The organism is Micromonospora yongxingensis (assembly GCF_052601155.1).
Genome location: NZ_JBQXEO010000022.1, coordinates 1 through 55,880, shown reverse-complemented (window position 1 = coordinate 55,880; position 55,880 = coordinate 1). Strand labels below are relative to the sequence as shown.

Below are 55,880 nucleotides of genomic sequence, written 5' to 3'. Positions count from 1 at the left end.
CCGCTGGTACGGCGGCAACTTCACCGCGTACACCGAGGCGGTGCGGGCGGCGCGGGAGGTGGCCGAGAGCAACATCCGCAACGCCGAGCAGGAGGTCAAGCGGGAGAAGCGGGAGATGCAGCAGGCCCGCGAGCGGGCCGACCGACGGGCCAGCAACGCCAGCCGGAACCTGAAGAACGCGGGGCTGGCCCGGATCGTGGCCGGTGGGCTCAAGCGCAGCGCGCAGGAGTCGGCGGGCCGGGCGCAGGAGACGCACTCCAGCCGACTCGGTGGGGCCAAGGCCCGGCTCGACGAGGCCGGTCGGGCGCTGCGCGAGGAGGACCGGATCGTCGTGGACCTGTCGGACACCACCGTCCCGGCCGGCCGCACGGTCTTCTCCGGGCAGGGCATGCGGGTCCGCTTCGACGACCGGGACCTGTTCGCCGGCGACGGCGCCGACCTGGTGATCCGGGGACCGGAGCGGATCGCGCTCACCGGCCCCAACGGTGCGGGCAAGTCGACCCTGCTGCGCCTCGTCGACGGTGACCTCGACCCAACCGGCGGCGAGATCAAGCGGGCCGACGGGCGGATCGCGTACCTGTCGCAGCGGCTGGACCTGCTGGACCTCGACCGCACGGTGGCGGAGAACTTCGCCGCGTACGCGCCGAGCCTGCCGGACGCCAAGCGGATGAACCTGCTCGCCCGGTTCCTGTTCCGGGGCGCGCGGGTGAACCTGCCCGTCGGGGTGCTCTCCGGCGGCGAGCGGCTGCGCGCCACCCTCGCCTGCGTGCTCTGCGCCGAACCGGCACCGCAACTGCTGCTGCTCGACGAGCCGACCAACAACCTGGACCTGGTCAGCGTCGCCCAGTTGGAGAGCGCGCTGAGCGCGTACCAGGGCGCGTTCGTGGTGGTCAGCCACGACGAACGGTTCCTCGCCGAGATCGGCGTGCAGCGCTGGCTGCGGCTGGCCGACGGCCAGCTGCGGGAGATCGCGGCCCCCGACCGGGGCTGAGCCCGGCGGGCGTCCCGGCCCGGTCAGCTCACATTGGCCGGGCCGAGGACGCTCTTCAGGTCACCCATCAGCGCGGTGGTCGCCGCCACCCGGAACGGACCCAGCCGCAGGGTGGTGGTGCGCCCGCCGTTGAGCAGCTTGACGTGCACCTCGGTGTCGCCGGGGTGCAGCACCAGCGTCTCCTTGAGCCGTTCCACCAGCGGTGGCGTGCACCGGTGCACCGGGATGGTGAGGGTGACCGGCTTGTTGGTGGCGCTGGTGCTGACGTCCGGCATGGACATGTCCATCGCCATGATCCGTGGGGTGTCGTCGCGGCGGTCGACCCGCCCCTTGACCACCACGATGGCGTCCTCGGCGATGTACTGCCCGATCACCTCGTAGGTGTTGGGGAAGAACAGCGTCTCCACGCCGCCGGCCAGGTCCTCCAGGGTGGCCGAGGCCCAGGCCCGGCCCTGCTTGGTGACCCGGCGCTGCACACCGGAGAGGATGCCGGCGAGGGTGACGACCGCGCCGTCGGGCACCGCGCCGTCCTCCGCGAGGGAGGCGATGGTGGTGTCGGCCGCCGCGCCGAGGATGTGCTCCAGGCCGAACAACGGGTGGTCGGAGACGTACAGGCCGAGCATCTCGCGCTCGAAGGCCAGCTTGTCCCGCTTGTCCCACTCGCTGTCGCCGATCACCGGCATCACCGTCGTGCTGCCCGTGTCGGCGTCACCGAAGCCGGCGCCGAAGAGGTCGTACTGGCCGACCGCCTCCTTGCGCTTGACATCGGCGTACGCGTCGATGGCGTCGGCGTGCACGGCGAGCAGGCCCTTGCGCGGGTGGTCGAGGGAGTCGAACGCGCCCGCCTTGATCAGCGATTCGATGGTCTTCTTGTTGCAGACCACCGCGTCCACCTTGGACAGGAAGTCGTAGAAGTCGGTGTACTCGCCCTTCTCCTCCCGGCACCGCATGATCGAGGCGACCACGTTCGTGCCGACGTTGCGCACGGCTGCCAGACCGAACCGGATGTCCTTGCCGACCGGTGTGAACGGCCCGGCGGAGGTGTTCACGTCCGGTGGCAGCACCTGGATGCGCATCCGTCGACACTCGGACAGGTAGAGCGCCATCTTGTCCTTGTCGTCGCCGACGCTGGTCAGCAGCCCCGCCATGTACTCGGCCGGGTAGTGCGCCTTGAGGTACGCGGTCCAGTAGGAGACCAGGCCGTACGCGGCGGAGTGCGCCTTGTTGAAGGCGTACCCGGCGAACGGCACCAGGACGTCCCACACCGCCTGGATCGCCTCGTCGGAGTAGCCGCGCTCGCGGCAGCCGTCCCGGAACGGGATGAACTCCTTGTCGAGGATCTCCTTCTTCTTCTTACCCATCGCCCGGCGGAGCAGGTCCGCCTGGCCGAGGGTGTAGCCGGCGAGGATCTGCGCGGCGCGCTGCACCTGCTCCTGGTAGACGATCAGGCCGTGGGTGGGCTCCAGGATCTCCCGCAGCGGCTCCTCCAGCTCCGGGTGGATCGGCGTGATCTCCTGGAGGCCGTTCTTGCGCAGCGCGTAGTTGGTGTGCGAGTCGACGCCCATCGGGCCGGGCCGGTACAGCGCCAGGACGGCGGAGATGTCCTCGAAGTTGTCCGGCTTCATCAACCGCAGCAGTGACCGCATCGGCCCACCGTCGAGCTGGAACACGCCGAGGGTGTCACCGCGGGCCAGCAGCTCGTAGGCGGCCGGGTCGTCCAGCGGCAGGGCCAGCAGGTCCAGCTTCTTGCCGTGGTTGAGCTCGATGTTCTTGACCGCGTCGTCGATGATCGTCAGGTTGCGCAGGCCGAGGAAGTCCATCTTCAGCAGCCCGAGCGACTCGCAGGTCGGGTAGTCGAACTGCGTGATGATCGCGCCGTCGGCGTCGCGGCGCATCAACGGGATGTGCTCGATGATCGGCTCGGCGGACATGATGACGCCCGCGGCGTGCACACCGGTCTGCCGGATCAGCCCTTCGATGCCCTTCGCGGTGTCGATCACCTTGCGGACGTCCGGGTCGGAGTCGTACAGGCCACGGATCTCGCCGGCTTCGGCGTAGCGGGGGTGCTTCGGGTCGAAGATGCCGGTGAGCGGGATGTCCTTGCCCATCACGGCCGGCGGCATCGCCTTGGTGATCCGGTCGCCGACCGCGTACGGGAAGCCCAGCACCCGGGCCGAGTCCTTGATCGCGGCCTTCGCCTTGATCGTGCCGAAGGTCGCGATCTGGGCGACCTTGTCCTCACCCCACTTGTCGGTGACGTACTTGATCACCTCACCGCGCCGACGCTCGTCGAAGTCGATGTCGACATCCGGCATCGACACACGCTCGGGGTTCAGGAACCGCTCGAAGATCAGGCCGTGCTGGATCGGGTCCAGGTCGGTGATGCCCAGCGCGTACGCGACCAGCGAGCCGGCGGCCGAACCACGGCCCGGGCCCACCGAGATGCCCTGGCTCTTGGCCCACTGGATGAAGTCGGCGACCACGAGGAAGTACGACGGGAAGCCCATCTGGTTGATGACGCCCAGCTCGTACTCGGCCTGGACGACGTGCCCCTCCGGGATGCCGTTCGGGTAGCGCCGGGCCAGGCCTGCGAACGTCTCCTTACGGAACCAGGACTCCTCGGTCTCGCCCTCGGGGACCGGGAAGCGCGGCATCAGGTTGTGGAACTCGAACATGCCCTTCGGGTCGACCTTCTCGGCCACCAGCAGGGTGTTGCGGCAGCCCTGCTGCCACAGCTCGGACGAGTCGACCGCGCGCATCTGGTCGGCGCTCTTGATGAAGTAGCCGCCGCCCTCGAACCGGAACCGGTTCGGGTCGTCGATGTTGCTGCCGGTCTGCACGCAGAGCAGCACGTCGTGCGCGGTGGCCTGCGCCTCGTGGGTGTAGTGCGAGTCGTTGGTGACCACCGGCGGGATGTCGAGCTTGCGGGCGATCTCGGTGAGCCCCTCGCGGACCCGGCGCTCGATGGAGAGGCCGTGGTCCATGATCTCCAGGAAGTAGTTGTCCTTGCCGAAGATGTCCTGGTAGCTGGCGGCGACCTTGAGGGCCTCGTCGAACTGGCCCAGCCGCAGCCGGGTCTGCACCGCGCCGGAGGGGCAGCCGGTGGTGGCCATGATGCCCTCGGCGTGCTCGGCGATCAGCTCCATGTCCATCCGGGGCCACTTGACGTAGTGCCCCTCCATGGACGCGCGCGAGTTGAGGGTGAAGAGGTTCTTCAGGCCCTGCGCGTTCTTCGCCCACATGGTCTTGTGGGTGATCGCGCCATTACCGGAGATGTCGTCGCTCTTCTGCTCCGGCCGGCCCCACTTGACCCGCGCCTTGTGATAGCGCGACTCCGGCGCCACGTACGCCTCGACGCCCAGGATCGGGGTGATCCCGGCGGCCATCGCCTGGTTGTAGAAGTCGTTCGCGCCGTGCATGTTGCCGTGGTCGGTGATCGCCACCGCCGGCATGCCGAGCCGGTTGGCCTCGGCGAACAGGTCCTTGAGTCGGGCCGCTCCGTCGAGCATCGAGTACTCGGTGTGCACATGCAGATGCGCGAACGAATCGGCCATGCGTGGCGCCCCCCGGCGATGTGGATCTTGTTGGTCGGACCCGACCGGGACCTACCCTACCGAGGTGATCTCGACGGCTCCACCGTCCGCGCCGAGGGTGGTCCGCGTCTCCCCCACAGCTAGTCTCGGAGGATGGCGAGGTACTACGACGTGCACCCGGAGAACCCGCAGCCCCGGATCATCGGCCAGGTCGCCGACCTGATCCGTGGTGGTGGGCTGGTCGCCTACCCGACGGACTCCTGCTACGCGCTCGGCGTCCAGCTGGGCAACCGGGACGGGCTGGACCGGATCCGCGAGATCCGCCACCTCGACGATCGGCACCACTTCACCCTGGTCTGCCGCGACTTCGCGCAGCTCGGCCAGTTCGTCCAGATCAGCAACTCGGTCTTCCGCCTGGTCAAGGCGTCCACCCCGGGCAGCTACACCTTCATCCTGCCGGCCACCCGCGAGGTGCCGCGCCGGATGCTGCATCCCAAGAAGCGCACCGTCGGCGTCCGCGTACCGCGCCACACCGTCACCCAGGCGCTGCTGGCCGAGCTGGGCGAGCCGCTGGTGTCCAGCACCCTGGTCCTGCCCGGCGACGACGAGCCGATGACCCAGGGATGGGAGATCAAGGAACGGCTCGACCACCAGCTCGACGCGGTGCTCGACGCCGGCGACTGCGGCAAGGAGCCGACGACCGTGATCGACCTGTCCGGGCCGGAGCCGGAGATCCTGCGCCGCGGCGCCGGGGATCCGACCCGCTTCGAGTAGGGCACGTCCGGCCGCCGTCAGGCGACCGCCGGCGCCTCGGTCGGATGACGACGTGCCCGGAGGAGTTCGGCGACCGCGACGCCCAGCAGCACGAGGCCGGCGGCGACGCTCACCGCCAGGCCGGGCAGGTGCGCCGCCAGTGGCGCCAGGGCGATCGCCGCGAGGACGCCGATGACGTGCGACAACGGCACGCGCTGGTAGACCTCGTGTTCCAGCACCGCCCGGCCGCAGAGGAAGAGTCCGGCGCCGCCCAGGATGAGCGCGGTCATGGGGGTACCGGGCGGCACCCCCGGGTGCGCCATGACCCGTTCGACGCCGGCGGCCGTGCTGACCACACCGGCCACCATCAGCCAGTGGGCGTACGGATTGGCCTGCAGCAGCCGGCTCCGGTGGGGTGACGACTCGATGGCGGCGCGGAGGGTCGCGCCGGCTCCCCGTGCGTAGCTCCACCAGAGCACCACCGCCGTCAGGAACACGGTGCCGAAGGCGCCGATCCGGCCCGCGGTGAACGGCTGGTGGCTCAGGCTGAGGACGCTCACCAGGATGAGCTCGCCCAGGGTGAGGATGTAGATCTGCTGGTACCGCTCGGCGAGGTGCTCGGGCGTCACCTGGTACTGCGGCAGGGGCGCCCGGCCGGGGATCGGGAAGCGGAACCCGTAGGCGATGTAGTCCGCGGCCAGCGCGGCCAGCCACACGATGAGACGCCAGTCCGGATCGGGCACCAGGCCGCCGACCACCCAGAGGGTCCCCGAGCCGGTGTTCCAGACCAGGGCGCGCACGGAACGCTCCTGCTCCTGCCGCCCGCGCAGGGACCGGATGAGCACCAGTCCGCGGCCCAGGATTATCGCGCGGCCCAGGTCCCGCCGAAGATGAGCCCGTGGTCGCCGAACGCGCCCGGCAGCGCGGCGGCCATCACCATGATGCCGAACATGGAGCCCAGGACCAGGTACGGGATCGGTCGCTTGCGCGGACTGAAGCTGTCGGTGATCAACGTGGTGGTCACCCAGACCGCCCAGAGCGTCGACAGGAGGACCAGCGCCTGGCCGATGCCGGTCCAGGTCTGCTCGGCCGCCATCTTCGCCGAGGTCATCGCCAGGCCGGCGACGAAGGCGAGGTCGAAGAACAGCTCCAGCAGATCCGCCCGCCGTGACCCGCTCGACATGCGGGTCAACGGCTGACGTGGTTGCTGCGTCACCGGCTCTCCGCCATGGTGCCAGCTTCACATCCGTGGCCGGGCCGCCGGTCGCATTCGCCGGACCGGAGCTGACACGATGCTATCGGGCTAGACAACACTGTGTGGCACACACTATGGTGTGACACATGGTTAGCGAGGACGTTCTGAAGACGCACCTACAGGAGCTGCGTCGAGGCACCGTCGTGGTGGCCAGCCTGGTCGCGCTGCGCCGACCGGACTACGGCTACGCACTACTGCAACGGCTCACCGACCACGGCTTCCCGGTGGACGCCAACACGCTCTACCCGCTGCTGCGCCGCCTGGAGGACCAGGGGCTGCTGACCAGCGAGTGGAACACCGAGGAGAGCCGACCGCGCAAGTTCTACCGGACCAGCGACGAGGGCGAGTCGATGCTGAGCCGGCTGCTGGACGACCTCGCCGACGTGCAGACCTCCATCACCGGGCTGATCCAAGGAGTGGACCGATGAACACCCTGACCGACCGCTACCTCGCCGCCACCCTGCGCTCGGTTCCCACCCAGCGCCGGGAGGAGATCGCCACCGAGCTGCGCGCCTCGATCGAGGACATGATCGAGGACCGCGCCGGCGGCGGCCAGGACGCCACCACCGCGGAGCGGGACGTGCTCACCGAGCTGGGCAACCCCGACCTGCTGGCCGCCCGGTACGCCGACCGCCGGTTGCAGCTCATCGGCCCGACCTACTACCTGGTCTGGCTGCGACTGCTGAAGCTGCTGATCACGTTCATCCCGGCGATCGTCGGCACCGTGGTCGCGGTCATCGACGTGGCGGACGGCAAGGGCTTCGGGGCCATCGGCACCGGCATCGGCACCGCCATCCAGGTGGCCGTCCAGATCGCCTTCTGGCTCACCCTGACCTTCGCCCTCATCGAGCGTTTCCAACCCGCCGTCGACCTGCCCGGCTGGACCGTCGACCAACTGCCGGACGTCCCCGCACACAAGGACATCTCCCTGGCCGACACCATCGCGTCGGTCGCCATGCTGGTGCTGACCATCGGCTACCTGCCCTTCCAGCACTACCAGTCCTGGGTGCACGAGACCGACGGCGGCAACATCCCGCTCCTCGACCCCGCGCTGTGGTCGTTCTGGCTGCCGGCGCTGATCGCGGTGCTGGTGGCCACCCTGGTGTTCGAGATCGTCAAGTACCGGATCGGGCGCTGGACCTGGACCCTGTTCGGGGTGAAGGCCCTGCTCAACCTGGCGTTCTCGGTGCCGGTGGTGTGGTTGGCGCTCTCCGACCGGCTGCTCAACCCGGCCCTGGGCGATCGACTGAGCTGGCTGGCGGAAGCGGACAACCGGAACACCCTCGGGGCTGCCATCGCCCTGGGCGCGGCCGTGGTGCTGGTCTGGGACCTGATCGACACCGCCACCAAGACCCGCCGTCAGACGGCGTGAGCGTGAGCAGCAGCCGACCAGGCGGCCCGGCGCGGATCCCGCGCCGGGCCGCCGCCCGTCCACCGGAAGAGCCACCGTCGCACGGACGGGCGAGCGGCCCGTGGCGGTTGGCGTGGCCGGCGTGGCATCGTTCCCGGATGACCGTGGCACCTCGTGACGAATGGCGCCGCCCGGGTCCGACACCGGAGCAGCGCCGGATCGATCTCTGGGCCGCGCTGGTGGTGACCCTGCTGGCGCTGATCAGCCTCACCCTGGCCCACAGCACCGGCTCGTTCATGCTGGGCCCGCCGCCGTCCGGGCCGGAGCAGCTGTTCTGGACCGTCGCGGTGACCCTGCCGCTGGTCTGGCGGCGGCGCTGGCCGGCTACCACGCTGCTGGTCGTCTCGGTGGCGTTCATCGCCGCGCAGGCACGGTCGGCCCCGGAGACCCAGCTCTCCGCGTGGGCGCTGTTCAGCGCCATCTACACCGTCGGCGCCTGGGGGCAGGACCGCCGGCTGGCCCGCCGGCTCCGCGTCGGTGTGATCGCCGCCATGTTCGCCTGGCTGGGCGTCTACTACGCGGTGAGCATCGGCCGGATCCCGGACGATGCCTTCGCCGACGCCGCCGGCCCGGTGCCGCCCGTCCTCGCCGCGATGGTCACCGGTGTGCTGATCAACGGGCTGATCTTCGGCTTCGCGTACTTCTTCGGGGAGACCTCCTGGGTGGCCGCGCGACGCGAGCACGAGCTGCGCACCCAGGCCGAGGAGCTGCGCCGGTCGCAGGCGGAGAACCAGGAGCGGGCGGTCCTCGGCGAACGGGTGCGCATCGCCCGGGAGCTGCACGACGTAGTCGCCCACCACGTGTCGGTGATGGGGGTGCAGGCCTCCGCCTGCCGGCGGGTGTGGGACCGCGACCCGGGCAAGGCCCTGGCGGCGCTGAGCGCCATCGAGCAGAGCGCCCGCACCGCCGTCGACGAGCTGCGCCGGATGTTGGGCGTGCTGCGCGCCTCCGACGGCAACCCGGTGGCTCCACCCCCGTCGACCGGGACGGTCGACCGGATCGACGAGCTGGTCGAACGCGCCCGCGCCGCCGGCCTCACCGCCACCATCGGTGTGTACGGCGACCCGGTCCCGCTGCCGGCGTCGGTCTCCCAGACGGCGTACCGGGTGGTGCAGGAGGCGGTGACCAACACGCTGAAGCACGCCGAGGCCGGCCTGCTGGACGTACGGATCCGCTACCTGGCGCGCGACGTGGAGCTGGACGTGAGCGACGACGGGCGGGCCGGCGCTCGGCCGCACACCGGTGGGCTCGGCCTCATCGGCATGCGGGAGCGGGTCGCCGCCCAGGACGGCGTCCTGGAAACCGGCCCGCGCCCCGGCGGGGGCTGGCGGGTGCGCGCCCGGCTGCCGCTGCCCACCGAGGCGTCGACGTCGGGTGAGGCCGTGCCGGCCGGCACGGGGTGGTCGAAGTGACCACCCCGCCGGGCGGCCCCCGGCTTCCGGGCGCGGACGAGCGGATCCGTGTGCTGCTCGCCGACGACCAGCATCTGGTCCGCACCGGCTTCCGGGTCATCCTCGAGGTGGAGGACGACCTCGAGGTGGTGGGCGAGGCGTCGGACGGCGAGCGTGCCGTCACCATGACCCGGGCCACCCGACCGGACGTGGTGCTGATGGACGTGGAGATGCCCGGGATGGACGGGCTGGAGGCCACCCGGAGGATCACCGGGGACGGGCCCGGCGCGCCGGCCGTGCTGATCCTCACCACCTTCGACCGCGACGACTACCTGTTCGCCGCGCTGCGGGCCGGTGCCAGCGGCTTCCTGCTCAAGAACGGCACACCGGAGGAACTGGTCGAAGCGATCAGGGTGCTGGCCAGGGGCGACGGCCTGCTCGCCCCGGAGATCACCCGTCGGGTGATCTCCACCTTCGCCCGTCCCGGCGATCCCACGGGCACCGCCCACCGGGGGCCGGACGCCGAGGCCGCACTGCGCGAGCTGACCCCCCGCGAGCGGGAGGTGCTGATGCTGCTCGCCGCCGGATCGAGCAACGTGGAGATCGCCGCGACCATGCACCTGGGCGAGGCGACGGTGAAGACGCACGTGAGTCGGGTGCTGGCCAAGCTCGGCCTGCGCGACCGGGTGCAGGCGGTGGTCTTCGCGTACGAGAACGGGGTCGTCCGCCCCGGCGGCTGACCGGCATCCGTCGCGCGGTGGACCCACCGGCTCAGCCGGCGGGCGGACGGCGCACCGACCTGTCCGATCTAGCGTGGGTGCGTGACCAGAACCCTCCGCCTGGACGGTGTCGACCGCAGCTTCGGCGACCGGCAGGTGCTCAAGAACGTGTCCTTCGAGGTGGCGGCCGGCCGGATGACCGGCTTCGTCGGCGCCAACGGCGCCGGCAAGACCACCACCATGCGGATCATCCTGGGCGTACTCGCCCCGGACGCCGGGACGGTCACCTGGCAGGGTGCCCCACTGACCCGGGAGGACCGGCAGCGGTTCGGCTACATGCCGGAGGAACGCGGCCTCTATCCGAAGATGACCGTCCGGGAACAGGTGACCTACCTGGGTCGCCTGCACGGGCTGGACGCGGGCGCGGCCCGGCGCAGCACGGACACGCTGCTGGAACGGGTCGGCCTCGACGAGCGTGGCGACGACCTCCTGGAGACGCTGTCGCTGGGCAACCAGCAGCGCGCCCAGATCGCCGCCGCGCTGGTGCACGATCCCGAGGTGCTGGTGCTCGACGAGCCGTTCTCCGGCCTGGACCCGCTGGCCGTCGACACGGTCGTGACGGTGCTGCGGGAGCGGGCCGCCGGGGGCGCGCCGGTGCTCTTCTCCAGTCACCAGCTCGACGTGGTCGAGCGGCTCTGCGACGACCTGGTGATCATCGCGGACGGCACGATCCGAGCCGCTGGCAGCCGCGAGCAGTTGCGCGCGACGTACACCCTGCCCCGCTTCGAGCTGGTGGTCGACACCGACGCGGGCTGGCTGCGCGACCAGCCCGACGTGACCCTGGTGGACCTCGACGGCGCCCGCGCGGTCTTCGACCTCGCCCTCGGCGCCGACGAGCAGGCGGTGCTGCGGGCAGCCCTGGCCCGAGGCCCGGTACGCGCCTTCCGCCCGGTCACCCCGTCGCTCACCGAGATCTTCCGAGAGGTCACCCAGTGAACACCTACCAGGCCACCCGGCTGGTCGCCGCCCGCGAGATCCGGGTCAAGCTGCGCGACAAGACCTTCCTGTTCGGCACGCTCTTCTTCCTGCTGATCGCCGCCGCCGGCACGATCCTCCCGCCGCTGCTGTCCGGCGGGCCGGAGAGCGTCGCCGTGACCCAGGACGCCGCCGGCCCGCTGCGGGCCGCCGGTCTCGACGTCCACGTGGTGCCCGACGACCGTGCCGCCGAACAGGCCGTCCGCGACGGCGACGTGGACGCCGCGGTGGTCGCCGGTCCGACGGTGATCGCCCTGGACGAGGCTCCCGACGACGTGGTGGGGGCGCTGAGCAGCGCTCCCCCGCTACGGCTGCTGGACCCGGACGCGGTCGACCCGGTGGTGGCGTTCCTGGTGCCCTTCCTCTTCGCGTTCGTCTTCTTCATCACCTCCCAGACCTTCGGCCTGCAGATCGCCCAGAGCGTCACCGAGGAGAAGCAGACCCGGATCGTGGAGATCCTCGTCGCGGCCATCCCGGTACGGGCGTTGCTGGCCGGGAAGGTGATCGCCGGCGGCATCCTGGCGCTCGGGCAGATCGCGCTGATCGCCGTCGTCGCCGTCGTCGGCATGCAGATCGGGGACAGCGGTGACCTGCTCACCCTGCTCGCCCCGGCGATCGGCTGGTTCGTGCCGTTCTTCCTGCTCGGCTTCGTGTTGCTGGCCGCGATGTGGGCGGCGGCCGGAGCGCTGGTCAACCGGCAGGAGGACATCGCCGGCGTGTCCACGCCGGTGCAGCTCGCCGTCATGCTGCCGTTCTTCGCGGTGATCTTCCTGAACGACAACGCCACCGCCATGCGGGTGCTGTCCTACCTGCCCATCTCGTCGCCGACGGCGATGCCACTGCGGCTCTTCACCGGGGACGCGGCCGGCTGGGAGCCCATCGTCTCGCTGGCCGTCCTGCTCGTCGGCGCCGGCGCCTTCGTGGTCGCCGGGGCCCGCATCTACGAGGGTTCGCTGCTGCGGACCAACGGCCGGACCTCCCTGCGCGCCGCGTGGCGGGAGCGGGAGACCATCGGCTGACCGATGCCCGGCCCACGGTGGGCGCCGGTGTCCTGATCGGACGCCGGCGCCCGCTGCCGTCCACCGCCCGTACGGCACCGGCCCGAACGCCTGTTCGAGGGCTGCGAACAGGGCGAACATTCCTACGGTGAGCCGATCCTCACGGCAACGACCCGGTCGTCGCCGCCCCCGGACCGGAAAGGCTCTCCATGACCCCACCGATCGACCCGCGGCACCACGACGAGCCACGGCGGCTCCGCCGGCTGCTCAGCGTGGTGCTGGCCGTCGTGCTCGCGAGCACGCTCGCGGCCGTCGTCCGTCCCGCACCGGCCGCCGCCGCCCCGGCCGACCTGATCCTCAACGGCACGTTCGACAACGGCAGCACCGAGCCCTGGTGGAAGCGGCTCGCGGCGACCACCACGACCGTCGACGCCGGACAGCTGCGCATCCGCACCGCCGGACCGGCCACCAGGCCCACCTGGGACGACCTCGTCGGCCACTTCGAGTTCGGGGTGACCGCCGGGCAGGCGTACCGGCTGCGGTTCGACGCCTCCGCCGACGTCAACCGCTCGCTGCGTGTCTCCGTCTCCCGGGTGAACACGCCCTTCACCTCCGCCGTCGACCAGACCGTCCCGCTGACCTCCACGATGCGCCGGTTCACCTTCGACTTCGCGTCCCCCTTCGGAGACCCGCAGGCGGTGCTCCTGTTCCACCTGGGCGCGAACGCGGCCTCGACGGTGCGGCTGGACAACATCTCCCTCACCCCGCTGGCCGTCGACCCGGCGACGGACCCGATCCTGTACTGGAACGGGATCCTGCTCGACACGTACCGGGCGTTGGACCTGCCACCCACCACCTCCTCCCGGGAGGCGGCCATCCTGCACGCGGCGATGCACGACGCCGCCGTCTCGGTCACCGGCGTCGGCAACCCCTACCGGGTACGGGTGCCGGTGAGCTACCCGGGCACCATGGACAACGTCGTGGCGCCCTCCCTGCACGCGGCCATCGACCGGGCGGCGTTCGACGTGCTGACCGCCCTGTACGGCGCTCAGGGCCGCTCCTACGCCCAGGCCCTCACCGGCGCCGTCGCCCGCCGTCCGTCCGGCGTGAACGCCGCGGAGGTCGCGCGGGGCGACACGGTCGGCGCCGCGTCCGCCGCCGCCAACCTCCAGGCCCGCGCCAACGACGGTTCCGGCAACAACACGCCGTACCAGCTCGACGGGGTGCCCGGGTCGTGGCGACCGACCGACGGAAAGCCGGCGGTCAGCCCGAACTGGGGCCTGGTCACCCCGTTCGCGCTCACCTCCGGGCGACAGTTCCGGCCCGGTCTACCGGCCGGCGCCACCGGCTACGGCGACCTGCTGGGCAGGCAGGAGTACCTCGCCAACGTCCAGGAGGTCCGCGACCACGGCGGCCGGACGTCGTCGCTGCGGACACCGGACCAGACGCAGATGGCGTTCTTCTGGGCCAACGACGTGGCCGGTACGTACAAGCCACCGGGCCAGCTCTTCGCGCACACCCGCATCGTGGCGGAGCAGCGGAAACTCGGCATCCTGGCCAACGCCCGGCTCTTCGGGCTGGTCGCCCTCGCCCTCGCCGACGCCGCCATCGCGGCCTGGGACGCCAAGTACCAGAGCGCGATCGACCTGTGGCGCCCGGAGAGCGCGATCGGCGGCGGTTGGCAACCGCTGTCGCAGGACCGCAACGGGGTTTCCTTCTCACCGGCCTTTCCGGCCTACGTCTCCGGGCACGCCACCTTCGGCGGGGCGTGGGCGGCGGTGATGAAGGGCTTCTTCGGCACCGACGCGATCGGCTTCGACGCCACCACCGACGATCCACACGCCGTCGGCGTGATCCGGCACCTGAACGGCTTCGACCACGCCGCCCGGGAGAACGCGCTGAGCCGGATCTACCTCGGCGTGCACTACCGGTTCGACGCGGAAGCCGGTCTCGCCACCGGCGGTTCCGTCGGCGCGTACGTCTACGCCAACCGGCTGCGACCGTGAGTCGTCCGCCGGCGTAACGGGGGGCTCCCCGCCCGGTCCACCGACCGGGCGGGGAGCGTGCGTCACGGCGACGACAGGCAGTGCCAGTGGCCGAAGTCGCCGGTACGCGACCAGACGCCCCGCGCCGCCCGGATGTTCCAGCCCGGATCCAGGGCGGTCCGCCGGTCGACGCCGAACCGCGTCAACTCCATGTCGCTGAACTGGAAGAGCCCCCAGCGTCGTGACCCGTCCCGGAGGACCTCCACCCGGTACGGGTCCAGCCCCGACAGGCACCGGGCCAGCCGAACTGCCCCGGCCGGGTCCTCCGGGAAGACCAGCCGCACCTGCTTGCTGATCCGGTCCTCCGGCCAGGTGACCGGCACGACCGGGTCGCCGGACAGCTCGTCGAGGACCTGCCCGTCCACGGTGCCGCTGACCGGCAGGCCACCCAGCGCCTGGAACGCCATGACCCGGCTGGCGGTGTCCGGGCCGAACCAACCGTCCACCGGTACGTGCAGCCCGCCAGCCGCCAGCCGTTCCTGGAGATCCAGCACGCACGGGCCGTACATGCCCTGCCGCAGGACGAGAGGACATCCGTCGGCCGGCGGAACGGCGGTCCCGCCACCCGTGCCGACGGTGCCGGGCAGCAGCGCGCCGGACGCCCCGATCGACAGGGCACCGAGCAGCGCGAGCAGCCCCAGCCGGAGCCTCCCACGAGCCGGCCCGTCCACCCGGCGCGCCTCGGGTGGTGGCCGGTCCGGTGCGACCGTGCCGGCGGCCGGAAGCGGGCCGTCGGGGCTCGGGGGCGGGCCGTCGGGGACCACCTCGTCGGGCCGCGTCGCCGGAGTGTCCGAACGCTCCTGCTCGGTGAGGCGTGCCTCGATGTCACGCCGCATCTCCACCCACCGGTCGATCTCCCCCGCCGGCGTACCGCAGGCGACCAGCAGCGCCACAACGGGCCGCTCGCGGGGCAGGGTGGTCCGCCCCAGCATGGTGGCGAGGGTGCTCGGCGGCAGCCAGTGCCCGACGGCCGAGGCCCGCCGGGTGATCTCCCGGTAGGTCAGGCCCGAGCGCCGCCGTACGTCGCGGAGCGACGCGACGTACTGGCCCGCCGTGGCCGCCCGCGGCACCGGATCCCGGACAGCACCATCCATCGAACCTCCCCGTGTCGTCGATGTGGCCGGGCACCGGACCGTGCCGGTCCGGGGCCCGCCAGCCGCGAGCCGGTCAACGGCGCGGCCATCGAGGAACGACGCTAGACAAGCGGGTCGACGCGAACAATGCCCTGGCCACGGCCCTGGGATGTCCGGGCAGCTCGGCGGGGCCTGTCCGGGTTCTGTCCGACCATCTCGGACAGTCCATCAGGGACGGTTTGCCCTACGGCCACGCGTGTCTGGAGAATCGGGCGATGGACACGGGGGAGCTACGACCGGACGAGGCGACCGGCCCGGCGGAGTTCGTCGATCTGCTGCGCCGGCTCAAGGAACGGTCCCGGCTCACCTACCGGCAACTGGAGCAACGCGCGGCCGCGGCCGGTGACGTGCTGGCCCGCAGCACCGCCGCCGACGTCCTGGGCCGCTCCACCCTGCCGCGACCCGAGGTGCTGGCCGCCTTCGTCCGCGCCTGCGGCGCGGAGGACCAGGTGCAGGAGTGGCTGCGGGTGCGGGACCGACTCGCCGCCGGCCCGTACGCCCCGGCATCGCCCCCGCCGGACCACCCACCAGCCGGCGACAGCGCACCGGCCGTGGCCCCGGCGGCGGTGCACCCGGGCGGGGCCCGCCCGCGCTGGTCAGCGCGACCCGCACCGCTGGCACTGCTCGTCGTCGGCGCCCTGCTGGCCGCGCTCGGCGCGGGCGTGTGGTTCCTGCGGCCGGATGACGAACGGCGGACGGCGGCAGAGCACGCCTCGGCGGACGGCAGCCCTTCGGCCACGCCGACTGTCGGCGTCAGCCCGTCGACCGCACCGCGCGGCGGCCGGAGCCAGATCCGCCCCGCCCGCGCCCCTCAGCTCTGCCTCACCGAGGGGCGTGACCGCACCGGCCGGTACCACAGCGAGGTGGCCGTCCAGCGCCCCTGCGCCGAGGCCACCCCGCCGGACACCTACGTGGAGCCGGTGGCCGACGGTCTGTACTTCATCAAGTGGGACCACCCCGCGCACGGACCGGGCTGTCTCACCATCCGCGCCGAGGATCCGGGTCGCGATCTGCTCGAACCCTGGCCCTGGCAGAAGTGCGACCCGACCACGTGGCCCCAGCTGTTCCGTTTCGAGCCCACCGGATCGGCGCCCACCGCGTACCGCATCCGGCCGGCCCACAGCGACCGGTGCGTCGGCCTCCGCGACGACGACACCGAGGTGTCGGCCGAGGCGTTCGCCGAACCGTGCACCGGCGGCGCGGACCAGGTGTTCCTGGTCGACCTGCTGCCCGGCGGCTGACGGTCGTCGGCTCAGCGGGCGGCCGGCACCCTGTCCCAGCCGTCCGGCAAGCGGGGCACCGGCCAGGACGGGTCGGGCTGCCAGGACGCCCAGGCCGGGTCCCACCAGCGCTGGCCCGCGTCGAGCAGGGCGGCGATCCGGTCACCCTCGCCTCGGATCGCGTCCTCCATGCCCGGGTAGCGCCCCTCCACGAGGCGCTGCGCGAACATCTCCACGTCCTTCCAGACGTACCGGTCGGCGTCCGCGCCCCACCACAGGTCCAGCTCGTGATCCAGGGTGTCCACCCCGATCGGCGTACGCCGAAGCGGGTCCTGGAGGTTGAAGTACCAACCGGCGAAGTCACGCCCGGGACCCGTCCAGAACACGTCGACCGAGTGCGCCTCACCGGGACGCTGCACCATCAACTTGCCGTGCCCGCTCCAGGCCCGGTGCCCGGCGGTCTGCCACGGGTGCCGCCCGCAGGGGAAGGCGCCGGCCTCCGGGAAGCCGAACTCGGCGCCTGGCGGGAGGTAGAGGGCCAGCAGGTCGGGCGAGTCCTCGACGCAGATCGTCGGGCAGCCGAACCAGACCTCACCGAGCAGAACTTCGCGCCGGACGACCACGTCGCCCGGCGCGAACCGGTCAGGCATCGCCACGGTCAGGCGTCCACCGCGGCCATCACGTCGTCGCTGACGTCGAAGTTCGCGTAGACGTTCTGCACGTCGTCGCAGTCCTCCAGGACGTCGATCAGCTTGAAGATCTTGCGCGCGCCCTCCTCGTCCAGCGGAATGTTCATGCTGGGGATGAGGGACGACTCGGCCGACTCGTACTCGATGCCGGCGTCCTGCAGCGCCGTGCGGACGGCGACCAGATCGGTCGGCTCGGAGACCACCTCGTACGCCTCACCGAGGTCGTTGACCTCCTCGGCCCCGGCGTCGAGGACGGCCATCATGACGTCGTCCTCGCTGGTGCCCTCCTTGGGGACGATCACCACGCCCTTGCGGGAGAACATGTACGACACGGAGCCGGCGTCGGCGAGCGAGCCGCCGTTGCGGGTCAGCGCGGTGCGCACCTCGGTCGCCGCCCGGTTGCGGTTGTCCGTGAGGCACTCGATCAGCATCGCCACGCCGTTCGGGCCGTAGCCCTCGTACATGATGGTCTGCCAGTCGGCGCCGCCGGCCTCCAGGCCGGAGCCCCGCTTGACCGCGCGGTCGATGTTGTCGTTCGGCACCGAGCTCTTCTTCGCCTTCTGGATGGCGTCGTAGAGCGTCGGGTTGCCGGAGGGGTCGCCACCGCCGGTCCGCGCGGCCACCTCGACGTTTTTGATCAGCTTGGCGAACATCTTGCCGCGCTTGGCGTCGATGACGGCCTTCTTGTGCTTGGTCGTCGCCCACTTTGAGTGGCCGGACATCTTCTACCTCCGTCTGTCATTCCACGCCTGCGTCGACTGCCGCACCGATCACGCGCCGCATCCGGTGATCCGGCGGCCGGTCGGCTCCGCGGGAAATGCCGCGCCGGGCGACGGCCCTGCCGAACCGCGGCAATCTTACCGAGGTCACACCCGGGCATGTCACACCCGGGACCCGCTCGGGGTGCCGTCAGGGCACCCGGACCACCCAGAAGACAACGACCGGAGGCGGGGAAACATGCCCGCCCGGGTGCCGGGGTGGCCGGCGTCCGCGCTCAGACGGCCCGCACCAGCTCCACGAAGTACGCGTGCACGCGCAGGTCACCGGTCAGCTCCGGGTGGAACGAGGTGGCCAGGAGGTTGCCCTGCCGGACCGCCACGATCCGGTCGGCGGCCGGGCCACCGGTCACCGTCCCGATCACCTCGACGCCGTCACCGACCCGCTCGACCCACGGCGCGCGGATGAACACGGCGTGGAACGGCTCACCCGGAACCCCGGTGATCTCCACGGGCGCCTCGAACGAGTCGACCTGCCGGCCGAACGCGTTGCGCCGGACGGTCATGTCGATGCCGGCGAAGCCGCGCTGGTCCGGGCGGCCGTCGAGCACCTCCGTGGCCAACATGATCATGCCGGCGCAGGATCCGTAGACCGGCATACCGCCGGCGATCCGCTTGTCGATCGGCTCCCGCATCTCGAAGATGTCGGCCAGCTTGCTGATGGTGGTGGACTCGCCCCCGGGAATGACCAGCCCGTCGACCGCGTCCAGCTCCGCCGGACGGCGGACCGGGCGGGCGTCCGCGCCCGCCGCGGCCAGCGCCGCCACGTGCTCGCGGACGTCCCCCTGCAGCGCGAGCACACCGATGGTGGGCCCGGTCATGCTCACCCCTGCTTCCTGCGCTCGTGACCGCGGGGCTCGCGCGCTCACCAGCCGCGCTCGGCCAGGCGGTGCGGCTGCGGGATCTCGTCGACGTTGATGCCGACCATCGCCTCGCCGAGGCCACGGGAGACCTTCGCCAACACGTCCGGGTCGTCGTGGAAGGTGGTCGCCTTGACGATCGCGGCGGCCCGCTGAGCCGGGTTGCCGGCCTTGAAGATGCCGGAGCCGACGAAGACGCCCTCCGCGCCGAGCTGCATCATCATCGCCGCGTCGGCCGGGGTGGCGATCCCACCGGCGGTGAACAGCACCACCGGCAGCTTGCCACTCTCGGCGACCTCCTTGACCAGCTCGTACGGGGCCTGCAGCTCCTTGGCGGCGACGTACAGCTCGTCGGTGGGCAGCGAGGAGAGCCGGCGGATCTCCTGGCGGATCTTCCGCATGTGGGTGGTGGCGTTGGAGACGTCACCGGTGCCGGCCTCGCCCTTGGAGCGGATCATGGCCGCGCCCTCGGTGATCCGGCGCAGTGCCTCGCCCAGGTTGGTCGCACCGCAGACGAAGGGGACGGTGAAGGCCCACTTGTCGATGTGGTTGGCGTAGTCGGCCGGGGTGAGCACCTCGGACTCGTCGACGTAGTCCACGCCGAGGGACTGGAGGATCTGCGCCTCCACGAAGTGCCCGATGCGGGCCTTGGCCATCACCGGGATGGAGACCGCCTCGATGATCCCGTCGATCATGTCGGGGTCGCTCATCCGGGACACCCCGCCCTGCGCGCGGATGTCGGCGGGCACCCGCTCCAGGGCCATCACCGCGACGGCACCGGCGTCCTCAGCGATCTTGGCCTGCTCGGCGTTGACCACATCCATGATCACGCCACCCTTGAGCATCTCGGCCATGCCCCGCTTGACGCGGGCGGTGCCGACGACGGGGGTGGTGCCGGTGTTCGGGGCGGTGGTTTCGGACACGGGTCGGCGCTCCTCGGGACGTGCTCTGGGGGTGGCAGCGAAAATGCTACGCGGAGGTCAACGCCGTACCGACAGCCAATCAGACCCCCGGTGGCCTGCACAGTGGCACCCGTCACCGGCCCGCCGAAGAGTCCCCGATCAGTTCGCGGGCACGTCCGCCGGCACCGTGAGGGTCGGGTCGTCGATGTCGAAGTAGCGCGGCCAGTCCCGGCCCCGCCCCATCCGCAACAGGCGCACCAGCGGCCGGCTGCGCGCCGACCGGGCGTCACGGACCAGGTCGGTGTGCACCTGCCGGGACAGGGCGAGCCGCCGGCTGGCGGCGATGACCGCCGCGCAGTCCGGATCGGCCGGGTCGAGCTGCACCCCGCGCAACTGCCGGGTCAGATCGTTCTCCGCCGCCTCCCGCTCGTCCGGGCGGGCGTCCAGGGCGATCCGGGCCGCCGCGTACAGCTCGACGCCGAAGCGCCGCTCGGCCAGCACGGCCGCGGCCGCCGCCCGGCGCAGCAGGTGGGCGTCGAGGGCGCGGGCCGCCAGCTCCGCGCGGCCCTGCAGCCGCTCCACCCGACCGGCCGTCCAGATGAGGTACGCCGCGACCAGCCCCACGACCACGCTCGCGGCCACCACCCACCACATGTGCGGCATCGTAGTGCTGCTCCGTTTCTCCTCGTCCGGGCGCCGCCGCGCCGGTCACCCGGTCACCGCCCGCACCATGTGTCACACCGGCTCAGCCCAGCCCCACCCATTCCTGGTCGATGACCCGCCCGTCGGTTGCCTCGATCGCCGCTGCGTATACCTCCAGAACACGGCGGGCAACCACCGGCCAGTCGAAATTCGCCACCACCTGATCGCCGCAGGCGCTCAGCGCGGCCCGGCCGGCGGGGTCGTCCAGCAGCTCGGCCAGCGCGTCGCGCAGCCCCGCCGGGTCGCCGGTGGGAAAGAGCCGCCCGGCCCGCCCCCCGTCGAGGACCCGCCGGAACGCGTCCAGGTCGCTCGCGACCACCGTGGTGCCGGCGGCCAGAGCCTCGGTGAGGATCATGCCGAACGACTCGCCGCCGGTGTTCGGCGCCACGTAGAGGTGCACGCTGCGCAGCATCCGCGCCTTGTCCGGCTCGGACACCAGACCGAGGAACGTCACCCGGTCGCGCAGCGCGGCCGGGAACCGGTCGTACAGGTCGTCGGGGTCGCCCGGACCGGCGACGAGCAGCCGCAGCTCGGGGCGGGCGGCGGCCAGCTCCACGAAGGCGTCGCGCAGCACCGGGAAGCCCTTGCGGGCCTCGGTGAACCGGCCCAGGAAACCGAGCGTGCCGCCGGTGCCCGGCGTGCACTCCCCCGGCCATCCGGGCAACGGCTCGGCGTCGGCGAACTTCGCCACCGCCACCCCGTTGGGGATCTCCACCGCGCCGCCGTCCATGTGCTCGACCTGCACCTTGCGGGCCAGCGCGCTGACCGCGATCCGGGCGGTGATCCGCTCCAGCACGATCTGGAGCACACCCTGCGCGGCGGCCAGCACCCGCGAACGGGTCATCGCGGTGTGGAAGGTGGCCACCACCGGGCCACGCGCGGAGAGCACGGCCAGTAGCGACAGGCTCAGGGTGAGCGGCTCGTGCACGTGCAGCACGTCGAAGTCGCCGTTGGTGATCCAGCGCCGGACGCGGGCCGTCGAGACCGGACCGAACGCGATCCGGGCGACCGAGCCGTTGTACGGCAGCGGCACGGCCCGACCGGCGGAGACCACGTACTCCGGCAGCGGGGAATCCTCGTCGGCCGGGGCGAGCACGCTGACCTGGTGGCCGAGCGTGATCAGCGCCTCGGCGAGGTCCATCACGTGGTTCTGCACCCCGCCGGGGACGTCGAAGGAGTACGGGCAGACGATGCCGATCCGCATACGTCAGCGCCCCTCGCTCGCGACTGTGGGGCTCCACCTCACCGTGCCCCCACCCCCTCAGGCCTGACCGGCGGCCGGCGAGGGCAGCGCGGTGCCGCCCTGCGCCCCCCGCTGGTCCAGCCACATCCGCTGCAACATGTGCCAGTCTTCCGGATGCCGGGCGATACCCGCCGCCAGACGGTCGGCGATCAGCTGGGTCAGCGACCGGACCCGCTGGTCCAGAGGCCCCACCTCGGGCCCCGGCACCGGCAGCGGGCCGGCGAGCGACGCGCACGCGGCGTCCGGTTCGTACCACATCGAGGCCACGTAGAGCGGCGCGCCGGTGTGCAGAGCGAGCAGCGCGGGCCCGGCGGGCATCCGGGTCTTCCCACCGAAGAAGTCCACCTCCACCCCTCGGGCGGAGAGGTCACGGTCGGCCAGCAGCGGCACCACCGCACCGGCACGCACCCGGTCCAGCAGCACGTCGAACGCCGGCCGTGGCCCGCCGTGGGTGGGCAGAATCTCCATGCCCAGACTCTCGCGGAAGGCGAAGAACCGCTCGTAGACGCCCTCCGGCTTGAGCCGCTCCATGACCGTGGTGATCGGCCAGCCGGTGGCCGCCACCCACGCGCCGGCCGCGTCCCAGTTGCCGGCGTGCGGCAGCGCCACCACCGCGCCCCGGCCGGCGGCCACGTCGGCGGCGAGCAGCTCGGCGCCGTCGAGCCGGAACCCGGCCAGGATCTGCGCCCGACTCAACGCGGGAAGCCGGAACGCCTCCATCCAGTAGCGGGCGTACGAGCGCAGCCCGCGCTTGACCAGCTCGTCCAGCTCCGCCTCGGGCAACTCCGGGCCGACCACCCGGCGCAGGTTGGCGCGCAGTCGAGCCGTACCCCCGCCGGAGCGGCGGTGGGCGCGGTCGGCGCCCGCCTGGAACGCCGCGGCCACCAGCGGCCGGGGCAGCGCACGGATCACCCGCCAGCCAGCGAGGTAGCCCAGCTCGGTGAGGTTCACGCGGCCCGGCCGCCGGTCGTCCGGGACCGGCCCGCGCTCACGCCGGCACTCCGCCGCGCCGCGCGCGGGGCGCCACGCGCCGGTGCCCGACGGGTCGCTCCACTCACGCGTGGCCGTCCGGCTGGAGCTGCTGGGCCTGGCGGTAGACGTGCGCCATCCGCTGCCCGACCGTGAAGATCGACACGGCGGCGAGCAGCCAGAGCGCGATCTCCAGCGCCGGGTCGACGCCGACGCCGGTGAGGATCCCGCCGACCCCGACGATCAGCAGCCGCTCGGTGCGCTCGGCGATGCCCACGTTGCAGGTCATGCCCAGCCCCTCGGCGCGGGCCTTGACGTAGGAGACCAACCCGCCGGCGGCCAGACAGAGCAGCGCGGCGGCCACCCCGGAATGGTCGTTCCGGGTTGCCAGCCAGTACGCGACCGCGCCGAAGACGGCGCTGTCGGCGACCCGGTCCATGCTCGAATCCAGGAAGGCGCCGAACCGGGTGGAGCCGCCGCTCATCCGGGCCATCGTCCCGTCGAGCAGGTCGGTGAGCGCGAAAACGGTCACGATGATCGCGCCGGCGACCAGATGGCCGCGGGCACCGAAGCCGAGCGCGCCGACGAGCACACCGACGGTGCCCGCAACGGTGACGGCATTGGGGGTGACGCCTGCGCGGAGCAGTGCGCGTGCGATCGGCTCGACGACGCGGGTCATCCCCGCGCGGGCCGACACTTGGAAGATCTTCGCCATGGCGGTCCCCACGATAACGGTCCGCCCAGCTCCGGCGATACGGCCGGTCCCGTCGACCCGCCCGGAGGAGGCTTGTGCCTACCCGACAACGGGTGTGAGATCGAGCCGGGAGGTGAGCCAGCTCACCCGCCCGGCCGTCCCGTTCCCGCTGTGCAGCAGACCACCGGAGGATATCGCCGCGCACTCGCCCCGGGCCGCTTCCCGTCGCGCGGCGGTCGCCACCAACCACCGGCTGAGGGAGGTGCGCCTCATGGCGCAGAAGAGTCAGGAGAAGGGTCCCACCGGCGGCGCGCCGGTGGTGACCGAACCCGGCACGGCTCGCAACGTGGTGCTCGTCGGCCACTCCGGAGCGGGCAAGACAACACTGGTCGAGGCGTTGCTCGCGGCGACCGGCACGATCAGCCGGGCCGGCAACGTCGTGGACGGCACGACCGTCGGCGACCACGACCCGGCGGCCGTACGCCAGCAGCGCTCGGTGAGCCTGTCCTGCGCACCCCTCCTGCACGACGGCATCAAGGTCAACCTGCTGGACACCCCCGGCTACGCCGACTTCGTCGGTGAGCTGCGCGCCGGGCTGCGGGCCGCCGACGCCGCGCTCTTCGTCGTCAGCGCCGTCGACGGGATGGACGCGGCCACCGCGGCGCTGTGGGAGGAGTGCGCGGCGGTCGACATGCCCCGGGCCGTCGCGGTGACGCGACTGGACCACCCGCGCGCCGACGTCGACAACGCGGTGGCGCTCTGCCAGCGGGTCTTCGGCGACAACGTGATGCCGCTGTACCTGCCGATGCTCGGCGACGACGGCGTCTCCACCGTCGGCCTGCTCGGCCTCATCACCCGCCGGGTCTTCGACTACACGGCCGGGCTTCCCGCCGACGTACGCGAGCCGGACCCGGAGCACCAGCCGGCCATCGACGAGTCCCGCAACGAGCTGATCGAGGGGATCATCGCCGAGAGCGAGGACGAGACGCTCATGGACCGGTACCTCGACGGCGAGGAGATCGGCACGCAGGTGCTCATCGAGGACCTGGAGAAGGCCGTCGCCCGGGGCCACTTCTACCCGGTGGTGCCGGTCTGCGCGGAGACCGGCGTCGGGCTGGACGCGCTGCTGGAGGTGCTGACCGCCGCGTTCCCGTCGCCGCTGGAGCACCAGCTTCCGGCGGTGACCGGCGTGGACGGCTCACCACGCCCGCCGCTGACCTGCGACCCGGACGGGCCGCTGGTCGCCGAGGTGGTCAAGACCACCATCGACCGGCACGTCGGGCGGGTCTCGCTGGTCCGGGTCTTCTCCGGCACGCTGCGCCCCGACCAGACGGTGCACGTCTCCGGGCACGGCATGGCCGAGCGCGGGCACCCCGACCACGACGCCGACGAGCGGGTCGGGCACATCTACACCCCGCTGGGCGCGACCCTGCGCGAGGTCGCGCTCTGCGTGGCCGGCGACATCTGCGCGATCACCAAGTCGGGCAGCGCCGAGACCGGCGACACCATCTCGGCCAAGGACAACCCGCTGCTGATCGCGCCGTGGGAGATGCCGGAGCCGCTGCTGCCGGTGGCGATCGTCGCCCGGAGCCGCGCCGACGAGGACGCGCTGGCCCGCAACCTGGCCCGGCTGGTCGCCGGCGACCCGACGCTGCGGCTGGAGCGCAACCCGGAGACCCACCAGCTGGTGCTCTGGTGCATGGGTGAGGCCCACGCCGACGTGGTGCTGGACCGGCTGCGCGCCGGCGGCGTCGAGCTGGACACCGAGCCGGTCAAGGTGTCCCTGCGCGAGACGCTGACCGTGCCGGCGAAGGGGCACGGCCGGCACGTCAAGCAGTCCGGCGGCCACGGTCAGTACGCGGTCTGCGACATCGAGGTGGAGCCGCTGCCCCGGGGCGCCGGCTTCGAGTTCGTCGACCGGGTGGTCGGCGGCGCCGTGCCGCACAACTACATCCCGTCGGTGGAGAAGGGTGTCCGCGCCCAACTGGAGCGCGGCCTCGTCGCCGGCCACCCGGTGGTGGACCTGCGGGTGACCCTGGTCGACGGGAAGGCACACAGCGTCGACTCCTCCGACGCGGCCTTCCAGACCGCCGGGGCCCTGGCGCTGCGCGACGCCGCCGAGCGCGGCCAGCCGGCGCTGCTGGAGCCGATCGACGAGGTGACCATCCGGGTGCCCGACGGCTCGGTGGGCGCCGTGATGGGCGACCTGTCCGGCCGGCGCGGCCGGGTGCTCGGCACCGAACCGGACCAGGACGCCGAGGGCCGTACCCTGGTCCGCGCCGAGGTGCCGGCCAGCGAGCTGCTGCGCTACGCCGTCGAGCTGCGCTCGATGACCGCCGGCACCGGCACCTTCCGCCGGCACTTCGTCCGCCACGACCCGATGCCCGCTCACCTCGCCGACCAGGCCCGCAAGGAACACACTCCCTGACCCGCGCACCCGCGCCCGCAGGGCCGCGCGGCCAGAGGTGGTGACGGCCGCGCGGTCAGGGGTGCGTGGTGGGGTGGGTGGGACGGGGCCAGTGCGGGCGGTCGGCGTCGCGCAGGGCGGCGGTACGCAGGGCGGCGAGCTGGCGTTCCACCTCGGCGAACTGGTCCGGCGGCAGCGGCCCCCGGTGCAGCGCGGCGGCGTTCTCCTCGACCTGGGCGACCGTACGGCAGCCCGGAATCGGGATGGTGCGCCCGCTGCGGGCCCAGATCCAGCCCAACGCGCCCTGCGCCAGGCTGCGCCCGTCGGCGGTGAGAGCGGCACGGACCGCACCGACGCGGCGCAGCCACTCCGGTGCCGGCCGGCCGCCGCGGAACCACTCCAGCCAGCCCGGGGTCAGCCCGCGTACGTCGTCGCGGGGCAGCGTCGAACCGGCCGAGTACTTCCCGGTGAGCAGCCCCATCCCCAACGGGCCCCGGTTGACGCTGGCCAGGTCGTACTTGTCGCAGACGGCGAGCAGCTCGGGGGCGTCGCGCAGCACCGACAGGGTGTGCTGCACGGCGGTGGCACCCGCGGCGGCGTGCCCGAACGCGGCGGCCCGGTCGGGGCGGTCGGTGCTCCACCCGTACGCCCGGATCAGGCCCTCGGTCACCAGCTCCTCGCAGGTGCCGATCAGGGCCTCGGCCCGGGGCACCGGCAGGTCGGCCAGGTGCAGCTGGTAGAGGTCGATCCGGTCGGTGTCCAGCCGGCGCAGCGAGTCGGTCACCGCCCGCCGCAGGTACGCCGGCGACGCGTCCTCCCCGGTCGCCTGCCGGCTCGCCTCGTCGAACGTGTAGCCCCACTTCGTGGCGATCACGGCCTCGTCGCGGCGGCCGGCGAGCGCCCGGCCGAGCACCCGCTCGCCGTGCCCGGCGCCGTAGGTGTCGGCGGTGTCGAAGAGGGTGACGCCCAGGTCGAGCGCCCGGCGTACGGCCCGCGCCGACTCGTCGTCGTCGACCGCGCCCCAGCCCAGCGGCTGGCTGCCCTCCGCCCAGGGGCCACCGATCGCCCAGCACCCCATGCCGAGGGCGCTGACCTCGATGCCGCTGCGCCCCAACGTCCGTGTCGTGACTGCCATCGAACGATCGTGCCACCTCCACCCGGGCGGGGCGTAGCGGTTCCCGAGCCCGGGACGCCAGAGCGCGGCTGCCCCCGCGGTGCGGCATGATCGGCGCCATGCGGCGGTTGGGTGTGGACATTGGCGGCGTGATCATCGAGCCGGCCGACGAGGACGCCGACACGTCCTTCTTCGGCGAGCACTACCTGCGCACCCCCGCCGTCGAGGGTGCGTTCGACGCGCTCGCGGCGCTCGGCCCGGCGTTCGACGAGGTGCACCTGGTCTCGAAGTGCGGCGAGGCCACCGAGCGGCGGACCCGGGAGTGGCTGGCCCACCACGACTTCCCGGCCCGCACCGGCATCCCCGTCGAGCGGGTGCACTTCTGCCGGACCCGGCCGGCCAAGGCGCCGATCGCCCGGCGACTCGGGCTGACCCACTTCGTGGACGACAAGCTGGAGGTGCTCGGCTACCTCGACTCGGTGCCGCACCGCTACCTGTTCCGGCCCCGCCCGGCGGAGGTCGCCGCACACGCCGCGCTGCTGCCCGGCGTACACCGGGTGGGGAGCTGGCCGGAGCTGACCGCTCTGCTGCGCGCCGGCTAGCCCGCCGCGACCGTCAGGACGGCCAGGCGCGGGCGAGCAGGTCGCGGGTGTCGCCGAGCAACTGCGGCAGGACCTTCGTGCGGCCGATCACCGGCATGAAGTTGGCGTCGCCGCCCCAGCGGGGCACGACGTGCTGGTGCAGGTGCGCGGCGATGCCGGCGCCGGCCACCCCACCCTGGTTCATGCCCAGGTTGAAGCCGTGCGCGTTGCTCACCTTGCGGATCACCCGCATCGCGGTCTGGGTGTACGACGCCAGCTCGATGGTCTCCGCCACGTCGAGGTCGGTGTAGTCGGCGACGTGCCGGTACGGGCAGACCAGCAGGTGCCCCGGGTTGTACGGGTAGAGGTTGAGCACCGCGAAGACGTGCTCACCGCGGGCCACGACGAGGCTCTCCTCCGGCGGCAGCCCGGGTGCCCGGCAGAACGGGCAGCCGGTGGGCTTTTCGTAGCCCTCGGCGGGGCGGTCCTCGCCGGAGATGTACGTCATCCGGTGCGGCGTCCAGAGCCGCTCCAGGCCGTCGGCCATGCCGCTGTCCGTGTGCCGTTCCGCCCCTGTCACGACCCGATCCTACGGACCCCCCGTCGGGTCGCGACACGCGCCGTTCAGGAACTCCGAGGCTGAAAGTTGTTGACGAACCAAGACTCACGCCTGAAGATTCCATGCATCCACGTACTTCCATATAGCGATGGAGGGCTCCATGATCCGACGGCTCGGCAGAATCCTGGCGACGCTCGCCCTGGCCGCCGCCACCACCATGACCGGCATCACCGTCACCGCCAGCGCGGCCCACGCCGACGGCTGCTACACCTGGGGTCGCACCCTGTCCCAGGGGATGTCCGGCGACGACGTCCGGCAACTCCAGATCCGGGTGGCCGGCTACCCCGGCTACGGCGCCGTGCTCGCCCTCGACGGCGCGTACGGTCCCGGCACCCGCTCCGCGGTGATCCGCTTCCAGCAGGCGTACGGGCTGCCCGCGGACGGCATCGCCGGCCCGCAGACCTTCAACCGGATCTACGCCCTCCAGGACGACGACTGCACGCCGGCGAACTTCAGCTACGCCGAGCTGAACAACTGCAACAGCACCTGGGCCGGGGGCGCGGTCTCGGCGAGCACCGCGCGGGCCAACGCGCTCGTCTCGATGTGGAAGCTCCAGGCCCTGCGACACGCCCTCGGGGACGTGCCCATCGCGATCAGCAGCTCCTTCCGCAGCTACGCCTGCAACAGCGCGGTCGGCGGGGCGTCGAACAGCCGGCACCTGTACGGCGACGCCGTGGACCTGGTCGGGTCACCGTCGTTGTGCCGGCTGGCCCAGCAGGCCCGCTACCACGGCTTCGGGCAGATCCTCGGCCCCGGCTACCCGGACCACAACGACCACACCCACGTCGCGGCGGTCGGAGGTTGGTCGGCGCCGACCTGCGGGGTCTGACGCAAAGACCGGGCCGGCGCGGCGACCGCTCGCCGCGCCGGCCCGCTACTCCGCCGCGGCGGAGGGACCGATGTTGGTCCGCGAGCTGACCACGTCGAGGATGTGGGTCACCGCCTCGGCGATCGGCACCCCGTTGCGCTGCGAGCCGTCCCGGTAGCGGAAGGAGACCGTGCCGGCGGCCACGTCGTCGTCGCCGGCGATCACCATGAACGGGATCTTCTGCTGCTGGGCGGTACGGATCTTCTTCTGCATCCGGTCGTCACCCGCGTCCACCTGCGCACGGATGCCCTCGGCGCGCAGCGCCGCGACGAAGCCGTGCAGATAGTCGGTGTGGTCCTCGCGGATCGGGATGCCGACCACCTGCACCGGGGCCAGCCAGGCCGGGAACGCCCCCGCGTAGTGCTCGGTGAGCACCCCGAAGAACCGCTCGATCGAGCCGAACAACGCACGGTGGATCATCACCGGCCGCTGCCGGCTGCCGTCGGCGGCCTGGTACTCCAACCCGAACCGCTCCGGCTGGTTGAAGTCCACCTGGATGGTGGACATTTGCCAGGTGCGGCCGATCGCGTCACGGGCCTGCACCGAGATCTTCGGCCCGTAGAACGCCGCGCCACCCGGGTCGGGCACCAGCTCCAGGCCGGAGGTCGCGGCAGCGGTCCGCAGCGCCTCGGTCGCCTCCGCCCAGTCCTCGTCGGCGCCGATGAACTTCGGCGAGTCGTCCCGGGTCGACAGCTCCAGGTAGAAGTCGTCCAGGCCGTAGTCGCGCAGCAGGTCCAGCACGAAGCTGAGCAGCGTGGACAGCTCGCCGGCCATCTGCTCGCGCGTGCAGTAGATGTGCGAGTCGTCCTGGGTCAGCCCGCGTACCCGGGTCAGACCGTGCACCACGCCGGACTTCTCGTACCGGTAGACGGTGCCGAACTCGAACATCCGCAGCGGCAGCTCCCGGTACGACCGCCCGCGCGACCTGAAGATCAGGTTGTGCATCGGGCAGTTCATCGCCTTGAGGTAGTAGTCCGCGCCCTCGAGCTGCATGGGCGGGAACATGGTGTCGGCGTAGTACGGCAGGTGACCGGAGGTCTGGAACAGCTGCGCCTTGGTGATGTGCGGGGTGTTGACGAACTCGTACCCGGCGGCCTCGTGCCGCTGGCGGGAGTAGTTCTCCATCTCCCGGCGGATGATCCCGCCCTTGGGGTGGAAGACCGCCAGGCCCGAGCCGATCTCGTCGGGGAAGCTGAACAGGTCGAGGTCCGCGCCGAGCTTGCGGTGGTCGCGCCGCGCGGCCTCCTCCAACAGCTTCAGGTACGCCTTCAGCTCGTCGCGGGTCGGCCACGCGGTGCCGTACACCCGCTGGAGCTGCGGGTTCTTCTCCGACCCACGCCAGTACGCCGCGGCCGAGCGCATCAGCTTGAACGCGCCGATCAGCCGCGTGTTCGGCAGGTGCGGGCCCCGGCACAGATCCGACCAGCAGACCTTGTCCTCCTTGGCGTCGAGGTTGTCGTAGATCGTCAGCTCGCCGCCGCCGACCTCCATCACCTCGTCGGTGTCCAGGCCCTCGCCCTTGACCTCGATCAACTCCAGCTTGAACGGCTCGTCGGCCAGCTCGGCGCGGGCCTCGTCCAGGCTGCCGAAGCGGCGACGACGGAACCGCTGCCCGGACTTGACGATCTCCTGCATGCGCTTCTCGACCTTGCCGAGGTCGTCGGGCTGGAACGGCTTGTCGACGTCGAAGTCGTAGTAGAAGCCGTTCTCGATCGGCGGGCCGATGCCCAGCTTGGCCTCGGGGAAGATGTCCTGCACGGCCTGGGCCAGCACGTGCGCGGTGGAGTGGCGCAGGACGTTGAGCCCGTCGGGCGAATCCAGGCTGACCGGCTCCACGACGGTCTCCTCGGCCGGCGCCCAGTCCAGGTCACGGAGCTGACCCTCCGGGTCGCGGACCACGACGATCGCCTTGGGGCCGTTCGCGGGCAGTCCGGCCGCGGCCACCGCGTCGGCCGCCGTGGTCCCGGCGGCGACGACGACGGGGTCGGCCACGGCGGGGGTACGGGGTGCGGACACGGTGACTCCTCCATGCGGTACGAAACGGTGCCGATCCTCGGCTCCTGCCGATGCTATCGGTCCACCCACCCAGCCCAGGGAAGGGCACCTTCCTAACGGCCGCGGCGGAGGAAAGGCGCGCGGGTGGCGGCCGGCGTTGAACCTTTCGACGCCCGCAGCCGAACTAGGAGGTGTGGCCGGAAACCGGTGCCGGTCGCGTCGACACGGATGGGGGCACGAGATGGCGAGCACGCACGGCGGTGGCCGCCGGCGGCGGATCGCGGCGGTGACCGCGCTGACCGCCGCCGGGCTGCTGCTCGGATGGCCCGGCACGGCGCACGCGGCGGACGTGACGACCACCCCGACGCAGGCCCGGCAGGGCGACGCGGTGCGGCTGGAGTTCACCGTGCCGGAGGAGCGGGCCGGCACGACGACCCGCCAGATCGAGGTGCGGTTGCCGGCCGACGCGCCGGTGGCCGAGGTCTACCCGATGTCGGTGACGGGCTGGGCTCCCCGGATCAGCTCCCGCACCCTGGACCAGCCGGTCACCGGAATCCACTCGAGCGGAGTGAGCACGGTGACCACCGCGGTGACCTGGATCCGGGTCGGCGAGAGCGAACCCGGGCCGGCCCGGCTGGCGCTGTCCATGGGTCCGCTGCCGCAGGCCGAGCGGCTCACCTTCGAGGTGATCCAGACGTACGTCGACGGCACGGTCGTCCGCTGGGCGGACGCCAACGGGCCGCACCGGGCCCCGGTGCTCACCCTGCTGCCGGCGGCGGCGGGCGCGGCCGGCCCGGCCGGGCACGGTGGGCACGGCGGCGCCCCGGCGGCCGGCGCGGCGACCGACCCCGGTGCCGGTAACGCCGCCGGCGCGCCGGTGGACCGCGCGGACGGCCCCGCCGAGGAGTCCGGCAGCGCCGACGCGATGCTGGCCGCCGGACTGTTGGCCGGGCTGGGCGGCGGCGCGGCGATCGGCTGGCTGGTCAGCCGGTGGCGGCGGCGCGACCCTGCCGAGGGCGCGGCGCTGGCCGAGGTGACCGGCGAGGCGGACGACGAGGCGGCCCCGACCGATTCGGTGCCGGACGTGCCGGACGTGCCGGCACCGGCCGACGCGGAGCCGACGTCGGTGGGCACTCCGATCCGCGCCGGCTGAGCCCGGCCCGCACCGCCGCCAGACTCGCTCCATAGCGCCCGGCCAGGTCCATGCACGCCCTTTGCTCTGCTTCAACGGAGGCAACGGCCACTGGCCCGAACCGTTGCGCGGGTTGAAGCAGAGCAAAGGGCAGCAGCATGGGCCCGACGACGGCCGGAGGGCCTTCGCCGGCCGGCGGTTCGACGCGGCGACGTCGGAAGCGCCCGGCGGACAGAGCGCCAGGTTGGTCAGAGCACCCGGGCGGGCGGAACAAGGGACGCTCAGGCCGCCCAGGCGGGTAGCGGCTCGCGGGCGGCCAGCCACGGCTCGGGCACCCCGCCGGGCGTGCCGACGCCCGTGTGCGCCGCCACCACCGCGCCGGCGATGGCGGCCGTGGTGTCCATGTCCCCACCGGCTCGCAGGCAGACCTGGATCGCCGCCGGGTAGTCGTCCAGGTGGGTGGCGGCCACCCAGAGCGTGAACCCGACGGTGTCCTGGGCGGTCACCCGGGAACCGTTGCCGAGCGCCGCCACCACCCGGGGCAGCGGTCGACCGAGCAGTCCCGCCGCCCGCTGCACACTCCGGTGCACCTCGGTGCCCGGGTCGACAGCGGCGGCGATTCCGGCGAGCAGCCGTTCCGGGGCCGGCCGGTGCCCGTCGAGGCGGGCCCGGGCGGCCAGCGCGGCGGCGACCGCCACCGCGACCGCACCGGCGATCCCCTCCGGGTGTGCGTGGGTCACCTCGGCCGAGGCGCGGGCCTGCGCGGCGGCGCGGGCGGTCGAGTCGGCGAAGTACGCGCCCAACGGGCCGACCCGCATCGCCGCGCCGTTGCCGCAGGAGCCCTGGCCGTCGAAGGCGGACGCGGCGGCCACCGGCCAGGGGGTGCCGGTGCGAATCAGGCGCAGGATCATCATCGCGCCCGGGCCGTAGCCCCGGCGCGGGTCGCAACGCTCGGCGAACGCCAGCGCCAGCCGGTCCCGGTCGATGCCGCCGAACTCGGCCAGCTGGGCGAGGACCGAGCAGGCCATCTCGGTGTCGTCGGTCCACTCCCAGGGCCCCGGCGGCAGGGTGCCCGCGGCGAGATCCGCCGGCTGTGGCCCCAGCAGGAAGTGCTGTTCGCCGAGCGCGTCGCCGGTCGACAGGCCGGCGAGGCTGTCCCGGGCGAGGGCCAGGCGGGCGTCGGCGAACAGGGTGAAGGACATCGTCGTACCAGCTTGCCCGCTCGCCAGGTACGTCGCAACGCGATCAACTTGCCAGGCCCAGTACGGTCTTGGGGTGGCCTCCGTGCTCCTGGTCGAAGACGATCACGTCGTACGCGGCGCGATGCTGCGGTCCCTGGCCGACCGGGGGCACGCGGTGCACGCCGTCGGCACCGCGCTGGACGCTCTGCGCCGGGTCGCGGCGGAGACACCCGACCTCGTGGTGCTGGACCTCGGCCTGCCCGACCTGGACGGCTCGGACGCACTGCGGATGCTGCGCGGCATCACCGACGTCCCGATCATCATCGCCACCGCCCGGGACGACGAGCAGTCCGTGGTCAAGCTGCTGCGCGCCGGCGCCGACGACTACATGGTCAAGCCCTTCACCGGCGCCCACCTCGACGCCCGGATCATGACCGTGCTGCGCCGGGCCGGGCGGGCCAGCCGGACCGTGCAGCCCGCCGTGCACACCGTGGGCGGGCTGCGGGTGGACGTCGGCGAGCGCAGCGCCCTGCTCGACGGGGAGCCGCTGGCGCTGACCCGCAAGGAATTCGACCTGCTGGCCTATCTCGCCGCACGACCCGGGCGGGTAGTGTCCCGCCGGGAACTCTTGGAGGAGGTATGGCGGCAGCCATCGGTCGGCGAGGATCAGACCATCGACGTTCACCTGTACTGGCTCCGCCGAAAGATGGGCGAGTCCGCGGCGAAGCCGCGCTACCTGCGCACCGTGCGGGGGGTCGGATTCCGGCTGGTGGCGCCGGACTGAGGACGGCGCTGGCCCTGCTCACGGCCGGCATGTGCAGCCTCGTCGCGCTAGCCTTCCTGATCCCGCTCGGGCTGAGCCTGGGCGAGCAGAATCGGGACGAGGCGATCGCCGACGCGGCCCGGCGCAGCGCACTCGTGACCGGGGCGCTGGCGGTGAGCACCGACGCGGCGGTGGTCGAGCGGGCCGTGGTGGCCAGCGGCGAGGGCGCTGCCAGCCGGCCGGTGGTGCACGGGCTGGGGTTGGACGAGTCCGCCGGCCGCGCCGCCGGCGACGACCTCGACCGGGCGCGTGCCGAGCGGCGCTCTCTGGACGTGGACGTCGACGGCGGGCTGATCCGACTGGACCCGGTGGTCCTCGGTGACCGGACCGCCGTCGTCGAGGTGTTCGTCCCCGACTCGGCGCTGGGCGAGGGCTCCGGCGGCACCTGGCTGCTGCTGCTCGCGGTGGGCGCGGCGATGGTCGGTGCGGCCGTGGTCGTGGTCGACCGGGTCGCCGCCCGCGCGGTGGACTCGACCCGCGGTCTGGTCAAGGCCGCGCTCTCGATCGGCGACGGCGACCTGGGCGTACGCGTGGAGCCGACCGGCCCGCGCGAGCTGGCTGAGGCCGGGTACGCCTTCAACCGCATGGCCGACCGGCTGGACGCGGCCCGCACCGACGAGCGGGAACTGGTGGCCGACCTGTCGCACCGGCTGCGCACCCCGCTGACCGTGCTGCGGCTGGACGCGGAGGCGTTGGAGTCCGACGACACCAGCGTGGGTTCGTTCTCGGAGGCGGAGCTGGACCGGCGGCGCGGCATCCGGCGGATCCGCCAGGCGATCGTCACCCTGGAGGGTGAGATCGACGTGTTGATCAAGACCACCCGCAAGGCGGTGGCGCACGAGGCCGGGCCGGCGATGTGTGACGTCAGCGAGGTGGTCCGGGACCGGATGGTGTTCTGGGCGGCGCTGGCCGGCGACCAGAACCGGCCGCACCGGGTGAACGGCGCGCAGTTGCGCATCCCGGCGCCGGTGCCGCGTGCCGAGCTGGCCGCCGCGCTGGACGCGGTGATCGGCAACGTCTTCCGCTACACCCCCCAGGGCACGGCGTTCGAGGTGGCCGTGTCCCGCCGGGACGGCTACGTGGCGATCCGGATCGACGACGCCGGCCCCGGCATCGCCAACCCGGACCGGGCGCTGCGCCGGGGTGCCAGCGACCAGGGCTCGACAGGGCTGGGCCTGGACATCGCCAAGCGGGTGGCGTTGCAGGCCAACGGATCGGTGAGCATCGACCGTGCCCGGCTGGGCGGAGCCAGCGTGGTGATGCTGCTGGCCGACCCGGAGGCCACGCCCCGGCAGGTCAGCAGGTTCGGTCTGGTCGGCCGGATGGCTCGGGACGCCCGGGACCAGAAGACCGGTCGTCGCTGGCCCCGCCAGCGCCCCACCGACGGCTGACCGGACCCGGCTGTGCGCCGGCGCAAGTCTTCCTTAGATCGCGGTTAACGATCGTGGTCCGGCGGCGACGGGCTGTCAGGATCGAAGCACGAACCCACCAGTTCCACCGGCCGGCCGCACCGAGTGCACCCACCGACCGGTGGAGCCGCGCGCGCGGCGGGAGTCAGGTCCCCCCACACCCAAGCTCCCGCCGCGCGCCCTGCTCCACGACCCGCTCAGCCGGCGGCGGTGGCGAGGTGGGCGTCGATCTCGGCGATGATCCGCTGCTTCCCGGCCTCGTCGAGGAAGGACGCGGTCACCGCGTTGCGGGCCAGCCCGGCCAGCCCCTGCGGACCCACCCCGAGCAGCTGGGCGGCCACCGCGTACTCGTCGTTCAGGGTGGTGCCGAACATCGGCGGGTCGTCGGAGTTGATGGTGACCAGCAGCCCGGCCTCGACCAGCCGGGGCAGTGGGTGCTCGTCGAGGGTGGCCACCGCCCGGGTCCGCAGGTTGGACGTCGGGCAGACCTCCATGCCGATCTGCCGCTCGGCCAGGTACGCCAGCAGCTCCGGGTCCTGCGCGGCGGAGATGCCGTGCCCGATCCGCTCGGCGCCCAGCTCGTTCAGCGCGTCCCAGATCGTCTGCGGGCCGGTGGTCTCCCCCGCGTGCGGCACCGAGTGGAGCCCGGCCGCCCGGGCCTGGTCGAAGTAGGGGCGGAACTGCGGCCGGGGTACGCCGATCTCCGGGCCACCCAGGCCGAAGCTGACCAGCCCGTCCGGGCGCTCGTCCAGCGCGATGCGCAGCGTCTCCTCGGCCGCCGGCAGGCCCGCCTCGCCGGGGATGTCGAAGCACCAGCGCAGGTCGAGGCCGAAGTCGACCGAGGCGCGCTTGCGGGCGTCCTCGATCGCCTCGCAGAAGGCCGGCGCGGGGATGCCCCGGCGCACGTGCGAGTACGGGGTGATGGTCAGCTCCGCGTACCTGACCTGCTGGCGGGCCAGCTCCCGGGCCACCTCGTGGGTGAGGATCCAGACGTCCTCCGGGTCGCGGATGAGGTCCACGACGCTCAGGTAGACCTCGATGAAGTGCGCGAAGTCGCGGAACTCGAAGTAGTCGGCGAGCGCCGCCGGGTCGGCCGGCACCGGGGTGCGTCCCTCGTGCCGGGCGGCCAGTTCGGCGACGATCCGGGGCGAGGCGGAGCCGACGTGGTGCACGTGCAGCTCCACCTTGGGCAGTCCGGCGATGAAGGTGGGCAGGTCGGTCACGGGTTCTCCTCGGCACGGTCGCCCGTTCGGGCGACGACGAAGACGCGGCGGAACGGGAAGTACACCTGGCCCTGCCGCGGCGGGTAGGCGGCGGCGAGGCGGACCCCCAGCTCGGCCCGGAAGGCGGACCAGCCGGCGGCGTCCAGGGCCGCCCGGACCGGGCGCAGGGCGGTGCCCTCCATCCAGGCCAGCACCGGGTGGTCGGCGGCGGGCCGGGCCGGTAGCAGGTGCACGTAGGTAGTCTCCCAGGCGTCCACCGCGCAGCCGGCACCGGTCAGCAGCGCCGCGTAGTCGGCCGGATCGTCGACCGGGTCGGCGCGCAGCAGCGGGGCCAGTCGGGCGCGCCAGGCCGGCCGGCCGGCGACCTCCCGCAGCGCGCGGTGCGATGCGGCGTCGAAGTTGCCGGGGACCTGCATGGCGAGCCAGGCGCCGGCGGGTAGCTCGGCGGCCCAGCGCCGCAGCAGCTCCCGGTGGCCGGGGACCCACTGGAGCACGGCGTTGGTGACCAGGACGTCCTCGTCACCGGCCGGGTGCCAGTCCCGTACGTCGGCGACGGCGAAGTCGACCGGGGTGTCCAGGGCGGCGGCCTGTTCGATCATCTCGGGCGAGGAGTCGAGGCCGATGACCCGGCTGGCGGGCCAGCGTTGCGCGAGGGTGGCGGTGAGCTGGCCGGGGCCGCAGCCGAGGTCGACCACGGTCCGGGGGCGCTCGGCCGGGATCCGGGCGACCAGGTCGTGGAACGGCCGGGACCGCTCGTCGCCGTAGCGCAGGTACGTGGCCGGGTCCCACATCGCCGCCTCCCAAACCGTACGTCCGTCTTGTTTACCCTACGGCTCCCCTGGCAGGCCGGCAACCCGATCACTAGGCTCGGGGCATGGAACAGCGCAGCTTCAACCGGCTCGGCCGGACCGTCGGCGTGGTCGGCCTGGGTGCCTGGCAGCTCGGCGCCGACTGGGGCACCGTCACCGAGGACGACGCGATGGCGGTGCTCACCGCCGCCGTGGACGCCGGGGTCACCTTCCTGGACACCGCCGACGTGTACGGCGACGGCCGCAGCGAGCAGCTGATCGGGCGCTTCCTGCGCTCCCGGCCCGACGCCGGGCTGACCGTCGCCACCAAGATGGGCCGCCGGGTCGAGCAGCGGCCGGAGGCGTACACCCTGGCGAACTTCCGGCAGTGGACCGACCGGTCCCGGGCCAACCTGGGGATGGACACGCTGGACCTGGTCCAGCTGCACTGCCCGCCCACCGCCGTCTTCGCCGACGACGCGGTCTTCGACGCCCTGGACACGCTCGTCGCCGAGAAGGCCATCGCCGGGTACGGGGTCAGCGTGGAGACCTGCGACCAGGCGCTCACCGCGATCGCCCGCCCCGGGGTGGCCAGCGTCCAGATCATCCTCAACGCCGTGCGGCACAAGCCGCTGGAGCAGGTGCTGCCCGCCGCCGCGGCCGCCGGGGTCGGCATCATCGCCCGGGTCCCGCTGGCCAGCGGCCTGCTCTCCGGCCGGTACGACGAGCACACCGAGTTCCCGGCCGACGACCACCGCAACTACAACCGGCACGGCGCGGCGTTCGACGTCGGCGAGACGTTCTCCGGAGTCGACTTCGAGCGCGGGCTGGCCGCCGTACGCCGGCTGGCGCCGCTGGTCGACGCGGACCGCACGATGGCGCAGTTCGCGCTGCGCTGGGTGCTGGACCAGGCCGGCGTCACCGTCGTCATCCCCGGCGCGCGCGACGCCGAGCAGGCCCGGCGCAACGCCGCCGCGGCCGACCTGTCGCCGCTCTCGGCCGAGCAGCTGGCGGGCGTGCGCGAGGTCTACGACGAGCTGATCCGCCCCCAGGTGCACGACCGGTGGTGACCCGCGCACCCCGGGTGCTCGCGCCAGGCCGCCCGTCCGGCGATGCTGGTAACCCGGGGCGGCGCACCGGCAGGCCCGGCGGAGGGGGGACGCGATGAGGGGTTGGCTCGCGCTCACCCTCGGCCTGCTGGCGGTCGTCATCGGCGCGGTGTGGACGGTGCAGGGCCTCGGCTACGTCAGCGGCAGCGTGATGACCGACGAGCGGATCTGGGCGGTGCTCGGCCCGCTCGTGGCCCTGGCCGGGCTGGTGCTGCTCTGGTTCGGCCTGCGGTCGCGCCGCCGACACTGACCGGCGGCCGGCCTGGTCCACAGTGGCTCCGGGGCGGCTGGCACGCGGGAAGGCTGGCACGTGGAAAGCCCCGCATCCCGGATGGGATACGGGGCTACACAACGACCCCTGGCCGGATCGTCCCACTGGCCGGCGGGGGCCGGCCACATTACTCAGAGGGGACGGACCTGCTCAGCCTGGGGGCCCTTCTGACCCTGAGCGATCTCGAACTCCACCCGCTGGTTCTCCTCCAGCGACCGGTAGCCGCTGGTCTGGATGGCCGAGAAGTGGACGAACACGTCAGCACCCCCGCCGTCGACGGTGATGAAGCCGAAGCCCTTGTCAGCGTTGAACCACTTCACGGTTCCCTGCGCCATGTGTATCTCCTTCTAAAACTGGTGGCCGTGCACGCCGTACGGCCGATTGGCCGTTTCGAGCAGCGGCGCCTGAGGCGGCCCCCACGAAGGAGACTTCTCTCAACCCACGCCATCTCGCAGCAGCGTGGATCAGCAAATCACGTACCCAAAAAGTCTGTCACGACCTTCTCGACGAATTTCTCCGACATGTGACCTGACGGATGCCTCAGGTCGCTGGGCGGCGGCCGGCGCGATGCGAAAGGCCCCCTGCCCGTCGATGCGGGGAGGGGGCCGAGGGCGCCGTGGCGATCAGTCCGGCCAGTGGCCGGTCATCCGCCGGACACCGACCGCTCCACCCCGATCCACCGCCGCACGGACCACCGCGAAGATGGCCCCCTGCAACGCCGCGGCGGCCAGGATCTCGCCCCAGCCCCGGTCCTCGTCGGTCGCGATGGGCGCCTCACCGTCGCCCGCGGTGACCTTCCAGATCTGCCGGAAGATCGCCCCCGCCGCCGCACCGGCGGCGATACCCAACAGCACGCCGACCGGCCGGTACGCGGCCCTGCCGATGCCCTTGCTCACCTACGCCTCCCCCGCACGATCATCAGCACCACCACGGTGGCCACCGCACCGGCGGCGATGGCCGCCCACGGCACCGGGTTGCGTCGTACCAACTCGCTCTTTTCGTGCGCCTGCGCCCGTGCGTCCTCGGCGCGGCGCACGGCCTGCCCGCGGACCCGGGCCACGGTCTGCGCCGCCTGCTCGCGCACCCGCTCCTTCGCCTGCCCGGCGGATTCCTTCAGGCGCGCCTTGACGTCGGCCTTGGCGGCCAGCGCCTCCATCGTCTCGCCCAACTCGACCCGGGTGCGACGGATCTCCTCGCGGAGCGCCTCCGTGTCACCCGATCCGTTGCCCGTCATGACCGTCCCCTGTCCTTCACCGCGGCGGTGACGGTGTCCACGTCGGCCCGGAGGCTGCGGACGGTGGCCGCGGGAACCGGCGGGACCGCCCGGCTCACCTGCTTCTTGCCCACGAGGGCGAGGACGCCGGCCACCAGGAAGAGAGCCACCGCCACGATCAGCGCGGCGGCCCAGGCGGGCAGCACCAGGTCGAGTAGCAGGATCGCCGTGGCGACCAGCGCGCCCAGGCCGAAGAACGCCAGCGCGCCGCCGCCGCCGAACAGGCCGATCCCGATGCCGGCGTGCTTGCCCTTCTGGGTCAACTCCGCCCGGGCCAGCGCCAGTTCGTCCCGCACCAGGCGGGAGACCTGTTCGGTGGCCCGCTGCACCAACTCGGCGGTGGAGGGCTCGCTCCCGTTCTGGGATGTGCGGGCGTTAGCCACATCAGCCATGCTGTCCTCCTTTCCTCATCACCGCGCTGTATGCCCGGAGTCGCCGCCCGTCAATCCTAAAGCGCGCCAACCCGGTCACCGTTCCCGTTCGTGCGGTTGCCGAGCCGCTGGCCCAGCCGGGCGCAGTAGAGACGTCCGGCAGCAGGTCCCCCACCTAAGCCCGGTCAAACCTCGCCGATCGGACCTTCCTTGCCGGACCACCCAAGACCTCACAGCACCCCCGCCCCACCAACGCCGATCCCCGTCCCCCAGAAACGCCCGACCCGTCCACTCCACGGCGCTGATCATGAAGTTGGTGGCGCGACACGCCGTCACAGCCGTCGCCAACTTCATGATCACCTGGGGTGGGGGCGGGAGGGGCGGGTGGGGCGGGGTCAGGGGCGGCGGGTGGGGGTTTCCTCGGGGCCGACGAAGGCTTCGCTGCGGGCGGCGCCGTCGTCGCTGCCGCCGAAGACGCGGGCGTCGTCCGGGACGTCGGTGTCGCCGAGCCGGCGTACCGGGCGGCGCGGCTGCACCCACTGCCAGGGCAGGTTGCTGCTGGCGTCACCCAGCTCGGTGCGCATCCGGGGCATCGCGGTGGGGCGGGACTCGCGGATCCAGGCCACCAGGTGCTCGCGTACCAGGCAGCGCAGATCCCACAGGCTGCCCGCGTCGGCGGCGCTGACCAGCGCGCGCACCCGGACCGTCCCGCCGGTGGCGTCGGTCACCTGCAGGACGCAGACCCGGCCGTCCCACAGCTCGGTGCTCTCGACCAGCCGGCGCAGCTCCTCCCGCATGGCCTGCACCGGCACCGCCCAGTCCACGTCGAACTCGGCGGTGCCGAGCACCGCCGCCTCGGTCCGGGTCCAGTTCTGGAACGGCTTGCTGGTGAAGTACGAGGTGGGCAGGATCAGCCGGCGGTCGTCCCAGATCTGCACCACCACGTAGCTGAGGGTCAGCTCCTCGATCCGGCCCCACTCCCCCTCGACGACCACCACGTCGTCGAGCCGGACCGCGTCGCTGAAGGCGAGCTGGAGGCCGGCGAAGACGTTGCCGAGCAGGCTCTGCGCGGCCAGCGCGGCCACCACACCGACCACACCGGCGGAGGTCAGCACGCCGGCGCCGATGCCGCGCACGCTCGGGAAGGTCATGAGCATCACGCCGACGGTCAGGATGACGATGACCGCGATGGTGAGCCGGCGCAGCATCACCACCTGCGTCCGTACCCGCCGGGCGTGCCGGTTGTCGGGCACGTCGACCCGGAACCGGGCCAGCGCGGTGTCCTCCACGACCACCAGCAGCGCGGCCACCAGCCAGGCGGTGGTGGCGATGACGCCGAGGATGAGCAGGTGCAGCAGCAGCCGACGCCAGCCCTCACCGACGGCGTACCCGGTGCTGAAGCGGGCGGCGAACTGCACCGCGAGGACCGTGGCGGCGACCTGGAACGGGCGGTGCGCGTGGTCGGTCAGCTCCGTCATCAGCAGTGAGCGCTGGCCGAGCCGCCGGGTGACCCGATGGACGACCTCGACCAGGAACAGGGCGACCGCCGCCGCGACGAGCGCGGCGACGGCCGTTCCGAGGTAACTCTGCACGGGTGTGGTGCTCCCTCCGGATGGGCGACGGTGCTCGGGCAAAAGCCCAATAGTGCCCCACGCCTCCCGAATCGGCGAGCTCAGACCTTGCGGTACCGGGACTGCAGGAAGCAGAACAGGCCGAAGGCGGCGATGCCGAGGGCGACCAGGGTCAGCAGCACCGTGCCGTAGGACTGCTCGCGCAGCGCGTGCAGCGCGGCGTCCAGACCACGGGCCTTCTCCGGGTCGTAGTTCACCGCCGCCACGATGATCAGCAGGCCGGCGATGCCGTACGCGATGCCCTTGGCGACATAGCCGGCGATGCCCAGCCGGCGGGTCAGCTTGTGGGTCTTCGGGCTCATCTGCCCGGTCTTCAGGTGCTTCTCGAACCGCTTGACCAGACCGTAGATCACCAGGCCGACACCGATCGCGGCGAGCACCAGCCCGGCCAGGCCGACCAGCCAACGGCCGCCGCTGGAGGTCATCAGCTTGCCGGTCAACGCCTCCTGCTGGTCGGCGCTGTTGGAACCGGCGTCCTTGAAGACCTTGAACGCGGTCCAGGCGAAGTAGAGGTAGACGATGGTCCGGCCGGCCGAGCCGAGCCGCTCCACGACCCGCTCCCTGCCCTGCTCGGCGCGGTGCCCCACCGCCGCCTCCAGCGCCTGCCAGATCGCCATCGCGAGCAGGCCCACCGCGGTGGCGATGACGAGGAACCTGCCCAGCGGCTGCGCGGAGAGGGTCCGCAGGGCGCCGGACTGGTCGCCGTCGTCGCTGGACTTCCCGAACGCGATCTGCAACGCCAGCCAGGCGAAGAGCAGGTGGACGATGCCGTAGCCGATGAAGCCGGCCCGGGCGAGGAGTTCCAGCCACCGGCTGTCCGCCGTACGGGAGGCGGTGGCTTCGGCGCTACGGGTGAGTGACATGGCGCCACAATCTCCGATTCCGGAGATCCCCAAACGTCGGCCACCGCCCCCGCGCTCGTCAGTTGCCCGGGTTGCGTGAAACGCGAATCTTGACCTGCTGGTCGGTGACGCTGTCCAGGGTGACCGCGAAGCCCCCGGCCTCGGTGGCCTGCTGGCCGGTGGTGAGGGTGAGCTGTTCGCCGGCGACCTCGACGGTCACCTGGTCGCCTTCGGCGCCGACCAGCTTGGCCTCGACGCCCAGGATGGTGGCGCTCGCGTCGACACCCCGCTCGAAGGTGACCGTGCAGGCGTCCAGCCCGCAGTCTGTGGAGGCGCCCTGTGAGCTGCAGCCGGCGAGCACGGCGAGGCCGAGCGCCAGGCCGGCGAACAGACCGGCGGCGCGGCGGACGGTGGGCTTCGGGATGGTGGCGGGTCGGTTCGTCACCCCGCCAAGGGTACGAGACGTTCGCGACACCTCCACCCAACGGTGATCATCGCGCCGGCCGACCGGGGTGCGAGGGCACCGGCTAGGGTCCCGACATGCCCTTCGACATCGCCCGCACCCGGGCCGCCTACCCCGCCCTGACCGAGGGCTTCGTCCACTTCGACGGGGCCGGGGGCACCCAGACCGCGGCCGGTGTCATCGACGCGGTCACCGACGCCATGCGGAGCGCCGTCGGCAACCGCAGTGCCGCCTTCACGCCGGGTCGCCGGTCGCTGGAGCTGGTGGCCACCGCCCGGTCGGCGGTGGCCGACCTGCTCGACGCCGACCCGGCCGGCGTGGTGCTGGGCCCGAGCGCCACCGCGCTGACGTACACCCTGGCCCGCACGCTCGGCGCGGGCTGGCGCCCGGGTGACGAGGTGGTGGTCTCCCGGCTGGACCACGACGCCAACGTGCGGCCGTGGGTGCAGGCCGCCGAGGCGGCCGGAGCGACGGTGCGCTGGGCCGAGGTCGACCGGCACACCGGTGAGCTGCCCGCCGGCCAGTACGCCGAGCTGGTCAACGAGCGCACCAGACTGGTCGCGGTGACCGCCGGCAGCAACGCCATCGGCACCGTGCCGGACGTGCCGGCGATCGCCAAGACGGCGCACGCGGTCGGCGCGCTGGTCTGCGTCGACGGCGTGCACTCGGTGCCGCACGGGCCGACCGACCTGGCCTCGCTCGGCGCCGACGTGCTGGTCACCAGCGCCTACAAGTGGTCCGGGCCGCACCTGGCGGCGATGGTGGGCGACCCGGCCCGGTGGGCGGCGCTGCGCCCGGCGAAGCTCGTCCCGTCCTCCGACGCGGTGCCGGACCGGTTCGAGTACGGCACCCCGAGCTTCCCCCTGCTGGCCGGCGTGGCCGCGGCGGTGGACCACCTCGCCGGGCTGGACCCGGACGCGGTCGGCGACCGGCGGGCACGGCTGCGGGCCGGGCTGGCCGCCGCCCAGGCGCACGAGGAGGCGCTACTGGAGCGGCTGCTCGCCGGGCTGGCCGAGCTGCCGGCGATCACCGTCTACGGGTCGCCGGCGCGCCGCTGCCCGACGGTCTCCTTCCGGGTCGCCGGGATGTCGCCGGCGGCCACCCAGGGGGCGCTGGGGGCCGCCGGGTTCTGCCTCTCCGCCGGCGACTACTACGCCTACGAGTACTTCCAGACGATGGGGCTGCGGGACAGCGGCGGCGCGGTCCGGGCCAGCATCTACCACTACAACACGGCCGACGAGGTCGACCGGTTGCTCGCCGAACTGGACGCGCTGGTGGGGAGAATGGGCCGATGAGCACCCTGGTCGAGGACAACCCCGCCAAGCACCGGTTCGAGATCCTGGTCGACGACGCGCTGGCCGGCTTCACCGCGTACGTGACCCGCGGGGACCTGCTGGTCTTCACGCACACCGAGGTGGACCCGGGGTTCCAGGGCAAGGGCGTGGGCGCCACGCTGATCCGGGGCGCCCTGGACGCGGTACGCGCCCGTGGCGGCTCGGTGGTGCCGCAGTGCCCGTTCATGGCCGCGTTCATCGACAAGCACCCGGAGTACGCCGACCTGGTCGCCGTACAGAAGTAGTGCCCGGGTGCCCGGCGCGGGTCGAGGTCAGCGGGCGCCGGTCAGCACCTCGGCGGCGGCCCGCCCGCTGGCCCGGGTGGCGCCGTGCGTGGCCAGGTGCACCGCGCCGGTGACCAACTCGGGCACGCCCAGCTCGACCACGACCGTGTCCGGGCGGGCGGCCAGCGCGCGCCGCACCGCGGCCCGCATCCACTCGTGCCGGTGCAGGTCGCGGACCACCAGCACCAGCGGGTGGTCACCCGCCCCGGCGCCCGGGTCGGCCGGCACGTCGGTCTCGGCGTAGCGGACGGTGCTCGTGCCGGGCAGCAGCTCGCCCAGCGGCAGGCCGAGGCCCCACGGGGTCTCCGCGCCGATGGCGATGTTGCGCGGCGGCTCGAACTCGACCACGTGCGCCGCGCGGGTCAGCGGCAACGCGACCGTCCCGGGCGCCGCGACGGTGACCCGCACGGCGCGGCGGGCGGCGATGAGCCCGACGTCCGCGCCGCCGCGCGCACCGGCCGACCGCTCGGAGCGGGCCGCCACCGTCCAGGCCGCGAGCTGGCCGACCCGTTTGGCCGCCTCGGCGAGGCGCTCCTCGGGCAGCTCACCGGAGACGACCGCCGCCACGATGGCGTCGCGCAGCTCCCGGGCCGCCTGCTCGTCGGCCCGTTCGCCGCCCACACAGATGGCGTCGGCTCCGGCGGCGAGCGCGCGGACCGCCGCCCCGGCGAAGCCGTACCGGTCGGCGACCGCGCGCATCTCCACGGCGTCGGTCACCACCACGCCGGAGAAGCCCATCTCGTCGCGGAGCAGGCCACCCAGGATGCGCTGGCTCAACGTCGCCGGCAGCTGCGGGTCCAGGGCGGGCACCAGCAGGTGGCCGGTCATCACCGCCTGCACCCCGGCGGCGACGGCGGCCCGGAACGGGGCCAGCTCGCAGGCGTCCAGGCGGTCCCGGTCGGCGGTGATCCGGGGCAGGTCGTGGTGCGAGTCGACCCGGGTGTCGCCGTGCCCGGGGAAGTGCTTGGCGCAGGCGGCGACGCCGCCGGCCTGCAGTCCGCGTACCCAGGCGGCCGTGTGCCGCGCGACCAGCGCCGGGTCGGCGCCGAACGAGCGGACGCCGATCACCGGGTTGGCGGGGTTGGAGTTGACGTCGGCGTCCGGGGCGTAGTCGAGGGTGACGCCGGCCGCGGCCAGCTCGACGCCGAGGTCCCGGGCGACCGCCTCGGTCAGCTCGATGTCGTCGACCGCGCCGAGGGCGAAGTTGCCGGGTCGGGAGCTGCCCCGCACCGACTCGATCCGGGTGACGTCGCCGGCCTCCTCGTCGATCGCCACGATGACGTCGGGCCGCTCGGCGCGCAGCGTCGCGGTGAGGGCCGCCACCTGGGCGGTGTCGACGACGTTGCGGGCGAAGAGCACCACCGAGCCGAGCCCCTCGCCGAGCCAGCGGCACACCCACGGTGGTGGGGTGGTGCCGACGAACCCGGGTTGCAGCACGGCGGCGGCCAGCGCCGGGAGGTGTCCGCTGGGCGCGGTCACGCCGGCCCCCCGTGGTGGTCGGCGTTGGTCCCCGGCGCTGGCGCGCCAGCGCCGACCCGGTGGTTGCGCTCGCTCATGCGGCCCCCGTACCCCATCTCTCGCGCGCCCTGGGCGCACCGCCACCGGCAGGCGGTGCTGCCATGGTCACACCGGGCGATTCAATAGTCAATAAACCTTACAGTTGCCTGGAGGCGCGGTCCCCGGGAGAGTGCGGGCATGGATCCCGCCCTGCTGGCCGACGCGACGAGCCCGGCCGACATCCCCGGCGTACGCCTGCTCGGCCTGGTGGTCGGCGCCCTGCTGCTCCTCGCCGCCATCCGGGCGATGTTCGGCCGGCGCTGAGCGCGACCGCCCGATCGGGCACCCTCGGGCCGGGTGTGGCCGACGGCGGCCGGGGTACGGCTTCCCCGTCAGCAGGCCCGCACCGCCGAGGGGGAACCATGAAGATCGGTTACTTTCTGTCCAGTGAGGAGTTCACGCCGGCCGAGCTGCTGGAGCAGGCGCGCGGTGCCGAACAAGCCGGCTTCGAGGCCCTGTGGATCTCCGACCACTACCACCCGTGGGTGGACGCCCAGGGGCAGAGCCCGTTCGTCTGGTCGATGATCGGCGCCCTCAGCCAGGTCTGTTCGTTGCCGGTGACGACCGCGGTGACCTGCCCGACCGTGCGGATCCACCCGGCTGTGATCGCGCAGGCGGCGGCGACCAGCGCCGTGCTGCACGGCGGGCGGTTCGTGCTCGGCGTCGGCAGCGGCGAAGCACTCAACGAGCACATCTTCGGCGACGCCTGGCCGCAGGCCGACGTCCGCCTGGAGATGCTGGAGGAGGCCGTCGAGGTGCTGCGCAAGCTGTGGACCGGCGACTTCGTCAACCACCACGGGAAGCACTACACCGTCGAGCAGGCCCGGATCTACACGCTGCCCGACACTCCCCCACCGATCTACGTCTCCGGCTTCGGCCCGAAGTCCATCGACCTCGCCGCCCGGATCGGCGACGGCTACGTGAGCACCATGCCCGACGCCGAGATGGTCCGGCGCTTCCGGGAGAACGGCGGCGGCGACAAGCCGTGCCAGGCCGGCTTCAAGGCGGCGTACGCCGACAGCGAGGACGAGGGCGTGCGGATCGCGTACGAGCGCTGGCCCAACGCCGGGGTGCCCGGTGAGCTGTCCCAGGTGCTCCCGTCGCCGCGCCACTTCGAGCAGGCCGCCGAACTGGTCAAGCCGGAGATGATGAAGGACGCGTTCGTCTGCGGCAACAGCGTCGACGCGCACCTGGAGATGATCGACAAGTACGCCAAGGCCGGCTTCGACGAGGTGTACGTGGCCAACGTCGGCCCGCACCACCAGGGCCTGTTCGACCTGTACCAGCGCGAGATCCTGCCCCGCCTGCGCTGAGCCGTCCCACGTCGGGGAGGTCTTGGACAGGTGCCGTCCGACCGCCGGCACCTGTCCAATATCTCGGTCCCGTTGCGGATGGCCAGCGCCACAGTCGAACGAGTTTCGGTGGTGATCGGCTCGGGTACCTCCGGCCCTCGATGAAACTGTCCACGCACTCGATGACGTTGCGCCGTGCGGCGCGGAGCCTCTTCGGCTGGACCGCGCTGCGGCCCAACCAACTGGCGGCCATGCGCGCGGTGATGAAGCGACGCGACGCCCTGGTGGTGCTGCCCACCGGCGCCGGCAAGTCGGCCATCTACCAGATCCCGGCCAGCCTGATCCCCGGCCCCACCGTGGTGATCTCCCCGCTGCTGGCCCTGCAGCAGGACCAGATCGCCGCGCTCAACGAGCGCCAGCGTCCGGAGCTGCGGGCGGTGCGGATCAGCTCGAACGAGTCGGCCGCCCAGCAGGCCGAGGCGATCGCCGAGATTCGCGAGGGCCGGGCGGAGTTCCTGTTCATCACACCCGAGCAGTTGAGCAACCCCGATCGGATGGTCGAGGTGGCGGCACTCAAGCCGGCGCTGGTGGCGATCGACGAGGCGCACTGCATCTCGGCCTGGGGGCACGACTTCCGCCCCGACTACCTGGCGCTCGGGCATCTGATCGAGGGCATCGGCCGGCCACCCGTGGTCGCGCTGACCGCCACGGCGTCCCCGCCGGTACGCGACGACATCATCGCCCGCCTGCGACTGCGCAAGCCGGAGGTGGTGGTCTCCGGGCTGGACCGGCCCAACCTCTTCCTCGAGGTGGCGCACTGCCCCACGGAGGACTACCGGTGGCGGCGTCTGGTCACGCTGCTGCGCGACGACGAGCGGCCGGGGATCATCTACGTGCCGACCCGCCGGGCCGCCGAGGAACTCGCCGCCAGGCTGACCGACGCCGGCTTCCCGGCGCAGTTCTACCACGGTGGGATGGCGGCCGGCCCGCGTGCCGAGCTGCACGAGGCGTTCCTCGCCGACGAGGTGCCCATCATGGTGGCCACCTCGGCGTTCGGGATGGGCATCGACAAGCCCAACATCGCCTGGGTGGTGCACATGGCGCTGCCCGACTCGCCGGACAGCTACTTCCAGGAGATCGGCCGGGCCGGGCGCGACGGGCAGCCGGCCCGGGTGCTGCTGCTCTGGCAGGCCGAGGACGTGGGCCTGCAACGGTTCTTCAGCGGTGGCCTGCCCGACGAGAACGAGCTACGCGACCTGGCCGCGTTGCTGCGCCGCAAGCCGGCCACCAAGACCGAACTGCGCGAGGCCACCGGCCTCGGGCCGCGCAAGCTCGGCCAGTACCTCTCTCTGCTGGAGCAGGTCGGGGCGGCCGAGCCACGCGCCCGGCAGCGCATCGGCGCGCCCCGCTACTCCCCCACCCCGGTCGACGCCGCCGCGGCCGCGCTGGCCGAGGCGGAGCGACAGCAGACGGTGACGCGGTCCCGCACCGACATGATGCGGGCCTTCGCCGAGACCAGCGCCTGCCGGGGGCAGACCCTGCTGGCGTACTTCGGCGAGCAGATGACCCAGGTCTGCGGGCACTGCGACAACTGCCACGCCGGCACCAGCGTCGCCGACGACGGCGCGGTCGGGCCGTTCCCCGTGCACAGCCAGGTGCGCCACCCGGAGTGGGGGGCCGGCATGGTGCTCGGGTACGAGGAGGACAAGATGACGGTTCTCTTCGACGAGGTCGGGTACAAGACGCTGTCGGTGCGCGTGGTGTCCGAACAGGGCCTGCTGACCCTCGACTAGCCTGACCGGGCACCGGGCCAACCGATTGACCAAGCAGAGCAGGGTGGAAGGGGCGTTGCCGTGATCGAGCAGCCGGCGTACACCGGTTTCGGTTTCTCCGACGAGGAGTGGGGGCTGCTGGTCGGCCTGCCGCAGTCGGTGCTGACCGCGGCGAGCGCCGCCGAGTCCGACGGCACCCGCCGGACCATGGCGGAGAACGCTGCCGGGTTGGAGACCATCGCCGCCGGCCGGGAGTCGGCCAGCCCGCTGGTCGCCGCCGTGGCCGGCGAGATCGTGACCCGGGTCGGCGACCCGGACAGCGGCGAGGAGCTGCCGGTCATCGCTCCCGCCGACCCCCGGGCGATGATCGACGACGTGCTGCTGCGGGCCACCGAGGCCGCCACGCTGCTGGCGGCGCGGGTCGACGAGGGCGAGGCCGGCGCGTACAAGCACTGGCTCGTCAAGATCGCCGAGCAGGTGGTGGGCGCCGCTTCCAGCGGTGGGCTGCTGGGCCTCGGCGGCGAGTCGGTCAGCGACTCCGAGCGGCGCTTCCGCGACCGGCTCGCGCACGTCCTCAACGACTGACCCACCCGACAGGCGGCCGCCTGGTGGTCCCCCTGCGGGGAGGCCCACCGGGCGGCCGCTCTGCTGTGCTGGTCAGGAGGTCGCCGGACCGGTCGGGGTCGGCGTCCGACCGTCCGCCACCGCCGATGCGGCCGGACCGGCCGGGACCGGGTCGGCCTCCGGCACGGCGGGGTCACCGGGCCGCACGCCGCGCAGCGCGACCAGCGCGGTCGCCGCGCCCAGCAGCATCGCCACCACGGCGGCGATCGCGGCGAGGTGCAGCCCGTCGGTGAACGCGAGCCGAGCGGCGTGCAGCACCGTGTCGCCCAGCTGGGCCGGCAGCCCCTCGGCCACCGCCAGGGCGCCGGCCAACGTCTCCCGGGCCGTGTCCCGCGCCTCCGCCGGCAGCCCGGCGGGCAGGCCGTCGACGACCTCCCGGCGGTAGACCGCCGCGCCGACGCTGCCCAGGATCGCCATGCCCAGCGCGCCGCCCAGCTCACTGCTGGATTCGGTCAGCGCCGAGGCGACACCGGCCTGCTCCGGCGGCGCCGCGCCGAGCACCAGCTCGGTGACCAGCGACATCACCATCACCAGACCGGCCGCGTAGATGCTGGCGCCGAGCAGCAGCAGCCAGAGGTGCGACTCCGGCGTGAGCCGGGTCAGCACCACGAAGCCGACCACGGCGATGCCGAAACCCGTCCCGATCAGGTACGCGCGCTCGACGCGCTGGGCGAGCGCGGCCGCGGCCGGGGCGATCCCACCCACCGCCAGCGAGGGCACGAGGCTCCACAGTGCCGCCCGCAGCGGGCTCAGGCCGAACACCAACTGGAGGTGCTGGGTGGTGAAGATGGCGAAGCCGACCAGGGCGAACATCGCCAGCAGGTTGACCGCGAGCGACCCCGCGAAGCCACGGCGGCGGAACAACGCCAGGTCGATCATCGGGTACGCCCCGGTGCGCTGCCGGTGCAGGAACAGCGCCCCGACCAGCAGGCCGGCGACGACGGCCGCCACCCGCGCCGCGTCGACGCCGTCGCGGGCCATCTCCTTGATCCCGTAGATGACCGGCAGCAGGGCGCCGAGCGAGAGCACCGCGCCGAGCAGGTCGAACCGCCCGCCCGCCGGGTTGCGGAACTCGGGCACCAGGACCGGGGCGAGCAGGAGCAGCAGCAGCATCGCCGGAATGTTGATCAGGAAGATCGAGCCCCACCAGAAGTGCTCCAGCAGGATGCCGCTGAGCACCGGACCGATCGCGATGCCGCCGGTGAGCGTGGCCGTCCAGATGCCGATCGCGGTGCCGCGCTGCCTGGCGTCGTGGAACATGTTGCGCACCAGGGCGAGGGTGGAGGGCATCAGGGTGGCCCCGCCGACGCCGAGCACGGCGCGCGCGGCGATCAGGGTCGCGGGGCTGTCGGCGTACGCGGCCAGCAGGGACGCCGCGCCGAACGCGGCGGCGCCGAGCAGCAGCAGCCGGCGCCGGCCGATCCGGTCGCCCAGGGCGCCCATGGTGATCAGCAGTCCGGCCAGCACGAAGCCGTAGATGTCGAAGATCCAGAGCTGCTGGGTGGCGGTGGGGCGCAGTTCCTCGCTGATGAACGGGACGGCGAAGTAGAGCACCGACACGTCCATCGAGACCAGGAGCAGCGGCAGCATCAGCACCGTGAACCCGATCCACTCCCGCCGGCCCGCGCGGGGTGCCGGTGCGGTCGTCGCTGTCATGGGAGGACTCCTTCTGCGTATGACGTACGCTGTAATGCGTAGACCATACGCAGAACTAGGATGGCGAGGCAAGGAGGACATGTGGCGGCGACGACAGACGACAACGGCCCGGCGATCCCGCCGGCCATCGAGAGCGCCTGGGGGCTGCGCGAGCGGCCACCCAAGGGCCCCCGGCCCGGGCTGACCGTGGGCGGCATCGTGGACGCCGCAGTACGGGTGGCCGACACCGAAGGGCTGGCGGCCGTCTCGATGAGCCGGGTGGCCAAGGAACTGGGCGCCGCCACCATGGCCCTCTACCGGTACGTCGGCTCCAAGGACGAGCTGCTCATGCTCATGGTCGACGCCGGGTACGGCCCACCGCCCGGCCCGGCCGCACCCGAGGACGACTGGCGCGCCGGCCTGACCCGCTGGGCCTGGGCCGAACACGACGTGCTGCGGCAACGCACCTGGCTGCTGCACGTGCCGATCACCGGCCCGCCGATCACCCCCCAGCAGCTCGGCTGGCTCGAGGACGGGCTGCGCTGCCTCGACGGCACCGCACTGGCCGAGGGCGAGAGGATGTCCGCACTCCTACTGATCACGGGTTACGTCCGCAACGAGGCCACCCTCACCGCGCAGATCACCGAGGGCAGCCGGGCCGCCGGCATCGAGCCGGGCGAGATGATGCCCGCGTACAGCCGGATGGTCAGCCGGCTCATCGACCCGGCCCGCTTCCCGTCGCTGCACCGGGTGCTGACCTCCGGCGTGCTGGGCCAGGAGGACAATCCCGACGACGAGTTCGTCTTCGGCCTCGACCGCATCCTCGACGGCATCGAAGCCCTGATCCGGCGTCGAGCGGTCTGAGGGGGCCCGATGTTGCACAGGGACACCGTCGACACCACCGTCCTTCCGCCCGCTGAGCGGTTCGGGATGTGGCTGGACCTGGTGGCGCGCACCTCGGCGCCGATGCGGATCCAGTCCGCGCACGCCGACGACTTCGCCGCCCGGGCCGACTTCATCGATCTCGGCCCGATCCAGCTGATCGATTACCGCTATCCGTCGCTGGACGCCACCCGGACCCGCAAGCTCGTCCGCCAGTCGGATCCGGAGCTCTACATGCTCGCCCTCACGACGGGCGGTGTCGGCACGTCCAGCCAGGACGGTCGCCGCAGCGAGATCCGGGCCGGCGAGTTCACCTTCTACGACGCCTCCCGCCCGCACGACGTCGGCCACCACGCCACCGAGCCGGAGCAGGGCCAGGCCAGCTCCATCATCGCGATGATCCCGCACGCGGCGCTGCCCCTACCGCCGCAGCGGATGGCCGCGCTGTACGGCGGCCGGATGTCCGGCAGCGAGGGAGTCGGGGCGTTGCTGGCGCAGTTCCTGCTCCAGGTCACCGGGCACCCCGAGCAGTACCACGCCGCCGACGCCAGCCGGCTCGGTGCCGTGGGGCTGGACCTGGCCACCACCATGCTCGGCCGGCACCTGGTCGCCGAGGACGAGGTACCCACCGAGGTACGCCGGCGGGCGCTGGTCACCCAGGTGCAGGCGTACGTCCACCGCCACCTCGGCGACGCGACGCTCAGCCCGCAGACCGTCGCGGACGCCCACCACATCTCGCTGCGCTCACTGCACCGGTTGTTCGAGGGCGAGGAGGCCACCGTGGCGTCGTACATCCGGGACCTGCGTCTGGCACGGTGCCGGCGCGACCTCACCGACCCGGCGCTGCGCACCCATGCCGTGCAGACCATCGGCGGACGCTGGGGGTTTCCGGACAAGGCCCACTTCAGCCGGGTGTTCCGGGCGGCGTACGGGTTGAGCCCACAGGCGTACCGCGAGGCGCACTCCGGTCCGGCGCGGATCGTCAACCGCGCGGCGTCCATGGTCAACTCGGCAGAGGCAGACTGACAACCGACGCGGCCGACCCGCCGCCCGTCCAGCGGGCCCACGGTCGACCGTAACGGGGGCCGTGGCGAGGCGCCCGCCGCCAGGCCGCGGCGGGCGGCCGCCCGGTGTCGACCCCGACGGTCAGGCCGAGACCCCGGTCCCGTCACTCTCCCCCCAGGATCGTCGGCGGGGCCGGTCAGGCCTTCTCCAGCAGCTCCAGCACGATCCTTTCGGCCTCCTCGCGGGGCGCTTGCGGGTCCACCGGCGCCACCACCCCGTCGTGGTAGAGGTCGACGACCCGGGGGTCCACGTAGGACGTACGGGCCACCGTGGGTGTGTTGCCCAGAAGTTCGGCGACCTCGCGCATCACCGCGACCACGGCCCTGCGCCGCGCGGTCATCGACCGCGCCGGGCCGACGGTGGCCAGTTCGGTGGCGGCGAGCACGGTGGCGTGCCAGGTGCGGAAGTCCTTGGCCGTCATCTCCCCGCCACTGGCGTCGCGCAGGTAGCCGTTGACCTCGTCGCTGCGCACGTCGCGCCACTCCCGGCCGTCCCAGTAGCCGAACAGCCGGTCCGCCTTCCGCCGGCGACGGCGCAGGTTGGTCAGCACCTGGCACAGCTCCGGGTCCTCGATCCGGCGCACCTGCTCGATGCCGCCCTTCGCGGGGAACTCGAAGATCACACAGCCGCCCCGCGTACGGGCGTGCTCGGGGCGCAGGGTGGACACTCCGAACGTCGGCTCGTCGCCGGCCGCGTACTGGTCACTGCCGACCCGGAACATGCCCATGTCCAGCAACCGGGCCACCGTGGCCAGCACCCGGTCCCGCCCCAGTCCCCGGCCGTTGAGGTCGTGCCCCACCCGTTGCCGCAGCACCGGCAGTCGCCGGGCCACCTCCAGCACGTGGTCGAACTTCGCCTCGTCCTGCTTCTCCCGCCACAGCGGGTGGTACAGATACTGCTTGCGCCCGGCCGCGTCGACCCCGGTCGCCTGGATGTGCCCGTTCGGGTACGGCGAGATCCAGACGTCCTGCCAGGCCGGGGGGATGACCAGCTCGCGCAGCCGGGTCAGGACCTCGGGGTCCTTGACCGGGGCACCGCTCGGGTCGAGGTAGAGCCAGCCCTTGCCACGACGACGACGGCCGTATCCCGGCCGACCCGGATCACTACGCCGCAACCGCACCGGAGACCCGCACCACCCGTTCCACCTCGGCCACGGCGGCCAGCACCTCGTCCAGGTGCAGGGCCGCCAATGTCGGATGGCTTCCTACCCCCTCCCACCTGGGCCAATCCACCTGTCCGGCCCAGAGCACCCGGTGTTGGGGGCGGTCCGGCGGCGGCCCCCAGTGGGCCGGTGGCACCGGCCCGAAGAGCACCACCGAGGCGGTGCCGTAGGCGGTGGCCAGGTGGGCCACGCCGGTGTCCCCGCTGACGACCAGCCGGGCGTCGGCGACCAGGGCGGCGAGCGCTCCGAGGTCGGTCCTGCCGGCCAGCACCGCGGTGGGTGGCAGGCCGGCTGCCTCGGCCACCCGGACGGCCAGCATCCGTTCGTCGGCCGAGCCGGTGAGCAGCACCCGGTGACCCCGGTCGGTGAGCGCCCGGGCCAGCGCCGCGAACCGTTCGGCGGGCCAACGCTTCGCGGGGATGTTGCTGCCGGGATGCAGCACGGTGGCCCCGGCGGGCAGATCGGCTGGTTCCGGCCGGCGCAATGTCAGGTTGGTGCGGTCGGCGGGGATGTCGTACCAGGACAGCAGCCGGCACCACCGGTGGACTTCGTGTTCGTCGGGGGTCCAGGGCGGGCCGTCGGTGAAGCCGGCGTCGGCGTTGGCGAAGGCGAGCAGTCGTCGGGGCTGCGTGTCGGCGAGCATCCGGTGTGACTGGGGGCCTTTGCCGTGCAGGTTGACGGCGATCTGCGGGGCCGGCCCGGGCCAGGCCAGCCCGTCCAGCCCGGTGGTGTCGACCAGCCGGTCGACGCCGCCGACGAGGTCGACCAGTGGTGCCAGCCAGGCGGGTGCCGCGAGCACCAGTTCCTGGCCGGGGTACGCGGCGCGTAGTGCCCGCAGCGCGGGCACCGCGGTT

The 55,880-nt window shown here is 72.8% G+C and carries 55 protein-coding genes (1 of these 55 running past the window's edge); 26 read left to right on the top strand and 29 right to left on the bottom strand.

The features are described 5' to 3' along the window. A protein-coding gene (gene abc-f, locus ACTWLT_RS23860) for a ribosomal protection-like ABC-F family protein (RefSeq protein WP_445320298.1) crosses the window boundary here: on the top strand, nt 1-991 show its 3' portion. Its footprint begins 647 nt before the window's first position; 991 of the gene's 1,638 nt are visible here — the last part of the coding sequence; the start codon falls outside the window, past its left edge; it ends in the stop codon at nt 989-991. 23 nt (nt 992-1,014) lie between these two features. Here abc-f and dnaE read toward each other — a convergent pair whose 3' ends face one another. Continuing rightward, a complete protein-coding gene (dnaE, locus tag ACTWLT_RS23855) occupies nt 1,015-4,545 on the bottom strand; it encodes a DNA polymerase III subunit alpha (protein ID WP_445320297.1) in 3,531 nt (1,176 codons plus the stop codon). 132 nt (nt 4,546-4,677) lie between these two features. On the opposite strand from dnaE, the gene ACTWLT_RS23850 reads away from it, so the two are divergent. After that, a complete protein-coding gene (locus tag ACTWLT_RS23850) occupies nt 4,678-5,298 on the top strand; it encodes an L-threonylcarbamoyladenylate synthase (protein WP_445320296.1) in 621 nt (206 codons plus the stop codon). A gap of 17 nt (nt 5,299-5,315) precedes the next feature. Here ACTWLT_RS23850 and ACTWLT_RS23845 read toward each other — a convergent pair whose 3' ends face one another. Next, nucleotides 5,316-6,125, bottom strand: a complete 810-nt coding sequence (locus ACTWLT_RS23845; RefSeq protein WP_510182491.1) for a low temperature requirement protein A — start codon at nt 6,123-6,125, stop codon at nt 5,316-5,318. Nucleotides 6,126-6,139: 14 nt separating this feature from the next. Next, nucleotides 6,140-6,493: a low temperature requirement protein A gene (locus ACTWLT_RS23840; protein ID WP_445320295.1), complete on the bottom strand. Its 354-nt coding sequence runs from the start codon at nt 6,491-6,493 to the stop codon at nt 6,140-6,142. A 125-nt stretch (nt 6,494-6,618) separates the two neighbouring features. On the opposite strand from ACTWLT_RS23840, the gene ACTWLT_RS23835 reads away from it, so the two are divergent. The 7 genes from ACTWLT_RS23835 (at nt 6,619) to ACTWLT_RS23805 (ending at nt 14,092) form a co-directional block, all read left to right on the top strand. Next, nucleotides 6,619-6,960, top strand: coding sequence for a PadR family transcriptional regulator (locus ACTWLT_RS23835; protein WP_252419113.1), 342 nt, complete (start codon nt 6,619-6,621; stop codon nt 6,958-6,960). Further along, nucleotides 6,957-7,904 (top strand): permease prefix domain 1-containing protein, encoded by a 948-nt coding sequence (locus ACTWLT_RS23830; protein WP_445320294.1) that lies wholly within the window; start codon nt 6,957-6,959, stop codon nt 7,902-7,904. Before ACTWLT_RS23835 ends, ACTWLT_RS23830 begins: the two co-directional genes overlap by 4 nt. A gap of 137 nt (nt 7,905-8,041) precedes the next feature. Then, nucleotides 8,042-9,355, top strand: a complete 1,314-nt coding sequence (locus tag ACTWLT_RS23825) for a sensor histidine kinase (protein WP_445320293.1) — start codon at nt 8,042-8,044, stop codon at nt 9,353-9,355. Beyond that, a complete protein-coding gene (locus ACTWLT_RS23820) occupies nt 9,352-10,074 on the top strand; it encodes a response regulator (RefSeq protein ID WP_445320292.1) in 723 nt (240 codons plus the stop codon). Before ACTWLT_RS23825 ends, ACTWLT_RS23820 begins: the two co-directional genes overlap by 4 nt. A gap of 81 nt (nt 10,075-10,155) precedes the next feature. After that, nucleotides 10,156-11,049 carry an ABC transporter ATP-binding protein gene (locus ACTWLT_RS23815; RefSeq protein WP_445320291.1) on the top strand — a complete coding sequence of 298 codons (894 nt, stop codon included), beginning with the start codon at nt 10,156-10,158 and terminating at the stop codon, nt 11,047-11,049. Next, on the top strand, nt 11,046-12,107 hold the full coding sequence (locus ACTWLT_RS23810) for an ABC transporter permease (RefSeq protein ID WP_445320290.1): 1,062 nt from the start codon (nt 11,046-11,048) through the stop codon (nt 12,105-12,107). Before ACTWLT_RS23815 ends, ACTWLT_RS23810 begins: the two co-directional genes overlap by 4 nt. A 188-nt stretch (nt 12,108-12,295) precedes the next feature. After that, on the top strand, nt 12,296-14,092 hold the full coding sequence (locus ACTWLT_RS23805; protein ID WP_445320289.1) for a carbohydrate binding domain-containing protein: 1,797 nt from the start codon (nt 12,296-12,298) through the stop codon (nt 14,090-14,092). A 62-nt stretch (nt 14,093-14,154) separates the two neighbouring features. Here ACTWLT_RS23805 and ACTWLT_RS23800 read toward each other — a convergent pair whose 3' ends face one another. Then, nucleotides 14,155-15,225 carry a peptidoglycan-binding protein gene (locus tag ACTWLT_RS23800; RefSeq protein ID WP_445320288.1) on the bottom strand — a complete coding sequence of 357 codons (1,071 nt, stop codon included), beginning with the start codon at nt 15,223-15,225 and terminating at the stop codon, nt 14,155-14,157. A 254-nt stretch (nt 15,226-15,479) separates the two neighbouring features. Here ACTWLT_RS23800 and ACTWLT_RS23795 point away from each other — a divergent pair, with 254 nt between their 5' ends. After that, on the top strand, nt 15,480-16,505 hold the full coding sequence (locus ACTWLT_RS23795) for an RICIN domain-containing protein (RefSeq protein ID WP_445320287.1): 1,026 nt from the start codon (nt 15,480-15,482) through the stop codon (nt 16,503-16,505). A gap of 11 nt (nt 16,506-16,516) precedes the next feature. Here the strand turns inward: ACTWLT_RS23795 and ACTWLT_RS23790 are convergent, their stop codons facing one another. The 8 genes from ACTWLT_RS23790 to pgsA form a co-directional block, all read right to left on the bottom strand. After that, the gene (locus ACTWLT_RS23790; protein ID WP_445320336.1) at nt 16,517-17,134 is read right to left on the bottom strand and encodes a ribonuclease FAU-1 family protein; all 618 of its coding nucleotides are present in this window, start codon (nt 17,132-17,134) and stop codon (nt 16,517-16,519) included. Nucleotides 17,135-17,142: 8 nt separating this feature from the next. Beyond that, nucleotides 17,143-17,895 (bottom strand): YebC/PmpR family DNA-binding transcriptional regulator, encoded by a 753-nt coding sequence (locus ACTWLT_RS23785; RefSeq protein WP_252419106.1) that lies wholly within the window; start codon nt 17,893-17,895, stop codon nt 17,143-17,145. 272 nt (nt 17,896-18,167) lie between these two features. Further along, a complete protein-coding gene (gene pdxT / locus ACTWLT_RS23780; protein WP_445320286.1) occupies nt 18,168-18,770 on the bottom strand; it encodes a pyridoxal 5'-phosphate synthase glutaminase subunit PdxT in 603 nt (200 codons plus the stop codon). A 44-nt stretch (nt 18,771-18,814) separates the two neighbouring features. Beyond that, the gene (gene pdxS / locus ACTWLT_RS23775) at nt 18,815-19,732 is read right to left on the bottom strand and encodes a pyridoxal 5'-phosphate synthase lyase subunit PdxS (RefSeq protein WP_308209590.1); all 918 of its coding nucleotides are present in this window, start codon (nt 19,730-19,732) and stop codon (nt 18,815-18,817) included. A 138-nt stretch (nt 19,733-19,870) separates the two neighbouring features. Beyond that, nucleotides 19,871-20,374, bottom strand: a complete 504-nt coding sequence (locus tag ACTWLT_RS23770; RefSeq protein ID WP_445320285.1) for a hypothetical protein — start codon at nt 20,372-20,374, stop codon at nt 19,871-19,873. Nucleotides 20,375-20,456: 82 nt separating this feature from the next. Continuing rightward, on the bottom strand, nt 20,457-21,617 hold the full coding sequence (locus ACTWLT_RS23765) for a glycosyltransferase family 4 protein (protein ID WP_445320284.1): 1,161 nt from the start codon (nt 21,615-21,617) through the stop codon (nt 20,457-20,459). A gap of 57 nt (nt 21,618-21,674) precedes the next feature. Next, complete coding sequence (locus ACTWLT_RS23760; protein ID WP_445320283.1) at nt 21,675-22,607, bottom strand: phosphatidylinositol mannoside acyltransferase; 933 nt, start codon at nt 22,605-22,607, stop codon at nt 21,675-21,677. Between the two features lie 103 nt (nt 22,608-22,710). After that, nucleotides 22,711-23,340 carry a phosphatidylinositol phosphate synthase gene (gene pgsA / locus ACTWLT_RS23755; RefSeq protein ID WP_252419102.1) on the bottom strand — a complete coding sequence of 210 codons (630 nt, stop codon included), beginning with the start codon at nt 23,338-23,340 and terminating at the stop codon, nt 22,711-22,713. 250 nt (nt 23,341-23,590) lie between these two features. On the opposite strand from pgsA, the gene ACTWLT_RS23750 reads away from it, so the two are divergent. Beyond that, nucleotides 23,591-25,747: an elongation factor G-like protein EF-G2 gene (locus ACTWLT_RS23750; RefSeq protein ID WP_445320282.1), complete on the top strand. Its 2,157-nt coding sequence runs from the start codon at nt 23,591-23,593 to the stop codon at nt 25,745-25,747. Nucleotides 25,748-25,802: 55 nt separating this feature from the next. Here the strand turns inward: ACTWLT_RS23750 and ACTWLT_RS23745 are convergent, their stop codons facing one another. Next, nucleotides 25,803-26,861 carry an aldo/keto reductase gene (locus ACTWLT_RS23745; protein WP_252419100.1) on the bottom strand — a complete coding sequence of 353 codons (1,059 nt, stop codon included), beginning with the start codon at nt 26,859-26,861 and terminating at the stop codon, nt 25,803-25,805. A 98-nt stretch (nt 26,862-26,959) separates the two neighbouring features. Here ACTWLT_RS23745 and ACTWLT_RS23740 point away from each other — a divergent pair, with 98 nt between their 5' ends. Next, complete coding sequence (locus ACTWLT_RS23740; protein WP_445320281.1) at nt 26,960-27,442, top strand: hypothetical protein; 483 nt, start codon at nt 26,960-26,962, stop codon at nt 27,440-27,442. A gap of 13 nt (nt 27,443-27,455) precedes the next feature. Here ACTWLT_RS23740 and ACTWLT_RS23735 read toward each other — a convergent pair whose 3' ends face one another. Further along, nucleotides 27,456-27,968, bottom strand: a complete 513-nt coding sequence (locus ACTWLT_RS23735; RefSeq protein ID WP_252419219.1) for an HIT family protein — start codon at nt 27,966-27,968, stop codon at nt 27,456-27,458. A gap of 172 nt (nt 27,969-28,140) precedes the next feature. Here ACTWLT_RS23735 and ACTWLT_RS23730 point away from each other — a divergent pair, with 172 nt between their 5' ends. Continuing rightward, nucleotides 28,141-28,869, top strand: coding sequence for a D-Ala-D-Ala carboxypeptidase family metallohydrolase (locus tag ACTWLT_RS23730; RefSeq protein WP_445320280.1), 729 nt, complete (start codon nt 28,141-28,143; stop codon nt 28,867-28,869). A gap of 45 nt (nt 28,870-28,914) precedes the next feature. On the opposite strand, the gene thrS is transcribed toward ACTWLT_RS23730, so the two are convergent. Beyond that, on the bottom strand, nt 28,915-30,924 hold the full coding sequence (gene thrS / locus ACTWLT_RS23725) for a threonine--tRNA ligase (protein WP_445320279.1): 2,010 nt from the start codon (nt 30,922-30,924) through the stop codon (nt 28,915-28,917). A gap of 220 nt (nt 30,925-31,144) precedes the next feature. On the opposite strand from thrS, the gene ACTWLT_RS23720 reads away from it, so the two are divergent. Next, nucleotides 31,145-32,056, top strand: coding sequence for a DUF1775 domain-containing protein (locus ACTWLT_RS23720; RefSeq protein WP_445320278.1), 912 nt, complete (start codon nt 31,145-31,147; stop codon nt 32,054-32,056). 260 nt (nt 32,057-32,316) lie between these two features. On the opposite strand, the gene ACTWLT_RS23715 is transcribed toward ACTWLT_RS23720, so the two are convergent. Beyond that, nucleotides 32,317-33,237 (bottom strand): ADP-ribosylglycohydrolase family protein, encoded by a 921-nt coding sequence (locus ACTWLT_RS23715; RefSeq protein ID WP_445320277.1) that lies wholly within the window; start codon nt 33,235-33,237, stop codon nt 32,317-32,319. Nucleotides 33,238-33,310: 73 nt separating this feature from the next. Here ACTWLT_RS23715 and ACTWLT_RS23710 point away from each other — a divergent pair, with 73 nt between their 5' ends. Further along, the gene (locus tag ACTWLT_RS23710; protein ID WP_252420316.1) at nt 33,311-34,000 is read left to right on the top strand and encodes a response regulator transcription factor; all 690 of its coding nucleotides are present in this window, start codon (nt 33,311-33,313) and stop codon (nt 33,998-34,000) included. A gap of 29 nt (nt 34,001-34,029) precedes the next feature. Beyond that, complete coding sequence (locus ACTWLT_RS23705; RefSeq protein WP_445320276.1) at nt 34,030-35,430, top strand: HAMP domain-containing sensor histidine kinase; 1,401 nt, start codon at nt 34,030-34,032, stop codon at nt 35,428-35,430. A gap of 215 nt (nt 35,431-35,645) precedes the next feature. Here ACTWLT_RS23705 and ACTWLT_RS23700 read toward each other — a convergent pair whose 3' ends face one another. Together ACTWLT_RS23700 and ACTWLT_RS23695 are read right to left on the bottom strand one after the other, a co-directional pair. Further along, entirely contained in the window at nt 35,646-36,671 is a 1,026-nt protein-coding gene (locus tag ACTWLT_RS23700) for an adenosine deaminase (protein WP_445320275.1), read from the bottom strand. Beyond that, nucleotides 36,668-37,462 (bottom strand): trans-aconitate 2-methyltransferase, encoded by a 795-nt coding sequence (locus ACTWLT_RS23695; RefSeq protein WP_445320274.1) that lies wholly within the window; start codon nt 37,460-37,462, stop codon nt 36,668-36,670. The genes ACTWLT_RS23700 and ACTWLT_RS23695 overlap by 4 nt, the downstream gene beginning before the upstream one ends. Before the next feature lie 83 nt (nt 37,463-37,545). Between ACTWLT_RS23695 and ACTWLT_RS23690 the strand changes: the two genes are divergently transcribed. Further along, entirely contained in the window at nt 37,546-38,529 is a 984-nt protein-coding gene (locus ACTWLT_RS23690) for an aldo/keto reductase (protein WP_445320273.1), read from the top strand. Between the two features lie 94 nt (nt 38,530-38,623). Beyond that, complete coding sequence (locus ACTWLT_RS23685) at nt 38,624-38,818, top strand: hypothetical protein (RefSeq protein ID WP_445320272.1); 195 nt, start codon at nt 38,624-38,626, stop codon at nt 38,816-38,818. Nucleotides 38,819-38,970: 152 nt separating this feature from the next. Here the strand turns inward: ACTWLT_RS23685 and ACTWLT_RS23680 are convergent, their stop codons facing one another. From ACTWLT_RS23680 to ACTWLT_RS23650, 7 genes are all read right to left on the bottom strand, one after another. Beyond that, entirely contained in the window at nt 38,971-39,174 is a 204-nt protein-coding gene (locus ACTWLT_RS23680; protein ID WP_007458127.1) for a cold-shock protein, read from the bottom strand. 288 nt (nt 39,175-39,462) lie between these two features. Further along, nucleotides 39,463-39,735, bottom strand: a complete 273-nt coding sequence (locus ACTWLT_RS23675; RefSeq protein ID WP_252420309.1) for a DUF4235 domain-containing protein — start codon at nt 39,733-39,735, stop codon at nt 39,463-39,465. After that, nucleotides 39,732-40,073: a DUF3618 domain-containing protein gene (locus tag ACTWLT_RS23670; protein ID WP_445320271.1), complete on the bottom strand. Its 342-nt coding sequence runs from the start codon at nt 40,071-40,073 to the stop codon at nt 39,732-39,734. The genes ACTWLT_RS23675 and ACTWLT_RS23670 overlap by 4 nt, the downstream gene beginning before the upstream one ends. Beyond that, nucleotides 40,070-40,504, bottom strand: a complete 435-nt coding sequence (locus ACTWLT_RS23665) for a phage holin family protein (RefSeq protein ID WP_252420307.1) — start codon at nt 40,502-40,504, stop codon at nt 40,070-40,072. The genes ACTWLT_RS23670 and ACTWLT_RS23665 overlap by 4 nt, the downstream gene beginning before the upstream one ends. A gap of 374 nt (nt 40,505-40,878) precedes the next feature. Next, nucleotides 40,879-42,075 carry a mechanosensitive ion channel family protein gene (locus ACTWLT_RS23660; RefSeq protein WP_445320270.1) on the bottom strand — a complete coding sequence of 399 codons (1,197 nt, stop codon included), beginning with the start codon at nt 42,073-42,075 and terminating at the stop codon, nt 40,879-40,881. Nucleotides 42,076-42,155: 80 nt separating this feature from the next. Next, nucleotides 42,156-42,977: a DUF1206 domain-containing protein gene (locus ACTWLT_RS23655; RefSeq protein WP_445320269.1), complete on the bottom strand. Its 822-nt coding sequence runs from the start codon at nt 42,975-42,977 to the stop codon at nt 42,156-42,158. Nucleotides 42,978-43,035: 58 nt separating this feature from the next. Continuing rightward, entirely contained in the window at nt 43,036-43,401 is a 366-nt protein-coding gene (locus ACTWLT_RS23650; protein ID WP_252420285.1) for a hypothetical protein, read from the bottom strand. 95 nt (nt 43,402-43,496) lie between these two features. Here ACTWLT_RS23650 and ACTWLT_RS23645 point away from each other — a divergent pair, with 95 nt between their 5' ends. Both ACTWLT_RS23645 and ACTWLT_RS23640 read left to right on the top strand, forming a co-directional pair. Then, nucleotides 43,497-44,714 carry a cysteine desulfurase-like protein gene (locus ACTWLT_RS23645; protein WP_445320268.1) on the top strand — a complete coding sequence of 406 codons (1,218 nt, stop codon included), beginning with the start codon at nt 43,497-43,499 and terminating at the stop codon, nt 44,712-44,714. Next, complete coding sequence (locus ACTWLT_RS23640; RefSeq protein WP_252420281.1) at nt 44,711-44,998, top strand: GNAT family N-acetyltransferase; 288 nt, start codon at nt 44,711-44,713, stop codon at nt 44,996-44,998. The genes ACTWLT_RS23645 and ACTWLT_RS23640 overlap by 4 nt, the downstream gene beginning before the upstream one ends. Nucleotides 44,999-45,025: 27 nt before the next feature. Here ACTWLT_RS23640 and ACTWLT_RS23635 read toward each other — a convergent pair whose 3' ends face one another. Continuing rightward, nucleotides 45,026-46,516 (bottom strand): glycoside hydrolase family 3 protein, encoded by a 1,491-nt coding sequence (locus ACTWLT_RS23635; RefSeq protein ID WP_445320267.1) that lies wholly within the window; start codon nt 46,514-46,516, stop codon nt 45,026-45,028. Between the two features lie 216 nt (nt 46,517-46,732). On the opposite strand from ACTWLT_RS23635, the gene ACTWLT_RS23630 reads away from it, so the two are divergent. The 4 genes from ACTWLT_RS23630 to ACTWLT_RS23615 all read left to right on the top strand — a co-directional run bounded on the left by ACTWLT_RS23630 (nt 46,733) and on the right by ACTWLT_RS23615 (nt 50,243). Continuing rightward, complete coding sequence (locus tag ACTWLT_RS23630; protein WP_255421242.1) at nt 46,733-46,858, top strand: hypothetical protein; 126 nt, start codon at nt 46,733-46,735, stop codon at nt 46,856-46,858. A 98-nt stretch (nt 46,859-46,956) separates the two neighbouring features. Continuing rightward, nucleotides 46,957-47,907: a TIGR03557 family F420-dependent LLM class oxidoreductase gene (locus ACTWLT_RS23625; protein WP_252420277.1), complete on the top strand. Its 951-nt coding sequence runs from the start codon at nt 46,957-46,959 to the stop codon at nt 47,905-47,907. Nucleotides 47,908-48,047: 140 nt separating this feature from the next. Next, nucleotides 48,048-49,679 carry a RecQ family ATP-dependent DNA helicase gene (locus ACTWLT_RS23620; RefSeq protein WP_445320266.1) on the top strand — a complete coding sequence of 544 codons (1,632 nt, stop codon included), beginning with the start codon at nt 48,048-48,050 and terminating at the stop codon, nt 49,677-49,679. A gap of 60 nt (nt 49,680-49,739) precedes the next feature. After that, the gene (locus ACTWLT_RS23615; protein WP_445320265.1) at nt 49,740-50,243 is read left to right on the top strand and encodes a hypothetical protein; all 504 of its coding nucleotides are present in this window, start codon (nt 49,740-49,742) and stop codon (nt 50,241-50,243) included. A gap of 72 nt (nt 50,244-50,315) precedes the next feature. On the opposite strand, the gene ACTWLT_RS23610 is transcribed toward ACTWLT_RS23615, so the two are convergent. Continuing rightward, entirely contained in the window at nt 50,316-51,938 is a 1,623-nt protein-coding gene (locus ACTWLT_RS23610; protein WP_445320264.1) for an MFS transporter, read from the bottom strand. Nucleotides 51,939-52,019: 81 nt separating this feature from the next. On the opposite strand from ACTWLT_RS23610, the gene ACTWLT_RS23605 reads away from it, so the two are divergent. After that, a complete protein-coding gene (locus ACTWLT_RS23605) occupies nt 52,020-52,781 on the top strand; it encodes a TetR/AcrR family transcriptional regulator (protein WP_445320263.1) in 762 nt (253 codons plus the stop codon). A gap of 9 nt (nt 52,782-52,790) precedes the next feature. After that, nucleotides 52,791-53,825, top strand: a complete 1,035-nt coding sequence (locus tag ACTWLT_RS23600) for an AraC-like ligand-binding domain-containing protein (RefSeq protein ID WP_445320262.1) — start codon at nt 52,791-52,793, stop codon at nt 53,823-53,825. 175 nt (nt 53,826-54,000) lie between these two features. Here ACTWLT_RS23600 and ACTWLT_RS23595 read toward each other — a convergent pair whose 3' ends face one another. Both ACTWLT_RS23595 and ACTWLT_RS23590 read right to left on the bottom strand, forming a co-directional pair. After that, nucleotides 54,001-54,984, bottom strand: coding sequence for a DNA topoisomerase IB (locus ACTWLT_RS23595; RefSeq protein WP_445320261.1), 984 nt, complete (start codon nt 54,982-54,984; stop codon nt 54,001-54,003). After that, nucleotides 54,968-55,880: glycosyltransferase family 9 protein (locus ACTWLT_RS23590; RefSeq protein WP_445320260.1), on the bottom strand; the 913-nt coding region annotated here is incomplete at its 5' end. The genes ACTWLT_RS23590 and ACTWLT_RS23595, both read right to left, overlap by 17 nt.

Excerpts from the sequence above, each read along its gene's own strand:
- ACTWLT_RS23715 (WP_445320277.1), bottom strand. The coding sequence starts at position 33,237 with ATGTCCTTCACCCTGTTCGCCGACGCCCGCCTGGCCCTCGCCCGGGAC.
- ACTWLT_RS23685 (WP_445320272.1), top strand. The coding sequence starts at position 38,624 with ATGAGGGGTTGGCTCGCGCTCACCCTCGGCCTGCTGGCGGTCGTCATC.
- ACTWLT_RS23625 (WP_252420277.1), top strand. The coding sequence starts at position 46,957 with ATGAAGATCGGTTACTTTCTGTCCAGTGAGGAGTTCACGCCGGCCGAG.
- ACTWLT_RS23705 (WP_445320276.1), top strand. The coding sequence starts at position 34,030 with ATGTGCAGCCTCGTCGCGCTAGCCTTCCTGATCCCGCTCGGGCTGAGC.
- pdxT (WP_445320286.1), bottom strand. The coding sequence starts at position 18,770 with ATGACCGGGCCCACCATCGGTGTGCTCGCGCTGCAGGGGGACGTCCGC.
- ACTWLT_RS23720 (WP_445320278.1), top strand. The coding sequence starts at position 31,145 with ATGGCGAGCACGCACGGCGGTGGCCGCCGGCGGCGGATCGCGGCGGTG.
- ACTWLT_RS23835 (WP_252419113.1), top strand. The coding sequence starts at position 6,619 with ATGGTTAGCGAGGACGTTCTGAAGACGCACCTACAGGAGCTGCGTCGA.
- ACTWLT_RS23770 (WP_445320285.1), bottom strand. The coding sequence starts at position 20,374 with ATGCCGCACATGTGGTGGGTGGTGGCCGCGAGCGTGGTCGTGGGGCTG.
- ACTWLT_RS23680 (WP_007458127.1), bottom strand. The coding sequence starts at position 39,174 with ATGGCGCAGGGAACCGTGAAGTGGTTCAACGCTGACAAGGGCTTCGGC.
- ACTWLT_RS23600 (WP_445320262.1), top strand. The coding sequence starts at position 52,791 with ATGTTGCACAGGGACACCGTCGACACCACCGTCCTTCCGCCCGCTGAG.
- ACTWLT_RS23665 (WP_252420307.1), bottom strand. The coding sequence starts at position 40,504 with ATGGCTGATGTGGCTAACGCCCGCACATCCCAGAACGGGAGCGAGCCC.
- ACTWLT_RS23765 (WP_445320284.1), bottom strand. The coding sequence starts at position 21,617 with ATGCGGATCGGCATCGTCTGCCCGTACTCCTTCGACGTCCCCGGCGGG.
- ACTWLT_RS23830 (WP_445320294.1), top strand. The coding sequence starts at position 6,957 with ATGAACACCCTGACCGACCGCTACCTCGCCGCCACCCTGCGCTCGGTT.
- ACTWLT_RS23730 (WP_445320280.1), top strand. The coding sequence starts at position 28,141 with ATGATCCGACGGCTCGGCAGAATCCTGGCGACGCTCGCCCTGGCCGCC.
- ACTWLT_RS23745 (WP_252419100.1), bottom strand. The coding sequence starts at position 26,861 with ATGGCAGTCACGACACGGACGTTGGGGCGCAGCGGCATCGAGGTCAGC.
- ACTWLT_RS23640 (WP_252420281.1), top strand. The coding sequence starts at position 44,711 with ATGAGCACCCTGGTCGAGGACAACCCCGCCAAGCACCGGTTCGAGATC.
- ACTWLT_RS23750 (WP_445320282.1), top strand. The coding sequence starts at position 23,591 with ATGGCGCAGAAGAGTCAGGAGAAGGGTCCCACCGGCGGCGCGCCGGTG.
- ACTWLT_RS23630 (WP_255421242.1), top strand. The coding sequence starts at position 46,733 with ATGGATCCCGCCCTGCTGGCCGACGCGACGAGCCCGGCCGACATCCCC.
- ACTWLT_RS23610 (WP_445320264.1), bottom strand. The coding sequence starts at position 51,938 with ATGACAGCGACGACCGCACCGGCACCCCGCGCGGGCCGGCGGGAGTGG.
- ACTWLT_RS23850 (WP_445320296.1), top strand. The coding sequence starts at position 4,678 with ATGGCGAGGTACTACGACGTGCACCCGGAGAACCCGCAGCCCCGGATC.
- ACTWLT_RS23645 (WP_445320268.1), top strand. The coding sequence starts at position 43,497 with ATGCCCTTCGACATCGCCCGCACCCGGGCCGCCTACCCCGCCCTGACC.
- ACTWLT_RS23740 (WP_445320281.1), top strand. The coding sequence starts at position 26,960 with ATGCGGCGGTTGGGTGTGGACATTGGCGGCGTGATCATCGAGCCGGCC.
- ACTWLT_RS23800 (WP_445320288.1), bottom strand. The coding sequence starts at position 15,225 with ATGGATGGTGCTGTCCGGGATCCGGTGCCGCGGGCGGCCACGGCGGGC.
- ACTWLT_RS23805 (WP_445320289.1), top strand. The coding sequence starts at position 12,296 with ATGACCCCACCGATCGACCCGCGGCACCACGACGAGCCACGGCGGCTC.
- ACTWLT_RS23825 (WP_445320293.1), top strand. The coding sequence starts at position 8,042 with ATGACCGTGGCACCTCGTGACGAATGGCGCCGCCCGGGTCCGACACCG.
- ACTWLT_RS23695 (WP_445320274.1), bottom strand. The coding sequence starts at position 37,462 with ATGTGGGACCCGGCCACGTACCTGCGCTACGGCGACGAGCGGTCCCGG.
- ACTWLT_RS23735 (WP_252419219.1), bottom strand. The coding sequence starts at position 27,968 with ATGGCCGACGGCCTGGAGCGGCTCTGGACGCCGCACCGGATGACGTAC.
- ACTWLT_RS23690 (WP_445320273.1), top strand. The coding sequence starts at position 37,546 with ATGGAACAGCGCAGCTTCAACCGGCTCGGCCGGACCGTCGGCGTGGTC.
- ACTWLT_RS23795 (WP_445320287.1), top strand. The coding sequence starts at position 15,480 with ATGGACACGGGGGAGCTACGACCGGACGAGGCGACCGGCCCGGCGGAG.
- ACTWLT_RS23620 (WP_445320266.1), top strand. The coding sequence starts at position 48,048 with ATGAAACTGTCCACGCACTCGATGACGTTGCGCCGTGCGGCGCGGAGC.
- ACTWLT_RS23785 (WP_252419106.1), bottom strand. The coding sequence starts at position 17,895 with ATGTCCGGCCACTCAAAGTGGGCGACGACCAAGCACAAGAAGGCCGTC.
- pgsA (WP_252419102.1), bottom strand. The coding sequence starts at position 23,340 with ATGGCGAAGATCTTCCAAGTGTCGGCCCGCGCGGGGATGACCCGCGTC.
- ACTWLT_RS23655 (WP_445320269.1), bottom strand. The coding sequence starts at position 42,977 with ATGTCACTCACCCGTAGCGCCGAAGCCACCGCCTCCCGTACGGCGGAC.
- ACTWLT_RS23670 (WP_445320271.1), bottom strand. The coding sequence starts at position 40,073 with ATGACGGGCAACGGATCGGGTGACACGGAGGCGCTCCGCGAGGAGATC.
- ACTWLT_RS23790 (WP_445320336.1), bottom strand. The coding sequence starts at position 17,134 with ATGCCTGACCGGTTCGCGCCGGGCGACGTGGTCGTCCGGCGCGAAGTT.
- dnaE (WP_445320297.1), bottom strand. The coding sequence starts at position 4,545 with ATGGCCGATTCGTTCGCGCATCTGCATGTGCACACCGAGTACTCGATG.